Genomic DNA, 57,671 nt, shown 5'->3' on the forward strand with positions numbered 1-57,671 from the left:
AGCTAACGGTTCCCGTCATCAGGGTCCGTAGAGGACTTTCACCTCCAAGTCAACGATTGACCACCACGATCAATCATCTGGTGCTTACGCACCACGCGCCATGCCTGGCGCACCAAACAAAAAAGGGCGTGCCCATAAGGCACGCCCTTTTTCATGTCGTAACAAGAGAACTTACTTGGTCACCAGCGACATCACCTGCTCGGTGAATGGGTTAGCAAAGAGGATGATCATCGCCACGACGAAAACGTAGATGGCGAGGGACTCGATCATGGCGAGACCGATCATCATGGTCGTCAGGATTTTGCCGCTGACGCCGGGATTACGGGCAACGCCTTCAACGGCGCTCTTGATAGCCATTCCCTGGCCAATGCCGGTTCCGAACGAACCGATACCCATGCCTAAACCGGCAGCGATCATACACCAAGCGAAGAATTCCATTGTGTTGCTCCTTTCGAGGTTGAGTTGTTCCTAAATAATATAGGACCTTGAATCGCCGTAGCGAACGAATGACTTAGTGAGCCTCTTCCAGGGCGCCGGCGATATAGATCATGGCCAGCAGGGTGAAAACGAAGGTCTGGATGAAAGCGACGAGCACGCCCATAAGTATCATCGGTACCGGCAACAAGAAGGGAACCAGTGCCAGAAAAATCATCAGCACGATCTCGTGACCGTACATATTGCCGAAAAGACGCAGGGAGAGCGAAAGGGGACGAGCCAGGTGGCCGATGATTTCGATGATGAAGATCAGCGGCGCCAAGGCCAGGATCGGCCCCATGAAATGCTTGAAATAGTGGAAGCCGTGCTCCTTGACGCCGACGATATGGGTCATGACGAAGACAGTCAGGGCCAGGGCTACGTTGGTGTTGAGATTGGCGGTCGGCGGATAGAAGCCGGGGATCAGGGCGATCAGGTTGGAAACCAGAATGAAGAGGGCGAAAGTGGCCAGCAGCGGGAAGTAGGCCTTGCCCTTGGGGCCCATAGTCTCCTCAACGAGATTCTCGATCCCGGTGACCACGACTTCCATGAAATTCTGCAAGCCGCCGGGGATCATCTTCACCGCCCGCGAGGCCAAAAAAGCCACGATGATCAGCACCAGCATGACAAACCAAGTGTAGGTGACGTGCTCGCCCACATGGGTATGAAGTTGCTGCTCTAGCCACTGCAAAAAGAGAAAGGGATGCGTCATGGTTGGCTATTGCCTCCTCGGTTACATTCGGATCGTCCGCTTTAGGGTGGTCAGCAGCACATTCAGCACCACCACCGACAGCCCGACCACCAGTGCCGGCAAGTCGACCCTGGCCTTGGCGATCAAGAGAAAGAGCAGACTTCCCAAAACCGCCAGTCGAAGCACATAATTGATTTGAAAACCCTTGGCCGACTGCTGTGACGGCGCGCCGAGCAGACGGGTCAGGGCCAGATACCGCCAGTAGTGAGCGAGTATGGCGATCAATCCCCCGGCGAGAACCCCCAGGGTGACCGCTGAAGAACGCCAGAAAAGGCTGATGAGCACCAGAATCGCCAGAAGCAGCCAATTGCGTCGGGACAAGTCCCCCAGCAAGCTATCATCCTTTTCCGCCACTGTCCTCCCGGTTCTCTTCCTGCGAACGCCTGATTTCGCGATCGGTCAGAATATAGATATTGCGAAACCCCGAGACAATGCCGAACCCCAGGAAAATCAGGGTAAACCAGGGGGAAGTGTCGAACTTTTGGTCGAGCCACCAGCCCATGCCGAGACCGATCAAGGTCGCGGCCACCATCGAAATCCCGACACTTGAAAGAAAACCAAGGCTTCTGAATAATTGATGTTTATCTTCGGCCATGGGTCATCTTCCGGAAGGAAACAGCAGGTGAAAAACCCGCCTTAAGTACCATAGGGACAGGGCGATGTCAACGGTTTTTGGCAGCTTTTGTCCATTTAATCTTCCCCTCGCTTGCGCCCGCGCCAGTCCCGGCAGCTCCAGTCGATCTGGCTCCACATCCCGCGCAGCATACGCAGCTCGCGGACATCCAAAGCAGCCCGCTGATGAATCCGGCGCAGGCTGTTCATCACGACCTGCGGACGCTTCGGATTGAGAAAGGCGATGCGCGCCAGAATGTTTTCCATTTGCCCGAAGAGGCCTTCGAGCTCGCCCAGTTCCGAGCGCTCACGGACCTCCTTGCCAGGTGTTGCCGGTTGCCGCGCCAGTTCGTGGATAAAGAGCAGCACCGCCTGGGCGAGATTGAGGGAGCCGACCTCGGTAAAGGTAGCGATGGTCGCAGCATGGGAGCAGAGGGCGACTTCGTCGCTCGTCAACCCGGCATCCTCGCGGCCGAAGACCAGTCCCATCCGACCGCCGGCAGACAAGCTGCGGCGCAACTCCGGCACCCGCGCCAGATCAAGCAGTTCTCCGCGCAGGCGCCCGCCGCGCCGGGTGGTGGCCACGCTCAGCCGTAAATCGGCGATGGCCGAGGCCAGATCAGGGAAGACCCGGGCCGAGCCGAGCAGAGGATGGGCGGCGACGGCGAACTTGCGCGCCTCGGGATGAAGATGGTCGCAGGGGTTGACCAGTCGCAGGTCGACAAACCCGAAATTGGCCATGGCCCGACAGACCATGCCGATATTTCCGGGACTTTGCGGCTCGACCAGGATAATGGCGACATCTTCGGCGAAGGGGGACATGGGTGGGCGCTCCCGGCAAAAAGAAGAGGCAACACCATACCGGAAAAAGGGCATTTACACCAGTCCGACACGCCCCCTACCAGCCCCGCCCGTAGTTTTCCGCGCAGGGGATGCAAACCTTCTTCCCCGCGCGCAGGCGAACCCGCGGTTCCATCACCTGCTCCCCGCATTGCTCGCAGATCAGCGATGCAAAGAGGCGCGCATGTTCCGGTGCTTCCGGCTTGATCATTTCAATCCGAAAGTGGGTCTCCGCCGAATCGGCGAGAAAATCCCCGATCTTCCTCTGCTGCGCGGTCCAAAAGGTCTGCCGTTCCGTTTCATTGGCTTCGCCCCCGAAAACCCGCAACATCAGCGCTTCCTGCTCGGGTGTACGCTTGAAAAGATCGGCGGTGAGGGCGATACGTACCCCCCGATTTTTGCGCCGGTCGATGACGGTGAAAACATTTTTTCCATGGTCGCGATAGATGAGATTGCCCTTGCCCAAGGTGCAGCCGAGAACGGACTGAATAGCATCGATGCCACAGGCGTCACATTCGACGATGGCAACCAGTTCTTCATCCTCGGCCCGGGCGATGGCGAGACGTTTCAGGGCGACACGGGCCGCCGCGTAGCCAACGGCAAGACCGAGGCAAGCGTGGCCGTGGAAGCGGATGCTTTCCTTAAAAGCCGGTTCATAAGTGTAATTCATCGGAATCTCCCAAATCAAAAGAGGCGTTGAGCAGTTCTCGGGTATAGGGATGGCCGGGGTGCTGCCAGACCTGGGCGGCGTTGCCGACCTCCACCAGGTTTCCGGCGTGCATGACGCCGATGCGATCACTGACCTTGCGCGCCAAACCGAGATCGTGAGTTACCAGCAGCAGGGTCAGGCCTTTTTCGATCTGCAGGTCGAGCAGAAGCCTCATGACCTTAGCCTGGACGCTGGGATCGAGGGCGCTCGTCGGCTCATCGGCAACCAGCAGCAGCGGTTCGGTGATCAGAGCGCGGGCGATGCACAACCGTTGCAGCGTCCCCTGATTGAGTTGCTGGGGGAAGCGGCGGAGAAATTCGGGGGCGTTCGGCAGATGGACTTCGGCCAGCGCCCGCGCGACCCGCTCGCGCAGGCTTTCCGGCATGCCGGCCGTCTTCTGGATGCGCAGCGGCTCGGCGACGATCTCGAAAACGTCGAGACGGGGACTAACGGCCAAGGCCGGATGCTGCTGGACAATCCCGACCTGCCGCGCCAGTGCCGTTTGCTCCTGCCGCAGCCAGTCCTCCATTTCACGCCCGGCGAATAAGCACTTGCCACTATCGGGAGCAAGAGCGCCGGCGGCGATCATCGCCAAGGTGCTTTTGCCCGATCCCGTCTCCCCCACCAGGCCGAAGACCTCTCCCTGACGCAACTGTAGATCAACCGGGGCGAGGGCAGTGACATGAGCGTAGGACTTTCTCACCCCGTACAGCTCAAGAAGGTTGACGATTCCTCCCCGGCGGCAACGCAGCAGATGCTCGCCGACCGGGAGCAGTTCCGGCTCTTCCTCCCGGCACGCCGGCTGGGCTTGGGTGCAGCGCGGAGCAAAGAGACAGCCCTGTTCCGGGGCATGACCAGTTTCCCGCGGGTCGTCGCTTCCAATCGTATGGGCATGCTCCGCCGCCTGCCGGTCATGGACATGAACCATGCGGTAGAAGGCGTCGCCGCGCATACCGCCAAGATCGCGAACGGCGTCGATGCGGGGATAGGACCGAACCAGTGCCTGGGTGTAGGGATGGCGGGGAGCCGCGAAGAGATCCTGGGCGGGCAGCTCTTCGAAAATCCGGCCGAGATAGAGGACCGCCACCGTATCGGCCAGGCGCCGGCAGCTATCGAGATCATGGCTGATCAGGAGAATCGCCTTTCCCCGGCGACGCTGCTCGCGAATAACCTCACCGACAAATTTCCGTGCCGGGGGATCGAGGGCGGCGGTCGGTTCATCAAGAATCAATACTTGGGGATCAAGAATCAGCGCCATCGCCAGCAGCGCCCGCTGGATCTGGCCGCCGCTCAGTTCATGGGGATAGTGCCGCGCCAGACCCGGTTCAAGGCCCATCGCGGCCAGAGCCGTCCGCGCTTGCGCCAACGCCTCACCCGCGCCCAGCCCGCGATGCACGATCAGCGGCTCAGCGACCTGCGCGCCGACGGACAAGACCGGATTGAGGGCAGCGGCGCCGTTCTGGCCGACCATGGCAATGCGCCTCCAGCGCACACGGTTCCAGTCCCCTTCCGAAAGATGGGTCAGATCCTCTCCGTCCAGATGCAGCGCGCCGTCGATGCGGGCGTTTTTAGCCGCCAGACCCAGCAAACTTCGAGCCAGGGTGGTCTTGCCCGAGCCCGATTCCCCGACCAGGGCCAATACCCGCCCCGGCTCCAGGCGCAGATCGACACGGTCGATGGCGAGCAGAGCATGTTCCCCCTCTTGATAGCAGACCCGCAGTTGCGAACATTCCAACATCTTCAACCCTCCCTCAGACGCGAATCGAACAGCGCTTCACAGCCGACGGCAAGCAGGGTCAGGGACAGAATGAGGAGACTCAGGCAGAGCAGCGGCGGCAGCAGCCAGTGCCACCAGATATCGAGATAGTAGTACTGGATGCCGTCGCGAAGGGTCTGCCCCAGGGATTTGCGCCCCGGCTCGAAAAGGCCGAGAAAGGCCAGAGAAACCTCCATCGCCAGAGCCATGCGGATTTTCCCCGCCAACCCCGCGAGAAAGAGCGGGGCGAGTTCGGGCAAAAGATGCCGGCCGAGAATGTAAAATGTCGAGCCGCCCATCTGCCGGGCAGCCGCCACGTGCGGCCGGTTGCGCAGGGAAAGGGCCTGGGCGCGAATGGCCCGGGCGGTGCTCGGCCAGCTCAGCAGAGCGAGAAGCAGCGCCAGGAGCAGGGGCGAAGGCGGCGCCAGAACCGCCAGCAGCAGCAAGGGCATCACGAGGGGAATGGCGAGGAGCACGTCGGCCAGACGCATGCCGACGGCATCGACGGCGCCGCCGTACCAGGCCGTCATCAGACCGACGGCGACCCCCAAAGCCAGAGCCGCAAACCCGCCGACAAGGCCGAAAGCCAGGGAATTGCGCAAACCGTAAAGCAACTCGGCAAAGAGATCCATTCCGGCGTCGTTGACCCCCAGCCAATGACTACCGTCGGGAAGGCTCAAGGGGACGAAGGGCATGGCCTGGGGGTCGTAGGGACTCAGCCAGGGAGCCAAAAGAGCCGCCGCCAAGAGCAGCGCCAAGAGTCCGCCGCCGATCCGCAACCGGCCGTTGCCGAGTCGCCGTCGCGAGTCAATGACCATGACACACCCTCGGATCAAGACGCCGGTAGAGCAGCTCCACACCCAGATTGAGCACCAGCACGGCAAGGGAAGAGAAGAGGATGATCCCCCGCGCCAGGGGGAGATCCCGTCGGCCGACCGCCTCCACCAGCAGGCGCGCGAGCCCCGGGTAGGCAAAGAGGGTTTCGACCACCAGAGCGCCGGTCACCATCAGGGAAAAACGCAGACCGAAACGGGTCACCAGGGGCAGGAGGGCATTGCGCGCGCCATGGCGGTAACGTACCCGCCAGGGGGGCAGACCCTTGGCCTGGGCCGTTTCCAGATAGGGGGCGTCCAGAACCAGGAGCATGCTCCCCCGCGCCAGCAGAAAATTCCCCGGCAGATCGGCCAGAACCAGGGTCAGCAGCGGCAGCGCCAAATGCCGCAGCAGATCAGCGAACCAGGCCCCTCCGGCAAGCTCGGCGTAAGCGGTCTGTGCGCCCGAGGCCGGCAACCATTCCAGGCGCAGAGAGAAAAAGAGGAGCAGCAACAGGCCACTGACCAGTTCGGGTACGCCGTCAAGCAGGCTCATGACGGCAACGCTCCCCTTCTCCAGCGGCGACCCCCGCCGCCAGGCGACCTCCATCCCGGCGATGAAGCCCAAGGCCGTGGCGAGCAGATGGGCGCTCCCCATGAGCAGCAAGGTCCAGGGGAGCGCCTCAGTGATCAGGTCCAGAACCGGCTTTTCCAGGGCCAGGGAGCATCCCCAGTCCCCCCGCGCCAACGCCGAGAGATAGCCGCTGAAGCTCTCCTCCGTCCCGAAACGTTCGCGCAGGGCCGCCGCCTGATCGGCATCGAGCAAGGCGTCTCCCCTTTCCCAGTGGGCGCTGACGAAATCCCCCGGCAGCAGGCGCAGCAAGGCGTGACTCAGCATCAGCAGAAGCACGGCGGCCAGCGCATAGGCCGTCAGGGTCGACCAAAGCTTTCCCCTCATGGCAGCAGCGCCTGCTTGTTCTGGGGAATGGGCACCCCCTTGCCGAGCCCGCTCTTGCTGTAATACCAGTCAATCCCCTTCTCCGGCCGGTAGGCGCTCAGGTTCGCCGGATAGTAAAGAGGCAGCGTCGGCAATTCCTCGGCAAGCAGCTCCTGAATGCGAAAGACCAGCGCCCGGCGCTTGTCCTCATCCACGGCCTGCAGCTGTTCATCCAGCAACGCCACCAGTTCCGGATTCTTCCCGAAGCGGGCGCTGTTAAAGGCGCCCCCAGGACCCGGCAAAATCATTTCATTGAGGATTTTCGGGTCGCCGCCGATGCCGCCTTGACCGGAAAGGGCTAGATCGAACGCGCCCCGAGCCAGCCGTTGATCGGCGGCGGCCTGTTCCAGCACCCGTAACTCGACCTGGATGCCGATTGCCTCCAGCTGCTCCTTGAGAATCAGCCCGTCCCGGTCGCCGCCGCTGCCGCCGGCCACGGCAATGGACGAAGAAATCAGCTCCAGCCGCAGAGCCCGCCCCTCCCGCCGCAAGACACCCGCAGTATCGGAGCGGTAACCGAGCTCGGCCAAAAGCGCCCGCGCCCGCCCGGGATCGTGGGCATAGACCGGGGTAGAGGGATTGTAGAAGGGGTGGCCCGGCGCAAGCAGACCGGGAGAAGCCGGGACGGCAAAACCGCGCTGACTCTTGGCTATCAGACCCCCGAGATCGACCGCATACGCCAGCGCCTGCCGGAAGCGGCGGTCGGAACAAGGGAATTTATCGTGATTGATCATCAACTTGCGCACCCACCCCCCACGCTCCTCGATCACCGTCAAACCCTTGCGCCGTAGCGGCTCTGCCATCTCCGGGCGAATCGCCGCCAGGTCGGCCTGACCGTTGGCCAGGGAAATAAGCGGATTAGTGGAGCGCAGGTAGATCAGGCGTTTCACCCGGGGCGAACCCTGATAATAATCGGCGAACGCCTCAAAGAGATAGCTGCCCCGGACCTCGTCGAAATCGCGGAAGCGGTACGGTCCGCTGCCGACGAAGGCCTCGGGAACGGCGAAGGCCAGGGGATCATCCACTCCCTCCCAGATGTGCCGGGGGAGAATCGGCAGGGAACCGCCGATTTCGGCAAGAAAGGGGGCGTAGGGGTGGGCCAGGTGCAGGGTGACGCGGCGCGCATCGCGCACCTCGACCCGCCTCACCACCGAAACATCGGCCCAGACGTAAGGATGGCGCCGATAGTAGTCAATACTGAAGGCGACATCGTCGGCGGTCAGGGGGCACCCATCATGCCAGCGCGCCTCGGGGTGCAGCTCAAAGGTGCAGGCGGTCTTCGCTTTGTTCCAGTTCCAGAATTGGGCCAGGGCCGGCACCGGGCCGTCGCGGTCCTTCCAGATCAGGGTGTCGAAAATCCAGCTCATGCGCACGAACCCCGAACCTCGTGGATAGTGGCGAAAGGGGTTGGGCGGGCCGTGGTCGCCCCGTTCGTCGGCAATGCGCAACTCTTCCACCGGCGGTGCCGCAGAGCGGCCGACGGCGGCCGGCGGGTCGGCCTCCGCAGACCGCAGTCCGGGCAAGAGCCCAAGGAAGAGCAACAGGCAGGCGACACGCATCATGGGCAAGCACTCACAACCATCAGAACGTCAGATCCACAGTCAGCACCGTGGTCAAGGGCGCTCCTGGATAGTAGCCGGTCTGTCCTTCGCGGCTGTCGTCGAAGGCCTTGATGACCGAGACGTACTTGCGATTCAGGAGGTTGTTCAGTTCCAGGCCGACCTTCAGGCTTTTCGCCGGTCCGACATCCTTGAAGCGGTAGCTGCCGCGCAGATCCAGGAGCAGATACGAGCCGACCCGCTCGCGATGTTCCACATCGCCATAGCGAGCTCCCATCCAGCGCAGCACCGGGGCGATCTCGGCGGCGCCGGGGCGATAGATCAGACCGCTTTTCACCTGCCAACGCGGGGTATCCACCACTTGGTGCCCCTCACAGTCGCAGCGGGTGCCAGCAAACACCAGATCATCCTTGTAGGTCAGAATGGTGTAACTGGGATTGAGAAAAAGGGTCAGGGCTTCCGTCGGATAGGCGTTCATCTCCAGATCGATCCCGTACCCGTCGGCCGCGCCGACATTCTGCTCATAATTGAGGTCGACCCGGGGGTCGTAAATGCTAGTGAGCAGATTTTTGTGCCGGCTCAGAAAAAGGGTCGGCGTCAGATCGAACCAGTCTCCGGCATAGCGCAGGCCGAGGTCGACGGTGTCCGATTTTTCCATGGCGTAGCCGTCGAAGAGCTGCTGAAGAGCGATCCCCTGGGCCTGAAAGCGGGCACGCTGGTTGTTGTAGAGGGTCGCCAGGGGAAGGTAAGCGTAGGGACGAATGAAGTTGCGCCCGTAGCTCCCATAGAGTTGCAGGCGCTCGTTCAGATTATAGGCAACGCCCAGGGTGGGCAGCCAGATATCGTAGACTTCTCCGGCACGGTCGAGGTCGCTTGCCCGCACCGGCGCGTAGTCGGGAGCGGGGCCGGCGACATAGCCTCGGCTGTCCGCATCCTCGAAGCGGAAATACTTCATCCCCCCCTGCCAGTCCAGATCACTCAGACGGCCGGAGAACTTGAGATAGGGGCTATGGATGCAGGTGTCGCTGGCGATCGCCATGACGCCCATGCCTCGATCTTCCAAGCCGTCGGGGACAATAGCCAGGTTCCGGGTGAAAACATCCATGGCGCCGGTTTCGAAGTGGTAGCCGAGAACCGACTCTACTTCTCCCAGCTTTCCTTGGACCTCGGCGACGACGCCGCCGCGCTCGATATCCCGGTTGCGCTCCTGCACCCTTCCGCCCTGAACGGCCACACCCTCGCGAATGACTGAATCTTCCCAGGAATAGTACGGCTTCAGCATGAACCTGAGGTCATCACCGGGGGTTAGGGTAAGTATCGCAAGCAGGTCGTCGTTCTCATAGACGCCGCGATTGTAATCGTAATAATGGATATCTTCGCCCGCGATTCCGGTGCGAGCCTCGTTGAAATCCTTGCGGTAATTGCTCTTTAGATCGCGGATGTCGGCATAACTTAAGGGGCGATAAAGGTGCTGGTCGAGCTCGTTGCGGTTATACCAGAGCTTGAGATCGGCCTGCTCGCCGAGGGGCTGGGAAAATCCGAGATTGAGGTTGCGCCGGGGCCCCACTTCGCCGGGACCCCGCCATTTGTCGGAGTCGCCATAGGATACGGCGGCGGAAAAGCGCGTGTCGAAGCCATTGAGCGCTCCGCTGTCAAGCCGGAGGAAAGATCGGGAGTAGTCATGGGAACCGAATCCCTGCTTGAGGCGCAGAGAAAACTCCTCCCCCGGCCACTCGGGATGGAGTACGACGGCGCCCCCCCGGGAACCGACGCCGGTGCCGATATTGGCGGGCACCGCCCCCTTGTATAGGGAAAGTCCGGCCATGTTTTCCAGATCATAAAGATAATCGCGAGGCCCGACGGGATTGAGGCCGACATTCGGCACCCCTTCCACCGTCAATGCGCCCAGCATCCCCCGCACCCCGCGCACACGCAGATTCCCCTGCTCCGCCGCCAACCCCATCCCATCGGCGCTTTCGACACTGAGTCCGGGCAGGATGCCGAGGGCCTCGGAAACCCGGGTGGCCGCCGTGGTTCCCTGAAGAGCCACCCCTTCGGCGGTCACTTCGCTGCCGGTATAGACCGTTTCATCGGCCTGCCGGGTAGGAATGATAAGTTCCTGACCGGAAACGACGACCGGCGCAAGGACAACCCCCTCCTCGGCGGCAACGCGCGGGGGGAGTGAGCCCACCAGGCACAAAGCGATCACCAGCAGGCAATAAAAAATCGGCATGGGACGTCTCCCGAATCCGTCTAGAGAAGCGGTGCTACGGAAATAAATTTCGTTGCACCATAGCCCGTTCCCGGCGCCCCTGTCAATCTCCAGCGGCGCGAAAAAGCTCAAGAGAAGGGATCGCCCTTTCCGAACCCGCGAAGAACCCATTTTTCCTGCTATGCTTTTTAAAATGAAAGATGCCGGCTATTTCCACTCAAGGAGTAAACACAATGAAGACACTCCGGACCGGGAAAACCCTCTTGCCCGCCCTGCTGACGACTTTGATCCTGCTCTTTTCCGCCGGCCACGCCCTAGCGAAAACCGACCGCTGGCTGGTGATACTCACCAGCAGCGACGTCCAGACCCAAGGAATGGCGATGATCCTAGCCACCGAAGCCCAGCGCCAGGGCACCCCGGTGCGGGTGCTGTTGTGCGACGAAGCCGGAAAATTGGCGCTCAAGGATTTCACCCCGCCGACCCTCAAACCCCGGGAGGTGACGCCGAAACAGATGCTGCAAGGACTCATGGAGAAAGGCGCCCAGGTTCAGGTCTGCGCCCTCTTCCTGCCCAATTCCGGCAAGACCGCCGCCGACCTCATCGCCGGCGTCACCCCCGCCACCCCGCCGGAGATCGTGACACTGCTCAACGACGACGATACCCGGGTTTTGAGCTTCTGAACGGCGACGGACACCAAAAAAGAGCGGGGAGAGTCGATGTCGGCTCTCCCCGCTCCTTTTGGGTTTCCCATCTGTCAGGAAGTTTTTCAATCCGCTCCCCCCTCCAAGCCCATCGCCCGCAGCACCTTGAGCAGTTCCTCCGGCGCGTAAACGGGCAGTTCCGCCCCGCGAAAGTCCTTGCCGTTGCGGGTGACAATGGCCTGGGCACCGGACTGACGGGCCGCCTGATGAATGACCGAATCCTCGAAATCGTCGAAATCGTCGGTCAGGGCCGCTTCCAGCACCGGTCGGGTAATCGGCGCGATTTCAAAAAGGGACAGCAGGACGGCGACCGCTTCGCGGGCCTGCTCTCGGCCCAGGGTCTTGGCCGTCAGATAATGAATGGTGGTGAGAGTGGTCGCCCCCAGACAGCCGCCGATTATGCCCCGCTCCACGGCGGCAAAAAGCCTGGCGGCCGCCTCGGCATGGGGGGCGCGGTCGATGAGCAGATCGAGAACGACATTGGTGTCGAAAAGCACCTTCATCGGTTTTTCTCTTCCAGGTGGCGCCGATAATCGGCCTCATCCAGCCGCGCCCCGCGCAGCACCCCCCGCAACGAACGGGTCAGCGGGGCCGTTTCCAGCGGTGCGGCGGGTTCGTTTGCGGCGGGCAAGAGCCGGAAATAATCGGCCACCACCTGCGAAACCGATTTGCCGGAGCGGGCCGCGTAGTTTTTGGCCTGATCGATCAGCTCATCATCCAGCCGCAAGGTCAATTTGGTCTGCATTTTATCCTCCCCTATCGACACGACGTATATTTTTACAAAAACTATACGGCAAGCCTTTTCACAATGCAAGCCCACCCGCGGGCAATTCTCATCGGAAACGAAAAAGGGCGGGGCGACGCTTTCTGCCGTCGACCCCGCCCCGAGTTTTTGCCGTCGGTCCGATGCTAGCGAATGGCGGCGTGGTACTCTTGCAGGCTGTGAATCTCCTCCTGGCCCCGGCGCCGGGCGGCGATGCCCTGGGCGGCGGCGAGGGCGGCGGCGGTGGTGGTGATATAGGGCACCTTGTAGCGGATCGCCGCCTTGCGGATGTAGGAGTCGTCATGAGCGCTGAGTTTGCCCACGGGGGTGTTGATCAAGAGCTGGATTTCGCCGTTTTTGATAGCGTCGGCGATGTTCGGGCGCCCCTCGTGCAGCTTCTGGATGGTCGTGGCGGCAATCCCCTGGGAAGTCAGGTAGGCCTGGGTGCCGGCGGTGGCGCGGAGGGTGAAGCCGAGTTCGACGAAGAGGCGGGCCGCCTCCAGCACCCCGGCCTTGTCCTGCTCGGCGACGGTGATGAGCACCGTCCCTTGCAGCGGCAGTGGCGAATTGGCCCCTTCCTGAGCCTTGAAGTAGGCCAGGCCGTAGTTGCTCGCCATCCCCAGCACTTCGCCGGTGGAGCGCATCTCCGGCCCGAGTACTGGGTCGACCTCGGGGAACATGCCGAAGGGAAAGACCGCTTCCTTCACCCCGAAGTGGGCAAATTCACGGCGCTTGAGCCCCTGGTCGGCGAGTTTTTTGCCGAGCATGGCGGCCACGGCGATGCGCGGCATGGGAATGGCGCAAACCTTGGAAACCAGCGGCACCGTGCGGCTGGCGCGGGGATTGGCTTCGAGGATGTAAACCTTGTCGTCGGCGATGGCGTACTGAATGTTCATCAGCCCGACCACCCCCATCTCCACGGCGATGCGCCGGGTGTACTCCTCGATGGTGGCGATATGCTTGGCCGGGATGGAAACGGGGGGAATGACGCAGGCCGAATCCCCGGAATGGACCCCGGCCAGCTCGATGTGCTCCATCACCGCCGGAACGAAAGCCTCGCTGCCGTCGGCAATGGCGTCGGCCTCGGCCTCGATGGCGTTCTGCAGAAAACGGTCGATAAGAATCGGCCGCTCGGGGGAGATTTCCACCGCCTTTTGCAGATATTCGCGAAGCATGGCTTCGTCGTGCACCACCTCCATGGCGCGGCCGCCGAGAACAAAGGAGGGGCGCACGATCAGCGGATAGCCGATGCGCGCAGCGATCGCCAGGGCCTGGGCCTCGGTGGCGGCCATCCCTGACTCGGGCTGGGGAATGCCGAGCTTGACCATGGTCTGGTTGAAAAGGTCGCGATCCTCGGCTTGGTCGATCGTCGCCGGGCTGGTGCCGAGGATGCGCACCCCCGCCTCTTCGAGCTGGCGGGCAATGTTCAGCGGCGTCTGCCCGCCGAACTGCACCACCACCCCTTCGGGCTTCTCCTTCTCGTAGATGGCGAGGACGTCCTCAACGGTCAGCGGCTCGAAGTAGAGCTTGTCCGAGGTATCGTAGTCGGTGGAGACGGTCTCGGGGTTGCAGTTGATCATGATCGTCTCAAAACCGGCCTCGCGCAGGGCCAGGGCGGTATGGACGCAGCAGTAGTCGAATTCGATCCCCTGGCCGATGCGGTTGGGTCCGCCGCCGAGGACCATGATCTTCTTGCGGTCGGAAACAGGAACCGAGTCCGGAGCATTGTAGGTAGAGAAGTAGTAGGCGGCATTCTCCACCCCGCTCACCGGAACCGCTTCCCAGGCCTCGACCACACCGAGCGCGGTGCGTTTGACGCGGATCGCCTCTTCGCTCAGGCCGAGGATCTGCGCCAGGTAGCGGTCGGCGAAGCCGTCCTTTTTCGCCTGGATCAGCAGGGCATCGGGGGGTAGGCTCCCCTTATGCTTGAGGATTTCCTCTTCGAGCTCGACCAGTTCCTTCATCTGTTGCAGGAACCAGGGCTTGATGAAGGTCTTGGCGTAAAGCATCTCGATATCGGCACCCTTGCGCAGCGCCTCGTAAAGCACGAACTGGCGCTCGCTGGAGGGTTCGGCGAGCAACTCCAACAATTCCGGCAGAGAGCGCTGGTGGAAATCCCTGGCGAAGCCGAGGCCGTAACGGCCGTTCTCCAGGGAACGGATCGCCTTGTGCAGGGCCTCCTTGTAGTTCTTGCCGATGCTCATCACCTCGCCGACGGCGCGCATCTGGGTGCCGAGTTTATCGTGCACGCCCTTGAACTTCTCGAAGGCCCAGCGGGCGAATTTGACCACCACGTAATCCCCCGAGGGGGTGTACTTGTCGAGGGTGCCGTCGCGCCAGTAGGGGATTTCGTCGAGGGTCAACCCGGCGGCCAATTGCGCCGAGACCAGGGCGATGGGGAAGCCGGTGGCCTTGGAGGCCAGGGCCGAGGAACGGGAGGTGCGAGGATTGATTTCGATGACCACCACCCGGCCGCTCTGCGGATCGTAGGCGAACTGGACGTTGGTGCCGCCGATCACCTCGATGGCGTCGACGATGCGGTAGGCGTATTCCTGCAGGCGCTCCTGAAGTTCGGCGTCGATGGTGAGCATCGGCGCGGTGCAAAAGGAATCACCGGTATGGACGCCGACGGCGTCGACGTTCTCGATGAAGCAGACGGTGATCTTCTGGTTCTTGGCGTCGCGCACCACCTCCAGTTCGAGCTCTTCCCAGCCGAGGATCGACTCCTCGATGAGAACCTGACTCACCGGGCTGGCGGAGAGGCCGCGGCTGACGATGGTCTCGAACTCCTCCAGATTGTAGGCAAAGCCGCCGCCGGTACCGCCCATGGTGTAGGCGGGGCGGATGACCACCGGCAGGCCGATGCGGCCGACGATCTCCAGCGCCTGCTCCAGGCTGGTGGCGATCTCGCTGCGCGGGGTCTCGATCCCCAGCCGGGTCATCGTCTCCTTGAAGGTTTCCCGGTCCTCTCCCCGTTTGATGGCGTCAAGGTTGACGCCGATCACCCGTACCCCGTACTTGTCGAGAATGCCGAGGCGAGCCAGTTCGCTGGAGAGGTTGAGAGCGGTCTGACCGCCAAGGTTGGGGAGCAGGGCGTCGGGGCGCTCCTTCTCGATGATCTCGGTCAGACGGGCGACGTTCAAGGGTTCGATGTAGGTGGCGTCGGCCATCCCCGGATCGGTCATGATCGTCGCCGGGTTGGAATTGACCAGGACGATGGAGTATCCGAGCTTGCGCAGGGCTTTGCAGGCCTGGGTACCGGAATAGTCGAATTCACAGGCCTGGCCGATGATGATCGGACCGGAACCGATGATGAGCACCTTCTTTACGTCGTCGCGTCGCGGCATGGGGACCTCCTATGAAAAACACGCCAATGTGTCTCTGTTCAACGGGGTAATATCGCAGAGTTCACCGCCCGGCGCAACCGTATTAACGCGGCGAAAATGCCGGACGGGAAAAAAGAATAGGTACGCTTGGGGAGTCGGTTGTTCGAGAAACTTCAGCTAGGGCACGGGGCGCTCGCTTTTGGCGGCGAGTTCCGCCCGCGCCCCTTCGGTGAGATAAGGGGCGATGAGCAGACGCAACTGCTCGATGCCCCGGCCGAGACCGGCGTCGTCCACCGGCTCCCCGCCGACCTCCAAGTAGTTGAGCCAGAATAGCGCCACCATCCAGATCGCTTCGCTCAGCAGGTCCAGTTCCCGCTCGGCGAGGGGGCGGAAAACGCCCAAGGCCACGGCGCATTCGTTCGACTGGCGGACAATGGCGAGCATCTGCCGGTGGGTTAGCCGAAAGCGTTCCCGCAGCAAGGGATCGTCCAGCAGCAGGGCGGTCAGTTCCCGCTTGAAGAAGCGATAGCGCCAGTTGTACTCCTGGATCATGACGAAACAGCGCTCCATCGCCGCCAGGGTGCCGGGGGGCGTCTCGGCGGTGATTTCCCGGTAGCGCTCCAGGCCGTAGGCATCCATCTCTTCGAAGATGGCGCGGAGGATGTCCCCCTTGTTGCGGAAATGGTAATAGAGGTTGCCGGGGCTGATGCCGACCGCCGCGGCGATGTGGTTGGTGGTCACACCCTTGGTTCCCTGTTCGTTGAACAGGTCGATGGCGGCGGCGATGATGCGGTCACGGGTCTTCATGGCTGCCGGTTATAGCAGAAGTGGACAGGAAGCGCCACCGCCGGAAGACGGCACATCAATAATCCCGGTACGCCGCCCGCAACCGCGCCAGAATGATGCCGAAGAGACGGATGCGGTGCAGCATCCCCCTGAAACCGAAACGGGTCAGGGTGGGGAGAATGCGATAGAAGGGGACCGCCCTGACCCAGAGATTGGCCAGCTCGGCATAGAAGTCCGGCAGCGGCAGCTTCGTCGGCAGCAGGGCATGAACCAGATCGTAAAGTTCCGGTTTATGGCTCAAAAGTTCGTGCTCGTGTTCGGCATACAGTTGGGTGCCGGGGAGGGGTGTCATGACCGTAAAGGTCGCGTACTTGTGGCGCATGCGGCGCACATAGGCGAGCAGGTCGCGGAAATCCTCGCGGGTATAGGCCGGATCGACCATGTACGAGGCGTACATCATGATCCCCAGTTCGTCGAGAATGCGCACCGCCTCGGCCTGCTGGGCGACGGTGATGTGCTTGTTCATCGCCGCCAGCCGCGCATCGGAACAATCCTCCATTCCGACAAAAACCTGGACCAGACCGATTTTCGCCCACTTGGCGAACAGCTCCGGATGGTTGGCGATGGTATCCACCCGTCCGTACAGGAAATACTTCTTCTTGATTCCCGCCTCCCGGATCAGGTCGGCGAGCCGGTCCATGCGCTTGACGTCGCACATCGATTCGTCGTCGCAGAAAAAAATGTTCGGTTCGACGACCTGGCGCAATTCGGCGACCACCGCTTCCGGATCGCGGCGCAGATAACGCCCGCCGGTGATGGACCAGAGCGCGCAGAAGTTGCAGCGGGCGGGGCAGCCCAGGGACGTGCGTACCGAAGCCAGGGGCTTGAACCATTCGCTGAAATATTGATGGCGATGGCGCAAGGTGAGGGAACGGTCGGGGAAAGGCAGTTCGTCAAGATCTGTGTAGGGTCGCGGCGCGCCGAAATGAAGACCCTCGGCGCCGGGCAAGGCTAGGCCCCGAATGGCAAGGAGCGCGTCCGATTTCCGCGGCGCCCGGAGTATGTCCCGGAGGGTGAAAACCCCCTCGCCGATCACCACCACGTCGATGGCCGGATCGTTGAAATCCTCCGGCCGCACCGTGGCATGATGTCCGCCGACGATGACGAAAAGGTCGGGATCGAGATCCTTGAGCCGGGCCGCGAGCGTCTTGACGATGTTGACCTGGCTGGTGTAGCCGGTCACCCCCACCACTTCAGGCCGGAAGCGGTGGAAAGCCCCGTCGATGTCAGGTTCCAGGCGGGCGTCAAGGATTTCGACCTCGTGGTCGTCGAGGTTGAGCCCAGCGCCCAGATATTCCAGCGCCAGGGGCTCGAAGAGAAATAACTGGTCCGATTCGGGGTGGCAGCTGGGGGGCTGGATGAGAAGTACGCGCATGTCTCGATCTCCCGTCTAGAGTTATTGCTCCATTTTAGAGCAATAACTCTAGACGACAAGAAGATAATTCCCGTCTTCGCAAAAAAAGCCGGCCGCTCCAAAGTGGAGTCGGCCAGCTTTTTTCGGCGCGGAGATGTTTCAGCGACAGTCGTTGACCGCGCTGCGTTTTTCCTCGACCAGGGCGGGGGCGGGGTTGGCGTAGCGGTAGATTTCTCCCTGGTAATTCTTAAGCACCACCTCTTCCCCCAGGCTTTGCAGGTAATCGGGCAAAAGCGGGATCTTGCCGCCGCCGCCGGGGGCGTCGATGACGTAAGCCGGCACTCCCAGCCCCGAGGTGTGGCCGCGCAGGGCACGGATGATTTCCAGCCCTTCTTCGACGCTGGTGCGAAAATGGTCGGTTCCTTGCACCATGTCGGCCTGATAGAGATAGTAGGGCTTGACCCGGATCGCCAGCAGTTTCTGCATCAGCTGTTTCATCACCGCCGGATCGTCGTTGATCCCGCGCAGCAGCACGGTCTGGTTGCCGAGTGGGATGCCGGCGTCGGCGAGACGCGCGCAGGCCTTGGCCGAAACCTCGGTAATCTCGTCCGGGTGGTTGAAATGGGTGTTGAGATAGAGCGGGTGAAAGCGCCGCAGCAGGCGCGCCAGGGCCGCCGTGATGCGCTGCGGCAAAACCACCGGCACCCGACTGCCGATGCGGATGATCTCGACGTGGGCAATCGCCCGCAGTTCTTTGAGAATCCACTCCAGACGCTCATCGGAGAGAAGCAGCGGGTCGCCGCCGGAGAGGATTACGTCGCGGATTTCCCCGTGTTCGCGGATATAAGCCAGGCCCCGCTCGATGGAGGCGCGGTCAATGACCATGCTCTCGCCGCCGACCTTGCGCTTGCGGGTGCAGAAACGGCAGTACATGGCGCACTCGGAACAGACCAGGAAGAGTACCCGGTCGGGGTAGCGGTGAACCAGGTTCGGCACCGGGCTCTGGTTCTCCTCCTCCAGAGGATCGGCCGGGCAGACCACATCGCGCAACTCGTCCTCCGACGGCACCGCCTGTTTCCAGATGGGATCGCCGACTTCCTTGATGAGCCCGAGATAGTAGGGATTGACCCGCATGGGATAACGCGCCGCCACCCCTTCAAGGGGATGGGGATCGATGCCGAAACGGCGGGTCAGGTCACCGGGACGGGTCAGGCTTTCCTGCAACAGCTTCTGCCAGGTTTCCATCCTGCTTCAGATCTCCTCACGGCAAGAAAGACGTTTGACGTAAGTGATGCGGTCATCGCCGGGCTTGTAGAAATCCCGCAGCCGCGCCTCTTCCACATACCCGGCCTGATCGTAGAAGCGCCGGGTGCGTTCGTACCCCCCCTGGGACGAGGTTTCCAGACAGATCATGCGTCCCCCCGCCCGGCGCGCCTCGGCCTCGGCGTGCTCCATCAGGCACCGGCCGAGGCCCCGCCCCTGCACCGCCGGATCGGTGGCGATCCAGTAGATGTCGTAAACCCCCTCGGTGAGGGGAACCGGGCCATAGAGGATGTAACCGGCCGCCTGGCCGTCATGCTCAACAACCACCACCCGGTAATCCTGCTGCCAGGGTTGGGTGATGACGATTTCGAGCAGTTCCACGGCGCACTCGACCTCCACTTCGGTAAAGGCGCCGGTCGCTTTCAGAATCCGGGTCAGAGCCGGAAGATCGGTCGCTTCAAGGTTTCGCATGAAGGCTCTCCTGGCGTTTCAGGGCCAGTTGGAGAATCCGTTCCACCAGCCGGGGATAGCCGATGCCGGCGGCCTGGGCACTGCGGGCCAGCCCGGCATCGGGGGACAGATCGGGATTGGCGTTGAGTTCGAGAATGTAAGGCACCCCGTCACGCAGTCGGATGTCGACCCGGGCGTAATCCCGGCAGTCGAGGAGTTTGCAGGCACGCAGAGCGACATCGCGCACCAACAGCAGCTCCTTGGCCTTGAGGGGTGCCGGGCAAAGCGGCTCGGTCTGAGCGTACTCCTGAGAATCTTCCAGCCACTTGCCGTCGTAGCTGACGATGGCGCGCTTGAGCCCCGGCTTGAAGACGATCTCGGAAACCGGCAAAACCTCCATCGGCGCATTGCCGAGCACGGCAATGTTGAGCTCCCGCCCGTCGATGAACTCCTCAATCAGCGCCCCCTGGCGATAGGTGTCGTGAACGTAGGCGATACGTTTGGTCAGCGCCTTTTCATCTTCGACGATGCTCTCGGCGGTGATCCCCAAGGAAGCATCCTCAAAGCGCGGCTTGACCATCAGGGGATAACTCAGGTTTTTGGTCTTGGGGAAGTGTTCCCCCAGCTTGACCAGCACATATCGCGGCGTCGGCAGGTTATGCGCCAGTAGCAGATCCTTGGTGCGCGCCTTGTCCTGGGTGAGACCCAGGCACAGGGGAGCGGAGCCGGTGTAAGCCAGACCGAGCAGATCGAAGAGCGCCGCGACGTGCAGCTCCTTGCGGCTGTCCCCCCAGAAGCCCTCGCAGAGATTGAAGACGACCTCGGGCCGGGCGCCGCGCAGGGCCTCGGCGAAGGCCGGCGCGTCGGCACCCAGAGGCACCAGCTTGACCTCATGCCCCAGTTGCCGCAGGGCGGCCTTGACCGCCCGCGCCTCCTTCTCGGCGCCGGCCTCGGAAATGCGGTCGCGGGACTCGCCCTTGAGGAGTTTGCGGGGAACCTGGTTAAAACATACGGAGACGTTCATCTGGAACCCCTTGCGGATGGAGCCGTGCGCCGGCCGCTTCGACCACCGCGAGAATCATCTCTTCGTAGGACAGCCCGGCCGCCCGCGCCGCCTTGGGAAAGCAGCTGTTCTGCTCGGGCCGGGGGAGAATGCCGGGAAGCGGGTTCAGTTCGATGATAGCGGGCAGGCCGCGGGAATCAAGGCGCACATCGATGCGGCACCAGTCGCGGCAACCCATGACAATGAAGGCCCGCCGGCAGATTTCCTCGATCCGTTTCTGCAAGAGCGGTTCGAGCCGGGCCGGACAGGTGAAGATCTGCAAGGGATCGTCCTCCTGATCCCAGAGCCACTTGGCTTCATAGGAATAGATCGGATTGACCCCGGCGGGGAGGGTGTCGAAATTGATCTCGACGATGGGCAGAACGCGCAGGGCGGCGCCGTTACCAAGCAGGGCCACGGTGAATTCCCGGCCGGGGAGAAACTCCTCGACCAGCGCGCTCTGCCGGTAGGTATCCACCACCCATTCGACCTGACGCACCAGAGCCTTGCGGTCCGCCACCAGGGCCTTGTCGGTCACGCCCTTGCTCGACCCTTCAAGGACCGGCTTGACCATCAGTGGATAGCGCAGGCGCGCCGGCAGCTGGGCCGGGGAGTCGACGGTCACGAAGCGCGGGGTGGGGATGCGGTGGTAGCTGAGGATCTCCTTGGTCCGCCGCTTATCAAGACAGTTGCCGAGGGTCACTGGGCCGCTGCCGGTGTAGGGGATGCCGAGCATGTCGAGCATGGCCGGGATCTGCGCCTCGCGGCTGGCGCCATGCAGGCCTTCGGCGATGTTGAAAACCAGATCGGGCTTCAGCTCACAGAAGGCGGCGAAGGCGGCGAGATCGGCGTTGACTAGGGAAACCCGGTGACGGGAGGCCAGGGCGGATTCTACGGCACGGATGGTGTGAATGTCATCCCATTCGGCGTAGAGATCGTCAGCGGGTGCGGAAGCGGGAGGTTCGGGATCGGGTTCCGCGCAAGCGGAATCGTCCCGCAGATTGTGGGAGAGGACGATGTGCATGTGATAACCCCTTTTTCAAGCCGTGAAAGCGATGCCCGACGGGCGGGAGAGGCGTGAAAAGGATCCGGGTGCCTGGGGCGTGCGGCTATAAAAAGGGGTTGCTTTTTACGCTTCGTCTTGCGCATGCCCGGGTCGCAAACGACTCTCTTCGTTCGCTATTTACTCCCCCTGCGCCGGGCTTGTCAACAGGGAAAAAATATCGAAAAAATATATTTAAAAAACAGTGACTTAAAAAGTTTATTCGGGCAGTTTCGGGAGTTTTTTCCGGAACAATTTTAGGCCCGGCAAGCTCTCCGATTCCCGCCAAGAAAAATCGATTGTCGCCGCCTCAGACCAGGAGTAATATCGCCGCGCCCGAAAGCGCACTTTTCGGCCCAGGCCCTCCATCTCACGCGAGGTAGCGACCATGCCCGTCGTTCTGCAAACCACCCTGCTGCTCATCCTCTCCAACCTCTTTATGACCCTCGCCTGGTACGGGCATCTGCGCAACCTGAGCCACAAGGCCTGGTACGTCGCCGTGGTGATCAGCTGGGGAATCGCCTTTTTCGAATATGTGCTCCAGGTGCCCGCCAACCGTATCGGCTACGGGGTCATGAGCCTGGCGCAGCTGAAGATCCTGCAGGAAGTCGTCACCCTCTCGGTCTTTGTCCCCTTCGCTTTTCTTTATATGGGCCAGCCCCTCAAACTCGATTATCTATGGGCCGGACTCTGCCTCCTCGGCGCGGTCTATTTCATCTTCCGCGCCTGAACTCAGCCGCCGCCGGACAGACGACTTCCGAACCGGCGCCGGTGCCGTGGGTCAGGCTGTCGCCGAAGGCCAGGATCATCGCGCCTCCGTCGAGGGAGGAAATACGAAGCGTCTTTTCGCAGACGGCCAACAGCCAAGTGCGAACGGGCAGAGGGCCGGCGCAGCACACGAGCTAACCCAAACCAGCTGGATCGACTGGAAATTTTCAATACGAACAGCTTGACCTCCGGCCGGATAGACATTAATTATATATAGAAATTGCCAAAATGCCGGGCGGCGGGAACCCGCGGCTGCTACCGGCAACGCCTCAAACCCGCGAAATCGTCACTTTCAGATAACGGCACAGCATTTGCTGTTGAATCGGCCAAGCCTGTTTTACAGGGGAGGACGAAACCATGAAAAGATCCTTGCGCATTACATTAAGTATCTGTCTTTCCGCCATGTTGAGTCTGCCAGCACTGGCTTTTCAGCCCCAGGCCGACCGTGTGCTGGTGGTCAAGGGGGAGCGACGCATCTATCTCTACCAAGGGGAGGAACTGCTGCGCAGCTACAAGATCGCCCTGGGCAAGAATCCCCTCGGCCACAAACAGCGCCGGGGGGACAACCGCACCCCCGAGGGGCGCTACACCCTCGACCGGCGCATCGTCGACAGCAAATTCTACCGCGCCATCCACATCTCCTATCCCAATGAGCAAGATGCGCAACGGGCCGCCGCCAAAGGGGTCCATCCTGGCGGAAACATCATGATCCACGGAGTCCCCAACCGCTACAGCGACGGCAAGGACTTCTTCGTCCGCCACGACTGGACCGAAGGCTGCATCGCCGTCACCAACGAGGATATGTTCGAAATCTGGCAGTTGGTGGCCGAAAACACTCCCATCGAAATTCGCCCCTAAAATTTTTCCCCGGCCCCTTTACAAAAGGGACGACAGTGGTAACCTTTAACCAAACACCAGCAAGGGAGGGTGACAGCATGAACGTCTCCGAGCCGCCGGGTCAAGACCGCGTCGTCCAGGAAGCCATGGCACGACGCTGATTCCCCCTCGAACCAACGGAACTTCTCAACCCAACCCACAAAACATACCGATAGACAGAAAGCCCCGGCGCCAGCCGGGGCTTTCTGTTTCTGAAACATCAATCTCGCAGAGGGCCTACCCCTTGAGCGCCGTCAACATCGCCTCGCCCATGCGGGTCGGGCTGACAGCAACGGTCACGCCGCATTCCTGCAGAGTGCGGATCTTGTCCTCGGCCTTGCCCTTGCCGCCGGTGATGATCGCCCCGGCGTGCCCCATGCGCTTGCCGGGAGGGGCGGTAACGCCGGCAATGAAAGCGGCCACCGGCTTGGTCATGTGGTCGCGAATCCACTCCGCCGCTTCCTCCTCGGCGCCGCCACCGATTTCGCCGATCATGAAGACCGCCTCGGTCTCCGGGTCGTCGTTGAACATTTTGATCACATCAACGAACTTCATGCCGATGATCGGATCACCGCCGATGCCGATACAGGTCGACTGACCGAGACCGACGTCGGAAATCTGCTTGACCGCTTCGTAGGTGAGGGTGCCGCTGCGGGAAACGACGCCGATCTTCCCCGGCTTGTGAATGTAGCCGGGCATGATGCCGACCTTGCACTCGCCGGGGGTGATGAGGCCGGGGCAGTTGGGACCGACAAGAAGGGTTCCGCTCTGTTCGACGATGCGTTTGGTCAGCACCATATCGCGAACCGGCACCCCTTCGGTGATGCACACCGCCAGTTCGATGCCGGCTTCCACCGCTTCGAGAATGGCGTCGGCGGCCCCCGGCGGCGGCACGAAGATCATCGAGACGTTGGCCTTGGTGATACGCAGCGCCTCGTCCATGGAATCGAAGACGGGAATGCCGTCGACGTGAATCCCCCCCTTGCCCGGGGTGACCCCGGCGACGATTTTGGTGCCGTATTCGCGACACTGGCGGGTGTGAAAGAGGCCGGTATTGCCGGTGATCCCCTGCACGACCACACGGCTGTCTTTATTGATCAGAATGGACATCGGGCGTTCTCCATGAGTTGAAGGGTCGCGAGTTTCAGGCCTCGGCCTGGGCGAGCATTTTCACGATACCGGCGGCGCCGTCGCCGAGCGTGTCGACGCAGCGCACATTGAGCCCCGATTCGAGGAGCAGCTTCTTGCCCTCCTCGACTTGGGAGCCGTCCATCCGCACCATGATCGGTAAGGTGCATTGGAATTCGGCCGCCGCCTCGATGATCCCCTGGGCGATGACGTCGCAGCGCATGATGCCACCGAAAATATTGACGAAAACCCCGCGCACATCGCGATCCTGGAGGATGATCTTGAAGGCCTCGGCAACCTTCTCCCGCGTCGCGCCGCCGCCGACGTCAAGAAAGTTGGCCGGTTCGCCGCCGTTCTCCTTGAGCACGTCGAGGGTCGCCATGGCCAGCCCGGCGCCGTTGACCATGCAGCCGATATTGCCGGTCAGCTTGATGTAGGAGAGATCGAACTTGCCGGCGTTGATCTCCAACGGATCCATCTGCGAGTAGTCCTGCAGGTCGTGATACTCCCAGTGACGGAAAAGGGCGTTGTCGTCAAAGTTGATCTTGCCGTCCATGGCCAGCAGCCAGCCGGCCTTGGTCACCACCAGGGGGTTGATCTCCACCAGCGAGCAGTCCTTCTCCAGCAGCAGACGATAGAGATTGAGGATGAGCTGCACGCAGTCCTCGCAGAGGCTGCCCTTCAGGCCGAGTCCAAGGGCGATGCGCCGGGCCTGATAGGAACGCAACCTGGTGAAGGGGTCGATGGTCAGCTTGAGAATCTTTTCCGGATGCTTGACCGCCGTCTCCTCGATGTCGACCCCGCCGTCGGCGGAGGCGATCAGGCAGTAACGGGAACTTTCGCGGTCAAGGGTGATGGAGAGATAGAACTCGCGGGCAATGCCCACCGCCTCCTCCACCAGAATCCGCCGCACCTTGAGCCCCTCGGGGCCGGTCTGGGGGGTGACGAGGCGTTTGTTGAACATCTCCTTGGCGGCCTCGTGGGCCTGCTCGGGATGATGAACCACCTGCACGCCGCCGGCCTTGCCGCGGCCGCCGGCGTAAATCTGCGCCTTGATCACACAATGGCCGCCCATCATCTTGGCGGCCCGTTCCACCTGATCAGCGGTGAGGGTCAGGCGGCCGCGCGGCACCGGGATGTCGAACGCGCCGAAAATTTCCTTGGCTTGATACTCGTGAATGTTCATAGGCACCTCGAAAAAAAAGGAAAGAAAAGGCCCACCGGACCATCCCGCAAAGTTTAACAGGAGAGTGCCCGGCGGGCCAGTCGCACCCGGAAGCGGGAAGGAAAAATTCTTTCCGCTTTCCTATTTTTTGGCCTTTTCCCAGTCGGCCATGAACTTGGCGATGCCGACGTCGGTCAGGGGATGCTTAGCCAGTTGGCTGATGACCGCCGGCGGGATGGTGCAGATATCAGCACCGAGGAGCCCGGCATTGAGGACATGCAGCGGACTGCGCACCGAGGCGACGATGATTTCCGTAGCATAGCCGTAGTTGTCGAAGATGGTGCGGATCTGCTCGACCCCTTCCATGCCGTCGTGGCCGACGTCGTCGAGCCGACCGACGAAGGGGGAAACGTAGCTCGCTCCAGCTTTGGCGGCGAGCAGCGCCTGCACTGGGGAAAAGACCAGGGTGACGTTGGTGCGGATACCTTCGGCGCTGAAGATGCGGGTCGCCTTGAGGCCTTCCTCGGTCATCGGCACCTTGATGACGATGTTTTCGTGGATTGCCGCCAGATCCCTCCCTTCACGCACCATCCCCTCGGCGTCGAGGGCAATGACTTCGGCGGAGATGGGGCCATCAACGAAGGAAGCGATCTCACGGATGACATCCTTGAACTCGCGACCGCTCTTGGCAATAAGCGAGGGGTTGGTGGTCACGCCATCGACCAGGCCTAAGGCGTGAGCGGCGCGAATTTCGCCGATCTCGGCGGTATCAATGAAAAATTTCATGGTCTGCTCCTCGATTCAGGGGTTGTAGGTTCGTTTTGGATCAGATGGGACAAAACTTTTTTATGGGCGCCGTGCAGGGGCAGATCGGCCAGTTCCGCCGCAGTCAGCCAGCGGCTCGCGACCGCTTCGGCAATCGCGAAGCCGGCGGCGACGGCCGCCCGGTAGAGACGCAGATCGAGCTTGAAATGGCTGTAGACGTGGCGAATACGCCCCGCTTCGACCGGCTCTCCGGCCAGGCCAAGATCGACCAGCAGCCGCCGGGCCGCGACCGTCGGATCGCCGGTTTCGTCCACCTCAACGGCAGGAAACTCCCAGAGGCCACCCAGCATGCCCGAAAAGGGTCGCTGCCGCACCAGCACACGCCCATCCCGCTCCAGCAGCAGCGCCGCCTGCATCCGCGTCGGCACACTTTTTTTTACTGCGCTTCTGGGCAACGCCTCTTCCCGGCCGAGGGCTTTGGCCCGGCAGAGCCCGGCCAGCGGGCAACATCCACAGGCGGGGCGACGGGGCGTACAGAGGGTAGCGCCGAGATCCATGATTGCCTGGGCATAATCGTGGGGACGATCCTCGGGAGTGAAGACTTCGGCCCAGCGCCAGAGTTCCCTTTCCGTCGCCAAGGCGCGGGGATCGCTTTCCACCGCCAGCAACCGGCAAAGCACCCGGCGGACATTGCCGTCGAGGATCACCCCCTTGCGGTCGAAAGCAATCGCACGAACGGCTCCGGCGGTGGAACGTCCCACCCCGGGTAATGCCTGTAAATCCGCCACTTCCTCGGGAAAGCACCCGCCGTGCTCGGCCACCACCTTGCGGGCGGCGGCGTGCAGGTTGCGGGCGCGGGAATAGTAGCCGAGTCCGGCCCAGCGTTCGATGACCGCATCCACCTCGGCGGCGGCCAGATCGCGCACCGTGGGAAAGCGTTCGAGAAAACGCTGATAGTAAGGGATGACCGTGGCCACGCCGGTCTGTTGCAGCATGATCTCCGAGAGCCACACCCGGTAGGGATCCCGCGTCCCCCGCCAAGGCAGCTCCCGCCCTTCCCGCCCATACCAGTCGAGGAGCAAGGAGGCGACCTGTTCAGGATCAACAGGGTTCGCTAGGGGCGAATCTTGTATTCGCCCTAAATCCGGGCGATCAAAAGGATCGCCCCTACGGTTCCTTCGTTCCGTCACCCGATTTCCCGCAGCGCCTCAATGGTCCGCTCCATCTCCGCGCGGGTGCCGATGGAGATGCGCAACCCCTCAGCCAGGAGCGGGTCGGAGAAGTGCCGTACCAGGATTTTACGCTGGTAGAGGCCGTCATAGACGCGCTTGCCGTTGCGGTCGGGCGGGGTGGCGAAGACAAAGTTGGCCCGCGACGGAATCACCCCGTAGCCGAGCACCCGCAGTTCTCCGGTAAACCAGGCACGGGTCTCGCGGATCTTGCGCACGCATTCGGTGAAATAGGCCTGATCCTCCAGCGCCGCCATCGCCGCCGCCTGGGCCAGGCGGTCGAGGTTGTAATGGTCGCGGATCTTGTCCAGGGCCGCGATCACCTCGGGGCGGGCGATGGCCAGACCCAGGCGCATTCCGGCCAAACAGTAGCTCTTGGAAAAGGTCCGGGTCACTACCACGTTCTCGTACTTTTTCACCAGCGCCAGGGCGTTCTCGTCGGCAAAGTCGGCGTAGGCCTCGTCCAGCACCAGCATCCCGGCGCAGCGCCGGGCGAGATTCTCGATGAACTCCAGGGGGTAGGTGAAGCCTAGGGGAGCATTGGGATTGACCAGAAAAAAGAGCTTGCCCTCGTAGCGCTCCGGGAAGTCGGCAAGTTCCCACGTTTCGGTGAGACCGAAAGTGCGCACCCGCGCCCCCTGGATTTCCGCCAGGGTGGCGTAGTAGGTGTAAGAGGGATGAACGAAGGCGATCTCCTCCCCCTCCCCGACAAAGGCACGGATCAGGTTATTGAGCAGCTCGTCCGAGCCGTTAGCCAGGATCACCCAGGACGGATCGAAACCGTAGAGCTTCCCCGCCGCCGCGCGCCCGGCCCGACTGCCCGCATCAGGGTACTTGCGCAGATTGCCACCGTCGGCACCAAGCTCGGCGAGAATCGCCGCGACCACCTTTGGCGAGGGTGGATAGGGGTTCTCATTGGTATTAAGCTTGATCCACGCCGCCACGTCCGGCGGCTGGAAACCCGGCACGTAACCGGCCATCTGTTTGATATTTCTACGCAAGGGGATCATAAGACAGCCTCTCGGAACGCGGTTCAGTACTCTTCCAGAATCTCATACAACGTGTTGCGCTTGGCCGGGATGAAACCTCCCTCCCGGACCAGCTCGATGATCTCTTCGACGCTCATGCGGAAAGAGCAGCCGGCGGCGGCAACAACGTTCTCTTCAAGCATCGTCCCGCCGAGGTCGTTGGCGCCGAAAAAGAGTGCCACTTGGGCCATGCGCGCCCCTTGCGTCACCCAGCTGCCCTGGATGTTCTCGATGTTGTCGAGAACGATGCGGGAGAGGGCCAGCACCTTGAGATATTCGACGCCCGTCGCCGTCGTCCCCCCCAGTTCGGTGTTACTCGGCTGGAAGGTCCAGGGGATGAAGGCGGTGAAGCCCCCGGTCTTCTGCTGAATTTCCCGCACCCGAAAGAGGTGTTCGACGATGTCGGCCGGTTTTTCTCTCGTGCCGAACATCATCGTCGCGGTGGTGCGCATCCCCTGGGCGTGGGCTTCTTCCATCACCGCCGCCCACTCGCGCCAGCCGATCTTGTTGGGGGAAATCTCCTGCCGCACCTCGTCGACCAGCACCTCGGCGCCGCCGCCGGGGACCGAATCGAGACCGGCGGCCCGCATCCGTTTCAGGCACTCGGGCATGGTCAGACCGGAGAGTTTGGCGATATGAATGACCTCGGCCGGCGACAGGGAATGGATCTGCACCTGGGGAAAGCGGTCCTTGATCCCCCGAAAGAGATCCTCGAACCAATCGATAGTCAGCGTCGGGTGCAAACCTCCCTGCATCAGCAGTTGGGTACCGCCGTGGTCGACCAGTTCCTGGATTTTGCCGTAAATCGTCTCGGTATCGAGCAGATAGGCGTCGGCATCGCCTTCGTTGCGATAGAACGCGCAGAACTTGCACTTCGAAACGCAGACGTTACTGTAGTTGACGTTGCGGTCAATGACAAAGGTCACCCGGTTATGGGGATGGCGCTTGCGGCGAATACCGTCGGCCAGCTTGCCGACGGCAAGCAGATCCGTTTCAGTGAGCAGGCGCAGGGCTTCGGCGCGGTTGATCCCCACGCCCCGATTGATTTTTCCGGCAATACGTTCGAGCATGCGATTCCTTCATTAATCGAGGGAACATTTTGTCCCGGGAGCAATCCGAAAAAGCAGATGTACTTTCGAAACACCTGAAGGGTTCGTTGGCCTTAGTCTCTATCGGCCATGCGCGCCATATGCGCCCCTAAAGTCGCCGAGGCAACTGCCGCCATGAGCGGAATCTCCCGAAGCGGCACTTTTTCATCAGCCAGCGCTTCGGCCACATGAAACATGCAAGGCCAGGGAACCGGCGGCTTAGTGGCCGACTTGAGCCAAAGGGTGGTCAGAACCAGTCGCGCCAACCATTGGCCGCGGCGCTTTTTGAAGACCACATTCAGCAGGGCATCGATCAGCAATTCCGGATTCTGTCGGTTTTTCTTTTTTCCCAACTGCTTGGTTACTTCCCGGTCTACATCGTCGTCATCCTCGAACCAGGATTTGGCAAAAGTCTCTGTCGAGGGCCAATCCAATGAGGACTCCAGCGCCTTCTGACGAACTTGGCCGGAGATATCCTTTTCTTTCAGTTCGGTACGCAGCACGGCCAACTCCCGGTAAGGGTCGAAGGCAACCGCTTTCCACGGATCGCGACCGAGCCGTTCAGCAATGGCGACCAGCCAGTGCGACGGAACATTCCCCCGGCGAGATCCATCCGCCAGGGCTTGGCAAAGACGGGCATCGAGGTAGGCGGCGGATGATTCGACCCCCCCGGCCTCCCGACCCAGCACGGCCAAAAACTCCCTGAGTTCGCGTTTACTTTCCAAGGGGATAAGAAACGCATCAGCCACCCCCACGCCAAATTTGAGCAACATCGAACAGCTGACAAAACCCTTGCCGGAGGGCACAATGACCTGGAAAGACTGGGCGCCGGCGCCATCGACTCCCGAGGCATGAACGGTCAGGGTCACATGCCTGGGGATGGGAGCGCACTCCACCCGCGCTTTGCGGGCGCCGGCGATCGCCTGATCGATATGCCCGCGCAGCGTTTCGGGAAACCAGTTGCGGGCGATAATCAAGCGGCGCAGGGCTTCGGGAGTGAACCAATGGCCATCGATACTCGCCAGCAGTCGCGCCACGCCTTCGCGCACCTCGGCCCGGGGATGGAAAAGCATCAGCGCCGCGGCCTCCCGAATCATTGGATTCTCCGCGCCGAGCATGGCTCCGCAAAGTGCTACCTGAATCTCGGCGTCACCAAACGCCATGACCTGCAGAAAGGCATCGAACAACTCGAAGGGGGAATCGAGGTTCAACTCGGTAAAACTTTGGAAGAGTGTCTTCATCGCCTCTTCGGGAGACGCAGCGAAACGTTCGGCCGTCTCTTTCCCTTCGGCAAACATCCGTTCGGTGCTGGCGGTGTGCAGCACGGGCAGAATCTCGACCCGCGCTTGGAGCAGTATGTGAGTCACAGCCGAACAAAGTTGATCGTCGGCACCGACCACAAACACCTGACGCGCCAGCGCTTCCTGCCAATGAGCCATGCGCCGTTCCGCATCGGGGCGACGACGCTCCAGCTCGACCCGCAGGATCTCCAAGGCGTCGAAAAGCAGTTGCAACGCGGCGTCTAAACGCTCCTCATCCTTTGGTCCTTGGGAAACGAGTCGGGGAAGCAGGGTCGCCAGCTCGTCACCGGCCTGGTCGTGGTCGAGCAGATAGCGACGCAGCTCGTTCTGCACATCGTGATCCACGGTGAAATTTTCGTCTTTCTGAACTTTTTGGTAGCGATCGAGAAACTCGGACATGCTGGCCGGCCCCGCCGGCCGGGATTCGAACAATCCCATTTGCCGACCCGTTCCGGATTTTTTGCTCGGCCCAGAAGGCCGGCCGCGGACCATGCTCTTAAGCAGGTCATAAAATTCGGCCATCGCTTCGTCTTCGATTTCCGGCGGAGACGTCGCCGTGCGAACGACCGTCTCCGGCTTGGGAAAGGGCTTGCCCTTGTAGGTTCGGCCATCGATACGCTTGCGCACCTTACGGTAACGTTCGTACATTGCCTTGACCCAGGCCGGATTCCCGTTGACGAGGTCGACAAACATCTCCAGCAGTTCATCGGCCTCTGCCGACTGCTCGTGCAAATCGTTAAGGTAGGGGCCGGCCATGGGCTCGTCGGGATCGAAACCGAAATCGATGACCGCGAGCATCTTGCCTTTGTCGTTCAGTACAAAAATCGTGTTCCGGCGGCAGTCGCAATTTTTTTCGACGCAATAAGCCTCGATAAACCCATAAGTTCCGGATTTGATCTTGCCAACCTTGCGGGGCAGGCTAAACGTGAAAACTTCATAATCCCCATTGGGGAAAATGACGGGATAAGGAACCATGCCGGGGGTGTCGTCAAAACGCGTCATGTTAATAAACCCGCAACTCGCGGTACAACGTGTCCCGCTCCACCGGGATCCGTCCCGCCTTGCGGATCAGGTCGACGATCTGTTCCTTGCTCATGGCCTGGGGCGAATCGGCACCGGCGTCATGACCGATCTTTTCTTCGACCACGGTGCCGTCGAGGTCGTTGACCCCGAAGGCCAGAGCGACCTGGGCGATCTTCAGCCCGAGCATGATCCAGTAGGCCTTGACGTGCCGAAAGTTGTCGAGATAGATACGGCTGATGGCCAAAGTCTTCAGGGCATCGACGCCACCCACCCCTTTGGCCCCTGGTATGCGGGTGTTGTCCGGCTGGAAAGCCAGGGGAATGAAGCTCAGGAAGCCGCCGGTACGATCCTGTAGACGGCGCAGGCGACCGAGGTGGTCGATGCGATCCTCGTAGGACTCGAGATGGCCGAAGAGCATGGTGGCGTTGCTCTTGAGTCCGGCGCGATGGACCTTTTCCGTCACTTCCAGCCAGCGCTCGCCGGAAATCTTCTCCGGGCAGATCTGCTCGCGCACCTCTTCGGCAAAGATTTCCGCGCCGCCGCCGGGGAGGGATTCGAGTCCGGCCTTCTTTAGCTCGTCGATCACCGCTTCTACCGTCTGGCCGGAAATCCGGGCAAAATAGTCGATCTCCACGGCGGTGAAGGCCTTGATGTGCAGCGCCGGGTTGTCGGCCTTGATGCTGGCCAACATCTCCAGGTAGAAGTCGAAGGGCAGATCGGGGTGCAAGCCGCCGACCATGTGGATCTCCGTCGCCCCGGCAGCGCTCGCTTCGGCGGCCTTAGCCAGCACCTCATTGAGAGCCAGGGTGTAGCTCCCGGGCTCCCCCTTCTCTTTGCAGAAGGCGCAGAAGATGCAGCGGTTGACACAGATGTTGCTGTAGTTGATGTGGCGATTGACGTTGAAATAGACCCGATCGCCGTTCTGGCGGCGGTTGGCCAGGGCCGCCAGTTCGCCGATGGCGAGCAGATCGTTGCTCTGGAAGAGTTCCAGCGCTTCGTTATCGGAAATGCGTGCGCCGTTACGAACCTTGGCGCGGAGATTTTCAAAAAACTTAACCATGGTGGATTCCGTCGATGAATCGGGACCACTTGCCCGAATCATTCCTTGGTAGTCGTGGCGTCGTCACCCCAGCGGGAAAAGAGCCGGTGAGGAAGTCGCAGGTTGTCGAGAATTTTGCCGACCAAGAAATCGACCAATTCGTCGATGCTTTGCGGTCGGTGGTAAAAAGCCGGCATCGCCGGCAGGATCCGGGCCCCCGCCTGGTCGAGGCGCAACAGATTTTCCAGATGAATGCGGTTAAACGGGGTTTCGCGGGGGACGAGCAGCAGTTCCCGCCGCTCCTTCAAAACGACGTCGGCGACGCGCTCCACCAGGTTATTCGCCAGTCCGGCCGCAATACGCCCGGCCGTCCCCATGGAGCAGGGGCAGATGACCATCCCGTCCGACACCGCAGAGCCGCTGGCGATCGGAGCAAAGAGATCGTTCTCGTCATAATGGTCAAGCAAAGCCGCGTCACCAAAACGGGCGCGCATCTTCCCCCGTCGCTCCGCCACCGTGCCGCTTAAGTCCAACCCCGTCTCATAACTCAGGACATCAAAACCGCTGCGGGTGACCAGCAGCGTCACCCGGCAATCGGACTTGAGCAGTTCCTCAACCAGGCGCACACCGTAGATGGAGCCCGAAGCTCCGGTAATGGCGACGACGATATGCTGCATAAATCCGGTGATCCGTAAGTGGGTATTAGTGATTGGCTCAATCCTGAAATCAGACCAGCGCGTCGGCTAAGGTGAAGAGGAAGATCGTCACGCTGATGTAGCCGTTCATGTTGAAAAAGGCCGCGTCGAGCCGCGACAGGTCATCGGGCTTGACCAGTTGATGCTCGTAGGCAATCAGACCGCTGACCACGGCGAGTCCCAGGTAATAGACCCAGCCCAAGGGCAGGCCGAGGGGGATAAACAGCAGGAACGCCACCATCAACCCGTGGGAGATCTTGCCGAGGAGAACCGCTTTTTTTGCCCCGAACCGCACCGGAATCGAGTGCAAGCCCTTGCTTCGATCGTAATCCACATCCTGCAGAGAGTAAAAGATATCGAAACCGGCCACCCAGAAGAGAACCGCCAGCCCCAACACCAGCACCGGCCAGCCGACATCGCCGCGCAGGGCGATCCAGGCGCCGATAGGGGCGGCAGCCAGGCAGATGCCGAGCACCACGTGGGCGAAGGAGGTGAAGCGTTTGCAGTAGGCGTAAAGGACAAAGAAGCCAAGAGCTACCGGCGCCAGGTAGAAGCAGAGGGGGTTAAGCATCCAGGCGGACAGAAGGAGCAGAGCGACCGCGGCGGCGACGAAAAGCCAGGCCTCCAGTCGGCTGATCCGGCCCGCTGGGATATGCCGCCCAGCGGTGCGGGGGTTGTCCTTGTCGATGCCGGCATCAATGATGCGATTGAGACTCATGGCAGCGGTGCGCGCCCCGACCATGGCCATGCACACCCAGAAGACCTGGCCCACCGACGGCGCCCGGCCACTGGCCAGGGAAGCGAAGACCACCCCCATCAGAGCGAAGGGGAAAGCGAAGACGGTGTGGGAGAATTTGATCATCTCCAGCAGATCATGAACCTTATTGAACCAAACGGTGGTCGACATCGGCACCTCTTATTCCGTAAAAATGAACCGGAAGCCTCAGGCTTTCGGCCCGCCGAGTGTACACTTCCGCCCCGGACGGTTCAAGGCCTTTTCCGCCTTTGCCGCCCGTCCTCGCGCCCCCAAACAGGGGAAGCCCCCGGCAAATTCTTTGCCGGGGGCTTCCTTCTTGCTGTCGCGAAGGGCTCGCGATTACTTCTTCACACCGCAATCGGCCTGCATCTCCGCCAGTTTCTTGTAGAGATCATAGCGCGAAGCGGTTTCGCGGTTGGCCTGCTCCATGAGCTTGGCCGCCACTTCCGGATTGGCCTTCTGCAGCACCCGGTAGCGGTTCTCGCCCTTGGCATATTCCTCAAAGCTGATGGTCGGCTCCTTGGAATCGAGTTGCAGGGGGTTCTTCCCTTCCGCCGCCAGACGGGGGTCGTAACGGAAGAGCGGCCAGTGACCGCAGGCCACCGCCTTTTTGCACTCGTCCACGGCGCTCGCCATGTCGATGCCGTGGGCAATGCAGTGGCTGTAGGCGATGATCAGCGACGGCCCGTCGTAAGAATCCGCTTCGAGCATGGCCTTGACCACCTGACCGGGATTGGCCATGGAGACCTTGGCGACGTAGATGTTGCCGTAAGTCATGGCGATCATGCCGAGATCCTTCTTGGGCATGCGTTTGCCGCCGGCAGCGAACTGGGCAACGGCGCCGAGGGGGGTTGACTTGGAGGCCTGGCCGCCGGTGTTGGAGTAAACCTCGGTGTCGAGCACCAGAACGTTGACGTTCTGGCCGGAGGCGAGGACATGGTCGAGGCCGCCGTAACCGATGTCATAGGCCCAGCCGTCGCCGCCGTGGATCCACACCGACTTCTTGACGAGGTAGTCGGCCAGGGAGAGCAGCTGCTTGGAGTCGGCGTCGGGGCACTGGGCCAGGGCCGCCTTGAGTTTAGCGACGCGGCCACGCTGGAGTTCGATGGCTTCCTGGGTCGACTGATCGGCCTTCTTGATCTCCTCAAGCAATACGGCGTACTCCTTGCCGGCCTGGCAGAGATGTCCGGATACCTTGTCGATCAGCTCCAAGGCCTGCTGGTTGAACTTGTCGATGGCCAGCCGGAAGCCGAAACCGAATTCGGCGTTATCCTCGAAAAGGGAGTTACTCCAGGCCGGTCCAAGGCCATCCTTGCGTTTGGTCCAAGGGGTGGTCGGCAGATTGCCGCCATAGATCGACGAGCAACCGGTGGCGTTGGCGACCAGCATACGGTCACCGAAGAGCTGGGAGCAGAGCTTGACGAAGGGGGTCTCGCCGCAACCGGCGCACGCGCCGGAGAACTCGAACATCGGCGGCAGCAGCTGGCTCCCCTTGAGGGTCGCGCGGTTGACCAGGGCCGGGTCGGTGTCGGGCAGAGCCAAGAAGAAATCCCAGTTCTTAGCCTCTTCCTCGCGCAGAGGCGCCTGGAAGACCATGTTGATCGCCTTGTGGTTCGCATCGGCCTTGCTCTTCGCTGGGCAGTTGTAAACACAGGCGCAGCAGCCGGTGCAATCCTCGGGAGCCACTTGCAGGGTGAACTTCTTGCCCGCCGCTTCCTTGCCCTTGGCTTCGCAGGACTTGAAGGTAGAGGGTGCGCCCTTGAGCAGGTCGGGCTCGTAGATCTTCATGCGGATCGCGGCATGGGGACAGACGAAAGAACAAATACCGCACTGGATGCAGAGTTCGCTGTCCCAAACCGGGATGTCGACGGCAATGTTGCGTTTCTCGAACATGGCGGTGCCGGTGGGGAAAGTGCCGTCGGCGGGCATGGCCGACACGGGAAGATGGTCCCCCTTGCCCTCAATGATCGGCGCGGTGGTTTTCTTGACGAATTCCGGCGCATTGGCGCCGACCGCCGGCTTCATGCGGAGGGCGCTGTCGGCCTTGGCCGGAATCGCCACTTCCTCAATGTTGTTGGTACCGGCATCGACCGCCTTGTAGTTCATGTTCAGAACCTTCTCGCCAGCCTTGCCGTAGCTCTTGACGATGGCGTCCTTGATCTCCGTCACCGCCAGATTGAAGTCGATGATGTTGGAGATTTTGAAGAAGGCGGTCTGCATGATGACGTTAATGCGGGGACCGAGGCCGATCTCGTTGCCCAGACGCACGCCGTCGATGACGAAAAACTTGAGCTTTTTCGAGATGATCTGCTCTTGGACTTCGATCGGCAGATGGGCCCAGACCTCATCCTTGTGGAAGGGGCTGTTGAGCAGAAAGGTGCCGCCCTCCTTGATCTTCGAAAGCATGTCGTACTTCTCCAGGAAAGAAAAGTTGTGGCAGGCAACGAAGTCGGCGCTGTCGATCAGGTAGGGGGAGCGGATCTCCCCTTTACCGAAGCGCAGATGGCTGGTGGTCATGCTGCCGGCCTTCTTGGAATCGTAGACGAAATAGGCCTGAACCTTGTTGTCGGTGGTCTCACCGATGATCTTGATGGAGTTCTTGTTGGCGCCGACGGTACCGTCCGAACCGAGACCGTAGAACATGGCGGCGTAGACGTCCTGGGGTACCTTGAAGTTGGGATCGAAATCGAGGCTGCAACCGGTGACGTCTTCCTTGATACCGACGACGAAGTGGTTCTTCGGCTTGGCGGCGTCGAGGTTGTCGAAGACGGCCTTGGCCATGCCCGGGGAGAACTCGAAGGAACCAAGTCCGTAGCGGCCGCCGACGATGACCGGATAGCCCTGGAAGCTGAACAGGCCGTCAGCCATGGCCTCGCCGATAGCGGTACGGACGTTGTGGTAAAGGGGCTCGCCCATGGAGCCGGGCTCCTTGGTGCGGTCGAGGACGGCGATCTTCTTGACCGTCTTGGGCAACGCCTTGACAAAAGCCTCGGTAAGATAGGGGAGGAAAAGACGAACCTTGAGCAGACCGACCTTCTCGCCTTTGCCGTTGAGGTAATCGACCAGATCATGGACAGTATCGGCCCCGGAGCCCATCATGACGATGACCTTTTCGGCGTCTGGGGCACCGACGTAATCGAAAAGATTGTACTTGCGGCCGGTCAGCTTGGCGAACTTGTCCATCTGCGCCTGGACGATGCCGGGAACCTTCTCATAGTAGGCGTTGACCGTCTCGCGTCCCTGGAAATAGACGTCGGGATTCTGGGCGGTGCCGCGCAACACCGGATGATCGGGGGAGAGGCCGCGAGCACGATGGGCGCGGACCAGCTCGTCGCTGATCATGTGACGCATGTCGTCGTGGGAGAGCGCCTCGACCTTCTGGATTTCGTGGGAAGTACGGAAACCGTCGAAATAGTGCAGGAAGGGAATCCGCGCCTCCAGGGTCGAAGCCTGGGCGATCAGGGCGAAGTCCATGACTTCCTGTACGTTGTTCGAACAGAGGAAAGCCCAGCCGGTGGAGCGGCAGGCCATGACATCCGAATGGTCACCAAAGATCGACAGCGCCTGGGCGGCAATGGCGCGAGCCGAAACATGAAAGACCGTGGGGGTCAATTCCCCGGCGATCTTGAACATGTTGGGGATCATCAGTAGCAGACCCTGGGAAGCGGTGAAGGTGGTGGTCAGCGCACCGGCCTGCAGAGCACCATGCACGGCACCGGAAGCGCCCCCTTCGGACTGCATCTCCACGACCTTGGGCACGGTCCCCCAGATATTTTTCTCACCGACGGCGCTCTTGGCGTCGGAGATTTCCCCCATAACCGAAGACGGGGTAATGGGGTAGATGGCAATCACCTCGTTGGTGGCATGGGCGACGTGTGCCGCCGCGGTATTGCCATCGATGTTGACCATTTCACGGGACATGAACTTTTCCTCCTTTTTCTGTCTTGGCTCTCTTCAAGCGAGAAGTTTTCGGCACGGAACCCGTCTTGATCCCGTGACCTGCGTTCTAGAATCCATCAATGGTACAGCCTGCATAAACCTTTAATGCCCTACCGGCAGCCGGCAGCCGGCAAGAGGACAAACAACGGTATAGAAAAAACCGGCTTACCCGGCAGATCAAAGCTCCCGACGGCCTTCTATCGCCCGCTGAACGGTGGCCTCGTCCACATACTCCAGGTCGCTCCCCAGAGGAATTCCGTAAGCCAGACGCGTCACTCGCACCCCCAGGGGGCGGATGAGATGGGCCAGATAGAGAGCGGTGGCCTCGCCTTCAACGGAAAAGTTGGTCGCAACGAGCACTTCCCGCACCCGCCCGTCCCTGAGTCGGGCAAGCAGTTCGGCGATACGCAGATTCTCCGGGCCGACGCCGTCCAGCGGCGAGAGGGCGCCATGCAGCACATGGTACCTGCCCCGAAAGGAGTGGCTGCGTTCAACCGCCATGAGGTCCTGCGGTTCTTCCACGACACAGAGAAGAGAATCGTCGCGCCCGGGATCGGTGCAAAGGGCGCAGGGATCATGCTCGGTGATGTGAAAACACGTGGAGCAGAATCGCACTCTGGCCTTGAGATCAAGAATGGCGCCGGCTAGCGCCTCGGCCTCGCCCGGGGTCCGCCGAAGCAGATAAAAGGCCAGCCGGGTCGCGGTCTTGCGGCCGATCCCGGGAAACTTGGCCAGTTCGGCGATCAGCCGGGTGAGGGACGGGATGGAGTCTATCATGACTTCCTTCGAAAATCCAAGTATTTAAAATAGTGTTTTATTTATTTTAAAATCATCAAACTTTTTCACAACAAGCTTTAGAAAAAATAAAAATGCCGAACCGCTGCCAAAGGATGAAACAAGAAGCCGCCGGCGGAATCTCCAACGGCGGCATACTCGGGTCACGAAAGCGGGGTGGACATCGGCACCGCTAGAAGAGTCCGGGGATATTCATGCCGCCGGTGATCTTGCCCATCTCCGCCTGCATCATCTCCTGACTTTTCTTGATCGCCTCGTTCACGGCGGCCAGAACCAGGTCCTGCAGCATTTCCACATCCTCGGGATCGACCACGCTCTTTTCGATCTTCAGGGAGAGCAACTGCTGCTTGCCGTTGACCACGGCATGGACCATTCCGCCGCCGGCCGTCGCCTCGACCTGCCGCTCTCCCAGTTCTTCCTGCAGGCGCGTCATCTTCTGCTGCATCAGCTGCGCCTGTTTCATGATATTTCCCAGACCTTTGGACATCATCTGCTCCTTTTCTGCCTTCGCTTACTTAAACGATCGGTTGAATGCCGCGGCGCCAAGGCGCCGGTGAAAGTGTTATCCGCCTAGATGTAACCTTTGTCGATCGGCAACACGTCGCGGATTTCCCCGGAAAAAACCTTGACTGCCGCCTGCACCATGGGGTGGGCCAGGGCGTCTTCGCGCAGCCGCTTGCGGCGATCCGTCTCCTGGGCCTGGCGCTCCGCGAGCAGGGAGGGCGGCGCCTCGCCCTTGCCCGCCTCAAGCGGGAGCACCCGAAGAGTCACCGGCTGCCCGTAATACTCGCCGGCGACGGCAGTGAGCACCGCCAGGGTTTCGCTATCCCGCAGCTGCTCCAGATGGAAGGATCCCGCCGGAAAACCGATCTCCAGCATAGGAAGCGCCAGGCGGAGAAGGCTGCCGTGTTCCAGCAGCGAGCCGATCATCGGCCGACGGGAACGAACCAGGGCAACCAGCCCCGGCCAACCACCACCGTCGGCAACGGAAGCGGCCGGGGCCTCAGGCTTTTTTGCCGGGGGCTCGGCCTCCCGCGGTCGGGTCGCGGACATCCGGGGCGGGGATGCCGGAGGGGCGGCGGGCAAAGAACCACCGGATGCCAGCCGTCGTTCCAGTTCGTCGAGCTTGCGCACCAGTCCCGCGAGATCCCGGCTCGGAGGCAGAGTGGCCAGGCGTACCAAAGCCATCTCCATGGTCAGCCGGGGGAACGAAGAGCCGACCAGTTCCCCCTCGGTCTTCATCAACAGGGTCATCGCCCGCTGCGCGTCCTCGCCGGCGATCTCCTTCCCCAAACGCTGCAACAGACCGATTTCCTCTCCGGAGAGAGAGAGCAGGTCGGCCGGCTCTTCCAGCACCTGGCATAAGATCAGCCCCCGGCAGAGCTCCACCAGTTCCTGGCAGAACTGACGGAAGGAATGGCCGAGATCGTCCACCCGCCGCACGACGTCGAGCACCCGCCGGCTGTCCCGTTCGATCAGCGCCTCCAGCACATCAAGCAGCAGCCGCCGGTCGACCATGCCGAGCAGACCCTGGACATCGTCGTCGGCGACCTCGTCGCCGCAGAAGGCGATCACCTGATCAAGGGTCGAGAGGGAGTCACGCATGCTCCCCTCCCCGCGCCGGCCGACCAGCCCCAGAGCGCGATCGGAGATGTGGATCCCTTCGGCGTCGACGATCTCCCGCAGACGCGCCGTCACCTTGGGCAGAGCAATCTTGCGGAAATCGAAACGCTGGCAGCGGGAGAGGATGGTGACCGGAATTTTGTGCGGTTCGGTGGTGGCGAAGATGAACTTGGCGTGCTCAGGGGGCTCTTCCAGGGTCTTCAACAGGGCGTTGAAGGCATTGATGGAGAGCATGTGCACTTCGTCGATGATGATGATCTTGAAACGGGAACGGGAGGGAAGATAACGGATATTCTCGCGCAGTTCGCGGACATCGTCGACCCCGGTATTGGAAGCGCCGTCGATCTCGAAGACGTCGACACTCTGACCGGCGGTGATTTCCTTGCAGGAAGGGCATTGGTTGCAGGGGGTAGCCGTCGGGCCGTTTTCGCAATTGAGGGCCTTGGCGAGGATCCGTGCCGCCGAAGTCTTGCCGACCCCGCGGGCGCCGGTGAAGAGGAAAGCATGGTGAACCCGCCCCGCCTGGATGGCGTTGGCCAGGGTGCGGCTGACATGCTCCTGGCCGACCAGATCGGCGAAAGTCTGGGGTCGCCACTTGCGAGCCAGTACCAGATAGGACATGCGCTTCAGGCAACTCCGGGCTAGAATTAAAGGATGTCGGCCATTCCAAAAAGGATTGCCGGCACAAGTGACAGCCAGGCACCCCCGCGGCACACGGATAGTGCCGTTACCGCTGCTCCCTTCCGGGCCTGACGGGGTTCACGGCCACCCGTTGCGCGGGACCCGGCTGTCACTTCTGTCGGCAATCACTCGCCCCTTGAACGGCTGATGAAAATGGCGCATTCTCAGGATATAAAAAACTAACGAATCCCCCAAAAATACGGAGGTTGAAACAAAACTGGCGGAGAGGGGGGGATTCGAACCCCCGGTACCTTGCGGTACACACGATTTCCAGTCGTGCACCTTCGGCCTCTCGGTCACCTCTCCGCAGATTGCGAAGAATACACAAAGCCCCCCTGCGTGTAAAGTAATTTTTCTTGCCGTCGTGGTCGGCTAGCCCATCAGGCCGTGATCAACAAAGCTGACGTACTGGCCGCTGCCGATGATGATGTGATCGAGAACCCGCACCCCCATGAGTTCCCCCGCTTCCCGCAGACGCCGGGTGAGTTCCAAGTCCTCACGGCTCGGCGTCGGGTCGCCGGAGGGATGGTTGTGGACAAAGAGGACAGCGGCCGCTGATTCACGCACGACCGGCGCAAAGACCTCCCGGGGGTGGACGATGCTGGCGTTCAGACTCCCCTCGGAAATCCGCACTTCACGCAGCACCCGATTCTTGCTGTCGAGCAGCAGGGCGATGAAGACCTCCTTGCGATGATCGCGCAGCCGCTCGTGAAAGTGCCGGTAGACCTCCGCTGAACAGGTGTAGCGTGCCCCCGGATTCAGCTCCTCGCCGCCGAAACGCCGCGCCAGTTCAAAAACGGCCTGTACTTCCGCCGCCTTGGCCGGCCCCACACCCTTGGTTTCGCACAATTCGACAATCGTCGCCCGCCCCAGCCCACGCAGATTATGAAAACGGCTAAGAAGCAGCCGCGCCTGATCAACGGCGCTGGTCTGACTGGCGGCATCCCCGGTGCGCAGCACCAAGGCGAGAAGTTCGGCGTCGGAAAGAACCGACGGCCCCTGGGTGAGGATCTTCTCCCGGGGTCGTTCGGCTTCGGGCCAATCCTTGATCTTGCGCATCAAAAGGGTCCCTCCTTAATCTGATCGTCAAAACATCGGCCCGAACTCTAGCACGAGCCTGCCATCGCGCCAATAAAAATTAGGGCAGACACATTTTTGATGTGCCTAAAAGCAAAAAACCCCGACCGCGATGGCCGGGGTTTTTTGCTTTCACGCTGTCCCGTTAGGGGAATAAGCAGCTATTCACGGACATAGGTATCGATATCGGTCTCATGAACCATGCCCATGGTCCGGGCGTATTCCGATTCAATGATGTCGTAATGATTGCGGGTTTCTTTGGCCACCTGTTCGAGGACGACGCGGGCCATGGGATCGACCACCTTCTGGGCAAGCATGATGAAGTTCTTCTCCATGTCCTCCTCTTCTTTGAGGGCCAGTTCGCGCACCTTACGTTCAGACATGTTGGCGTTGAGAGCTTTCTGCAATGAAACGAGCATGGCCGAATCGGGATGTGGCGGGGCGTTGATGAAATCATTGAAGGGGCCGAGATCGGAGCCTTTGTAATAATCGAAAAAGCGCGCGACATTTTCACGCACTTCTTTCGCCAGTTGTTCCAGAACCCTTTTTCCTTCCGGGTTCTTGTTGACTTCAGCAGCTTTGAGATAGAAATCCATGAGGTTTTTCTTGGCATGAATCGCCTGTTTCAGAGCTTCCTGCATCTTGAGTTCTTGGGGCATGCTCACCTCCTGTCGGCTAGGGGGATAGGGAAGACCGGCACGCCGGTCATCAACGGAAAGACGAGAAGACTGCAAGAACCATTTCGGCAACCGCCTTGTCGCCTTATAATTATGCCGAAGGATGAGAACCTGTCAAAGGCCTGATGAAAGAATTATCTAAAGGGAATTTCAAGGATTTGGACACGGCCGGCGGATGTGGCAAAATAAGCCGGTGGACTTTGCGGAAGAGGGAAGACATCCCTGCAAAGACGCGATCAGCCCCCGACCGACGTTCCTGCCGCACCGATTCTTCCGGCAAATGGCGAAACGGGTCAAATGTCTCTACCGGCTGAGCCGTAACCCGACCTGCCCTAACTGGCTGTTGAAGGTGAGTCCGCCTCTAGCGAGGGACAGATGACCACCCTGCGCACCACCGGCGGCGGGTTCGCTCCGACAAGAAGGGCCGGAGACGAAAAAAGGCCGGAAAGATGACCTTCCCGACCCGAGGATCGCTACGAATGCACGCCGGAAGCTACCAAGGGAGAACCTGGCCGGTGTGGGCCCAGAGCTTGCCGCTATCCTTCAGGGTCAGGGACGTCAGCACCTGGAAGAGCTCAGCCGCGCTCTGCCGGGGCATTACCGGCGCTTCGGGGCCGCCCATGCGCGTCCTGACCCAGCCGGGATGCAGGGCCACGGCAATGATTCCCCGGTCGTGCAGATCGATGGCGAGATTTTTCGTCACCATGTGCGCGGCGGCCTTGGAAGAGCGATAGGCATACATTCCCCCCTCGGTGTTTTCGGTCAGGCTGCCGAGTTGGCTGCCGACGGTGGCGATGATCTTCCTGCGACTGCGCGCCACCTGCTCGACGAAGGCCGCCGCCATGTCCAGGGGCGCGATGCTGTTGATCCGGAAGGTACGCAGCCAGGCATCCGTATCAATGGCGCCGAAATCCTGCCGTTCGGGTCCGGAAACCCCGGCGTTGTTAAGCAGGATGTCGATGGCCTCATCGGCCAGGACGGCACTAAGCTCTTGAATCCGCGCGCTATCCGTCACTTCCAGCGGGAAGATGCGGAGAGCTTCCGGCAAACGCTCCGCCAGGTTTTTCAGCTCACCGGCGACCTGGGGATCCCGGCAGCAGGCCAGCACCCGCCAGCCGTGGGCGGAAAATTCCCGGGTCAGTTCCAGGCCGATGCCGCGGTTGGCACCGGTAATCAGAATGGTCTTGCCCATGCACCCTCCTCGGCCCGCGCGGACCCGATCAGTTGGCGGGAGTCGGTTTCAGCTTTTCGGTGATGTTGTTGGCGATCCAGGAACCGTCCCACCATTCGATCGGCTGTACCGACAAACCCGCGATAATCGTTTCGTAATGCAGATGATCGCCGCCGGCCATGCCGGTAGCGCCGCTGTTCCCGATCACTTCCCCCTTGGCCACCTCCTGGCCAACGGCGACGCCGATACGACTGAGATGGCCGTAGAGGGTCTGCAGCCCAAGGCCGTGATCGATAACCACGCACAGCCCGTAGATGCCCAGATCGTCGGCGTAGACCACACGTCCGTGATTGGCGGCCAAAATTTCGACCTGGGCGGTGGAGGCGAGATCGATGCCGAGATGGGTCTGGCGATCAATCTCCCGCCCTTCATAAAAATAGGTGCGGTGATCAGCGAAAAGAGCCAGGGTCGCCGCTTTCGGCTGGCTTGCAAAGGCCCCCTGCCAAAGAGGCGTGGGCGAGGTTTCCCGGGCGAAATCGGCGCGACGCGCCACATTCTTTATGCGCAGTTCGTTGTTAACCTTGAGGAAGATCTCCAGCGGATCGGTCACCGTGGGGAAATAATCTTCGAAGGAAGGCATCTTCGCCTCCAGGAACGGTTGACTGATCTCGATCCGCCGCTCCCGAAAGGGCTTGACGCTGGTGTGATAATAGATGCCGGTCAGACGCTCGTTGCCGGCCACGTCCACGGCGATGACCTTGGGCACAAACTGTTCCTCCGGCATGTCCCAAGGATAGGCGAAGAGCGCGGCGTAGACCCCATCCCCCTGGGGATGGCCGGGAAAGAAATGATCACCAACCACAACCCCGGTCTTGGTCACCGGCTCGGAGAGGGTATAGGTCACCAGCCCCGCGCCCCCCTTGGTCAGGTTATGGTGGCGGCTCAAGGGGGAGATGATCGGCGCCCTGTTGTCGAAGTCGAAGCTGAAGGTCTGATCACTGGTGCTCCCCGAAAAGAGCGGAAAGATGCTGCGATCGACGGCCACCACCCGCAACTGCGCGGGACCGTCCGCGATCCCCAATTTTTGCAGGGGGAGGGGCTCGCTCTGCTCCAGGGTACCCTCGGGGAATTCCCGGGAAAGCACATCGAAGGTTTTCTCGCCCTGGGTCAGGGTCACCGTCAGCTTGCTCAGACCCGAACCCGGGTCACTGAGCTTGAGCACCGGCGGATGCTTGCTGGAGGTCGGTCCGGAAGCTGGGGTCAGCTCTATCAGCGGGCTTTGGGTGTCACGGAAATAGAAATACCCGCCCCCCACCAGGGCGGCAAAAAGAACGGCGATCAATACGAGGGAAGAAGTCTTCAACGGTCTGTCCTTTTTTCTTGTGAATTGGCCAAGGGTCGAATCTCTCGGGCGCTTTGCCGACCTACTATAACGATGAACGTTCCAATGAGCAATAGTCGGCGCGTTCAATCCTCATCGGAACACCTGCTCTCGCCGCAGCTCCGCCAGCCACTCCCCCACTCCACCCGCGGCGCTTCGGCCCGCCCACGCCAGCAACTCCGGCAACGCCGCCTCGGGGGAAAGGCGTTGGGGAGAGAGAGCATGAATCAGACGCAGAGTCGCCAAACCGTCGAACCAGCAGTGAAAAGCCTTGAGCAAGGCTTCGGGACGGGGATGATTGCGACGCAGACGTTCCCAGACCACAGAAAAGTTCCGTTCTTCCAGATAGGCGGCGAGTTCCGGCGCCCGGTTCCGGGCTTGGGCAAGAAGGCCCAAACCGGGATCTTCCTTCCGGGCGGCGATCAACGCAAGCCATTGGCCGAGAATCTGGAAGGCCCGGGGAGCGTAAAAACCGACCGCCGATTCCTCGCCGTCCAAAAGCCGGGCGACGCTGCGGCCGGTACCGAAAGGAGTCCGACCGGAAGGACGCGGCGAGGGCCGCACCAAGGTGCCGGCGACCGGCGCGACACCCGAGGTTTTAGCCAACTGCTGCAGGAAGTAGAAATCCTCTCCGGCCCTACGCCGGTTCATCCCTCCCGCCTTGAGGTAGGCATCAGCCCGGCAGGCCAGGGCGCTGCCGACACTGTGAAAGGCATAGGGCGAACCGGCCAGCTCCAGGCCCAGGACATAGTGGTGCAGATAGAGCTCGTAACGCTCGATGGCCCGCTGCTCGGCGGCGTTTCGCCCCGGCTGGTGGATAAAGGGCAGGACCGCGCCGCCGGCTTCGGCATTGGCGAAGTGGTGGAAAAGCGCCGGCAGATAGGCGGGGCACACCAGGGTGTCGGCATCGAGGCTGACCAGAAAGGATGATCCCGAGTCCCTCCGCAGACGGGGCAGGACAAGATCGAAACCAAGCTTGCGAGCCAGGCCGACACCGGCGCTTCCGGCAGGCAGCTCCCGCCCGGGTCCGGTGGCGTCGACCCAGGCCAGGCGCAAGGGCCCACTCGGCCCTTCCCGCAGCCGCCGCAGATCAGCGTGATTGACGGCGCGAACGGCATCCGCGGCGCCTTCCCCGTGGTTGATCACCACCAGAACCAGGGTGCGCGCCAGAAACTCAGGAGGATTCTCCGCCAGGGAAGTCAAAGTAGCAAAGAGGCTCTCCCCTTCCGCCAGGGAGGGAATGATCACCGCCGCCGCGAAATCCCCCTCGGAACAGCCTTCGGCCGCCCAAGGACCGGAAAGAGCGCGACGGTGCAGATACTGGGCAAGCAGAGCGGCGTTCAACAAGACTCCTCAAGAAGAAAGGGGTAGGCAGGGGCCCCTTGTATCCCCTTTTCCCAATCCTGCCAAGACTTTTTCGCGCCGCCAATAAAAAGGGGGAGCCACAACTCCCGTTGCGCCTCCCCGCTTGATCATATCCCTGCAATCAGGATTCAGGGCCCGTGGGACCGTTTCTTGTCCTCATCCCGATGGTGCCGACGGCCTGAAATCTCCCGTGCCGCACGACCGACTTGGCGCAAGGCTGGCCACACCTGGCGCAGCGCGATCAACGCGCAGACCGCGAAAAATCCCCAGACGATCCACCCCGCCTCGGCCGGTTCCCGCCCCGCCGCCCAGGCGGCAGCCGGAATCGTTGCCGCGGCCAGTCCCAGAACCAGGTTGGTCATTCGCATCCGTCCGCCGTCCCTTCAGGCCAGAGCTTCAAGGCGCTGGAGGCGCTGCGACTGGGGCGAAGGCACCTGGGGATACTTCTCGAAGGCGCAGCGCACCGCCAGGAGGAGTTCTTCCCTGTCCTCGTCGGTCTCCGGCCGCAGAGCATGGTAGAAGATACCTTCGCCGCGCACTTTGCGCAGCAGGGGGAGAGAGTCCTCGTCCGAGACCAAGATGATCATCATGTCCTTGCTGCATTTTTTCACCAGCGGAATCAGTTCCACCGCCAGCATATTCTCGAACTCCATGCCGAGAAGGAGAACCTGCGCCTGATTCTTCAGGGCGTCCCGAAGGATTTCCACCACCGAATTGGCAATGCGGATCTGGTATCCCTCCGCGGCCATGAGCTTGCGTATTTCCTCGCGCGAAGCGCTGTCTTGGTCGGCAATCAAAAGTGTTCGCATAATATCCGCCTTTCCATGTCATTCATCGTGGATGATCGTAAAGGATGCATTTCCCGGCGCCGTCACGAAAGAAAGGTTCTCCGGACAGCGGCAACGGGAAGACTGGCCTTTAGGCTTTGCTCTTACCTGTAGCAGCGCTCATGCCAATTTATAAAACCTTTTAAAAAGAATTATTAACATATTAAATTTATTCGGTATTTTTTAAATGAAAAACATCTCTTCCGAAACTTGAGATTAGAAGCGTATAGCAATTTCATACGTATCCCCGGGGGACATCCCCCGAAAACATCCGAAAAAGTGACTTAACCGGCTGGAACAAATGAGGATTTAGGCATTTTTTGAAAATGTATAGGGAGTATATACAGAGGATGGGATTTATGGGGGGGATCAGCGGCGGCCGGGAAAAAGAGGAGAAAAGGAGCGAAAAACCTTCATTCGTCGAGTTTGCCGAGCAGTTCTTTTTCGGTGCGGATCGCCTCGCTGCAATAGTTCCAGATGGCGTAATACTCCAGGGAGAGGATGGTTATACCAGCGGCGAAGACCGCCCAGAAGTTATCGGGAAGGGCCTCGGCATAGTAGTAGAAGAAATAGAAGCCGCTCAGGTAACCAAGATGGGACCAGCCGCGATAGGTCTCGGTCCCCTCCATCATCCGCGAAAGGATGAGAACCAGCGCGGAAAAGCTGTAGACGACCAAGGCGATGCTGATCAGCTTGACGGGAGGGGCCGCGCCGAGTACCGCCCGCGCCCCTTCGGAAAAACTCGGCAGAAAATTGAAATTGCGCTGGGCACCGAGGCTGAGAAGAATGAATATCGCCAGCCCCCAGAGGCCGCGATTGGAGAGCTGATGGAGTCGGCGGATTTCACGGCGCACCTCCTCCCGTAACGGGCCCCGATCAAAACGGGAAGAGTTTAACTGCTCGCCGGAAGGGTCGGGACGCTCGCTCATGAGGACACCTATCCGGCAAAGGTATCGGGGGGAGAGGGGCGGGTCGACGCCGGCTCACCGCCGCGTCCGCGCAGACTTTCCAGTTCGCGGTCCTTCTGCTCCAAACGCAGCGCCATACTTTGCAGGGACTTGCCGAGCATTTCGATCTCGTCGATACCGCCCGGAGGGGGCTCGTCGGTATTGCCGCGGGTGGCAGCGTTGGCGTAGGCGACCAGGTTGATGATCGGCAGCAGGATATTGCGGCGCAACAAGGCGCAGACGCCGCCGACGGTCAGGATCAGCACCATGATACAGAAGACGGCCATGCGCCAACCGAGGGTGGCCAGGGTGGCGCGCAGGGGCTCGGCCGAGAGGCCGATATCGAGGGTTCCGAGAACTTTCAGGTTGGCGGAGTGAAAGTGGCATTCGGCGGTAGAGCAGCCGGGTTCATTGTAGATGGGGGCGGTGATCGCCACCACATGATGCCCTTTCTCGTTCGTGAAGCGGCGGGCTTGTTCCATGGGGCCGAGGTTGGTGGCGGGCTCCTCTTTTTCATGGCAGCTGATGCACCCGGCGTTCTTTTTGTCCACCAGCTGATTGACTTCGCCAAGATCCGCCGAGTAGACGACCATCCCCGAATGGTTGAAGATGCGGGCGTGCTCCACCCCGCTCTGCTCGCCGATATTGGAAATGATGTTACGCAGACTCTCGCGGTCGTCGTGAAGCATGGCGTAACGGGTCGATTTGACGATGATCCCCGCCAGGTTGACTTCCCGCTGGATGGCGCTGTTGAGCATATCCCCCTTGATGAAAGAATAGAGCAGGATACTAGCAACTACGACAAAACCGGTGACCGCCACGGCGACCGGAACGACGGCTTTGGCAGCGATGCTTCTCATAAGACATCCATCCTTTGTGCTGAATCCCGCCTGGAGAACTTGAACACCTGAGAGTTAGTGAGGATTAATAGCACAAGAACAGCGCCCAAGTCAAACGATCCTTGCCTGTAAACACAAACTTTTACTGATGATTTTTACGGGCTTCGGTGGCGTTCAGGCGGCAGCGGCGGGCAGGATGAGAGTGAAGACGCTGCCCTTGCCGGGAGTGCTGTGCACCACCACCTGGCCGCCGTGCGCCTGGGCGATATGCTTGACGATCGCCAGTCCGAGCCCGGTGCCGCCAAGCTTGCGGCTACGCGCCGGATCAACCCGGTAAAAGCGCTCGAAAACGCGGGGCAGATGTTCGGCGGCGATGCCGACTCCCCAGTCCTGCACCTTGATCATCAGCTGATCCCCGAGCTGGGCCGCATCGACCACCACCTTGCCACCATTGGGGCTGTACTTGACGGCATTGGTCAGCAAATTGACCAGCGCCTGCTCCAGCAGCGGGGCGTTGATCCGGCCGCGCAGTTCGGAGGAGCAGAAGAGGCGGATCTCCAGCTGTTTTTCGTCGGCGGCCGACTGGCAGACCTGCTGGGCTGCGTGCAGCACCGGCCAGACCGGCGCCGTCACCAGGGGGATGCTGGCGGCCCCGGCGTCCTGTTCGATGCGCGAGAGAGCCAGCAGATCGTCGACGATGGCCTCCAGCCGGCTCGCCTGGCGGGCGACGATGGCGAGAAAGCGCTCGGCGGCGGCGGGATCGCCGAGGGCGCCGCCGCCGAGAAGCGTTTCCACCGAGCCCTTGATGGCGGTGATGGGGGTTTTAAGCTCATGGGAAACATTGGCGACGAAATCCCGCCGCACCGACTCCAGCCGGCGTAGACGGGTGACGTCGCTGAAGACCATGAGCGCACCGATTTCTCGCCCCCCCAGGTCGCGCAAGGGCGCCCCCCGCAGTTGCAGGCAACGTTCTCCGTCGGGCCCGTGCAGACAGACATCCTCCTCTTCCATCTCGTGGCTGGCCAAAACCCGCTCCACGAAACGCTGCAACTCGGCCTTGCGCGCCACTTCGAGCACCCGCCGACCGGTCACCTGGGCAGGAGTGACGGCAAGCAGGCGGGCCGCCGCTTGGTTGATCCGCAGAATGCGCTCCTCGGGATCGATGGCGATCACCCCCTCGGTCATGCTCGACAGCACCGCCTCCATCTCGTTGTTCTGCCGGGCCCGGGACTGAATGCGCTCGTCCAGTTCGCCGGCCATGCGGTTGAGGGCGCTGCCGAGCGCGGCGATTTCCAGCGAGCCCATCACTGGCAGCGGTTGGCCAAGATCCCCCCGGGCAAAGCGCTGCGCTCCCCGAGTCATCTCCTCCAGCGGTCGGGCGATGCGCCGGGAAACGAAGAGGCTGAGCAGGGCGGAAATCACCGCGATGCCCAGACCGACCCCAGCCACCCGCCAGTAAAGCCCATGCAGGGCGTTAGACATGGCAGTCACGGGGATCGCCACCCGAAGTGCGCCGACCAGCGTATCTCCGTTGATTTGCGGCAGCGCCGCATACATCATCTCCTGTCCGAGAGTGGCGCTGTAGCGGATGACATGCCCTTCCCGGCCGTCCAAGGCCGCCGCCACTTCCACGCGGCTTCGATGGTTGTCCATGCGCGCCGGGTCTTCCCGGGAGTCTCCCAGCACCCGCCCGTCAGGCAGGATTACGGTGATGCGGGTGGCGGAGAGCCGCCCCAGTTCCTTGCACAGAGCATCCAGCCGCGCCCCCTCTTCCGCGCTCCAGGATCCGGCGAGCCGTTCGGAAATCAGCCGCCCTCGGGCCTTGAGTTCGACAAGAGTCTGATCGACATGAAAGTCACGCAGCGCGCGGGAAGTGTACCAGGCGACCGCCACCAGGACGATGAGAATGAGGACCAGATAGGAGGGATAGAGGTGCCAGAGAAGGCGACGAGAGCGCATGCTCACTCCTTGAAGCGGTAGCCGACGCCCCGCACCGTTTCGATGTAGCTTCCGGCATCGCCGAGTTTCTTGCGCAGGCCGACGACCTGCACATCGACCGCCCGATCGGTAACGGCGTAGCCCTCGCCACGAACGGCGTCGACGATCTGGGTGCGGGTGAAGACCCAGCCCGGGCGTCCCGCCAGCAGATAGAGCAGCCGGAACTCGGTCAGGGTCAGTTCCACTTCACGTCCGGCGACCAGCACCTTGCCTCGCCCCGGATCGACGACCAGGTCATGCACCGCCACCGGCTGCCCGGAAAATTCCGGCCCGGACTGACCGCGCCGGCGCAGCACCGCCTGAATACGGGCCTTGAGTATCTGCGGGCTGAACGGCTTGGTCAGATAGTCGTCGGCGCCGATCTCCAGACCTGAAACGATATCCGCATCCTCCCCCTTGGCCGTGAGCATGATGATCGACAGTTCGGCGGTGCCGGGCTCGGCGCGCAGTCGGCGGCAGACCTCGAAACCGTTCATGCCAGGGAGCATCAGGTCGAGAATAACCAGATCGGGATGGAGCGCCGTCGCCTTGGCCACCCCCTCCTCACCGCTGGTCACGCAATCGACCCGATAGCCAGCCTTGATCAGATTGTACTGGATCAGCGCCAGGATATCTTCTTCATCCTCGATGACGAGGATTCGTGCCTTACTCATCGTTCACCTCTTCCGTTAGCCGTTGATGTCGGAAGTCTGTCACGGGATTGTTAGAAGTTGATTAGCGCCGCCGCAATTTCTTCCGTTTTTCATTATAGCGGATCCAAACGTCCCTACGAGCCCGCGGACGGAAAAGTCCGCCATTTGCCAAAATCCGCGACGATGATAGAATACCGACTTAATCCTCTTTGTTGCGAAGGGAAGGAGCGACCATGAGCGTCAAGATCCAGATCGTCTTCTACAGTATGTACGGCCATGTCCACCAGCTGGCCGAAGCGGTGGCCGAAGGCGTCCGCCAGGTTTCCGGTGTCGAAGTCGGCCTTTTCCAGGTTCCGGAACTAATCCCCGAGGAAGTCCTGGCGGCCAGTGGCGCAAAAGCAGCTCGCGCAGGCTTTGCCCACATTCCCGTCGCCCGCCCCGAGCAGCTGGCCGAGGCCGACGCCATCCTCTTCGGCACCCCGACCCGCTTCGGCAACATGTGTGCCCAGATGCGCAACTTTCTCGACCAAACCGGCGGCCTCTGGGCGAAAGGCGCCCTGATCGGCAAGGTTGGCAGCGTCTTTGCCGCCACCGCCACCCAGCACGGCGGCCAAGAGACGACCATCACCAGCTTCCACACCACGTTGCTCCATCACGGCATGGTCATTGTCGGCGTTCCCTACAGCGAGACCCGGCTGACGACGATGGCGGAAGTCACCGGCGGCACCCCTTACGGCGCCACAACATTGGCCGGGCCCGACGGCAGTCGCCGGCCGAGCGCAAACGAACTGGAAATCGCCCGCTTCCAGGGTCGCCATGTGGCCGGAATCGCCACCCGCCTCCACGGCGGTTGAGGCCGTGACGAGTGAGGAGTGAGGCGCTGCGGCCGGATCGCGCCTCACTCCTTCTCGCGTCATCGCAAGAATTCATGGATTCCCCGTCCCGCCTGATTTAAAATCCCGTCATCACCCTGTATCGTTTCAGCGTTTCTCCCCAGGAACCCCATGAAGACTCTTGCCTCCGAACTCGCCTATTTCCTGCGCGGTCGCGCTCGCCAGAACCTCAAGGTGCTGATTCTTTATGGCATCTTTCTGCTCACCATGATTCTGGTCTATGCCACCCTCTTCCGCTTTCTCATGTGGCATCTTGAAGGACGTGAGTTTTCCCTGATCGCCGGTATCTATTGGGTCATCACCGTCATGACCACCCTCGGCTTCGGCGACATCACCTTTCAGAGCGATCCCGGCTACGTCTTCGCGGCAATGGTGACCATTTCGGGAGTGGTTTTCCTGCTCATCATCCTTCCCTTCGGCCTGGTCAGCCTCTTTCTCGCCCCCTGGATCGAACAGCGTCTGCGCTACCACCCGACCTATGAGCTCCCCCCCCAGACCCGGGGGCACATCCTGATCTTCGGCATCGACCCCATTACCCGCGCCTTCATCCAGAAGTTGCAGGCCCGCGACCTGCTCTTCGTGGTCGTCACCGCCGATTACGAACAGGCGCTGCACCTGGAGGAGCAGGAGGGCTTCAAGGTGGTCTATGGCGCGGCCACCGATGCCCGGGTGCTCACCGGCCTGCGCGTGGCCGCCGCCCGCTATGTGGTCGCCAACCTCAGCGACCCGGAAAACACCAACATCTGCCTCACCATCCGTTCCCTCTGCCAGACTCCCATCGCCGCCTTGGTCGATGACCCGGAACATGCCGAACTGCTGCGCCTGGCGGGAGCCACCCAGGTCATCCCCCTGACCCGTATCCTCGGTCGTTATCTGGCCACCCGCGGCACCACCCGAGGCGCCCTGGCTCATATTCTTGACTCGTTCGGCACCCTGCAGATCGCCGAAATCCCCGTGCACGGCACCCCCTTTGTCGGGCAGACCTTGAAAGAGGCGCAAATCCGGCAAAAAACCGGTCTTTCGGTCATCGGCCTGTGGGAGCGGGGCACCTTTACCATCCCCAGCGGTGATTCGATCCTGGGCGAACACGCCCTGGTCATGTTCGCCGGCACCCGCGCTCAGCTTGGCGTCCTGGAAAAACTCGCCGGCGAAGCCGCCGAGGACGAACTAATCTTCATCCTCGGCCACGGCCGCATCGGCTGCGCCGCCGCGACTTTTCTCGACCGTCGCCCGGTTCCCTACATCCTCGTCGACCACCACGAAAGCCCGACCTGCCAAGAACATGTGGTGGTCATCGGCGACGCTACCGGCCGCTACACCTTAAAAAACGCCGGCATCGACCGGGCCAGCGGGGTGATCGTCACCACCAACGACGACAGCACCAACATTTTCCTGACCCTGAACAGCCGCCATCTGCATCCGCACATCCGCATCGTCGCCCGCGCCAACCGCGAGGAAAATGTCGAACAGCTCTATGCCGCCGGCGCCGATTTCGTCGTTTCCAACGCCTCAGTGGGGGCCAGCATCCTGATCAACCTGCTGGAGCAAAAGGCCTCGGCTTTTCTCACCGAGGGGGTGGCGGTCTTCCGCCGTCCTCTGCCGACCGCCCTGGCGGGCAAAACCATCGAGCAGTCGCGGCTACGCCCTCTCACCGGCTGCTCCATCGTCGCCCTGGAGCCCCCCGGCGGAGGCGAAACCCTGGTTTCCCCGCCCCCCGAAACCCGCCTGCAAGCGGGGATGACCCTGCTTCTGATCGGCGGCCCAGAACAGGAGGCGCGGTTCGATGAAATCTATGGCTGAGTTACGTTCTCTGTTCATCCGCCCCTTGCAGTCGAAGCGCTTCGACTACAACCTCATCGTCCTCGGCGCCGGCTCGGCGGGCCTGGTCACCGCCTACCTCGCCGCCACCGTAAAGGCCAAGGTGGCGCTCATCGAAAAAGACCGGATGGGCGGAGATTGTCTGAACAGCGGCTGCGTGCCGAGCAAGGCCCTGCTGCGCGCGGCGCGGCTTTTGGCCGACGCCCGTCGGGCCGGAGAGCTCGGCCTGCGGGATGCAGAAATCCCCTTCGATTTCGCCGAGGTCATGGCCCGGGTACGACGGGTGGTGGAGCAGGTCGCCCCCCACGACTCGGCGGAACGCTACCGAGGTCTCGGCGTCGAGGTGATCAAAGGGGCAGCACGCATCACCGCCCCCCATACCGTCGAAGTAGACGGCCGGTCTCTCACCGGGCGCGCCCTTGTCGTCGCCACCGGCGCCCGCCCTTTCGTACCGCCCCTCCCCGGTCTCAACCACATCGACTATCTCACTTCGGACAATCTCTGGAATCTGCGGGAACTGCCGCGTCGTCTAGTTGTTCTCGGCGGCGGTCCCATCGGCTGCGAACTGGCCCAGGCCTTCGCCCGCTTCGGCAGCGCCGTGACCCTGGTGGAGTTGGCGCCGCGCCTGCTCATCCGCGAGGATGAAGAGGTCTCCGAACTGCTCGCCGCCCGCTTCACCACCGAAGGGATCCGCGTGCTGACCGGCCACCGGGCGCAACAAGTGCGCACCGACGGCGAGCACCACATGCTGATTTGCGAACACGGCGGGGAAACGGTGGCGATCCCCTTTGACCGACTGCTCGTGGCCGTCGGCCGCGCCCCCCGGGTCGAAGGCTTCGGCCTCGAAGAACTGGGGGTCGAGCTGAGCGAGCGGGGAACGCTCGCGGCCGATGCCCTGCTGCGCACCAACATCCCGAGTATCTTCTGCGCCGGCGATGTCGCCGGCCCCTACCAGTTCACCCATGTCGCCGCCCATCAGGCCTGGCACGCGGCGGTCAACGCCCTCTTCGCCCCCTTCAAGACCTTCAAGGTCGATTACCGGGTCATCCCCTGGGCGACTTTCGTCGACCCCGAAGTGGCGCGGGTCGGCCTCAGCGAACAGGAAGCGAAAGAGCGGGGGATCCCCTGCGAAGTGACCCGCTATGCGCTAAGCGAGCTCGACCGGGCCCTCGCCGACGGCGCTCCGGAAGGTTTCATCAAGGTGCTGACCCGACCCGGGTCGGACAAGATTCTCGGCGCAACGGTCGTCGGCCGTCACGCCGGAGAGACCATTACCGAGTTCGTAAGCGCCATGAAACACAACCTGGGACTGAACCGGATTCTCGGAACGATCCACATCTATCCGACTTTCGCCGAGGGGAACAAGGCTACGGCAGGGGTGTGGAAGCGCAATCACGCGCCCCAGGGATTGCTGCGGTGGGTTGAGCGGTTTCATGCCTGGCGGCGGGGGGAGTGAAGAAAGCAAGGATATGACGACGTATTCCGTCACAATCCTATCGCAAACTGGAACAAAATTTCAGCCCGTAAGGATACCCCTGTGTCCGACCTGACCCTGCAACAAAAAATCACCCTCCTCGCCGAAAGCGCCCGTTATGACGCATCCTGCTCGTCGAGCGGCAGCGACCGGAGACACTCCGGCGCTCTCGGCCATGCCCTGCCGGCGGGGTGCTGTCACAGCTGGTCGGCGGACGGCCGCTGTATTTCGCTGCTGAAAATCCTCCTCTCCAACGCCTGCGTCTACGACTGCGCCTACTGCGTCAACCGCCGCAGCAACGACCTGCCCCGCGCTACCCTCAGCGCCGGCGAAGTCGCGGAACTGGCCATCAACTTCTACAAGCGCAATTACATCGAGGGGCTCTTTCTCAGCAGCGGCGTCTGGCGCAGCCCCGACGAAACCATGGCGCGGATGCTGGAGGCAGTGCGGCTCTTGCGGGATACGCACCGCTTCGGCGGTTACATCCACCTCAAGGTCGTCCCCGGCGCCGATCCCCGGCTGGTGGAGGCGGCGGGGCGCTACGCCGACCGCCTCAGCGTCAATATCGAACTGCCCAGCGAAGCGAGCCTGAAGCAGCTGGCGCCGGAGAAGGAGCGCAAGGCCATTCTTGCTCCCATGGGACAGATGCGTGAACTGATCGGCGAAGCCCGCGCCGAGCGGAAAAAGAGCCGCAAGGCGCCGCTCTTCGCCCCGGCCGGGCAGAGCACCCAGCTGATCGTCGGCGCCAGCCCCGAGAGCGATTTTCAGGTGCTGCGCCTAGCCGAATCCCTCTACCGGCGCATGGAGCTCAAGCGCGTCTACTACTCAGCCTTCGTCCCGGTGTGCCGCGACAACCGCCTGCCGGCCCTGGTGGAACCGCCGCTCCTGCGCGAGCACCGCCTTTATCAGGCCGACTGGCTGCTGCGTTTCTACGGTTTCGCCGCCGCCGAACTGCTCGATACCGAGCACGCCCATTTCGACCTGCAACTCGACCCCAAGGCTTGCTGGGCCCTGCGCCACCGGGAGTTCTTTCCGGTGGAGGTGAACCGGGCCGATTATTCGACGTTGCTGCGGGTGCCGGGAATCGGGGTGCGTTCGGCGCAGCGCATCGTCCAAGCGCGACGGGTCGGCCCCCTGGATTTCGACGGGCTGAAGAAACTCGG

The 57,671-nt window shown here is 61.6% G+C and carries 51 protein-coding genes, 1 tRNA gene, 1 other RNA gene and 1 pseudogene (1 of these 54 running past the window's edge); 7 read left to right on the forward strand and 47 right to left on the reverse strand.

Translation table 11 applies throughout. The features are described from left to right. Nucleotides 1–171: 171 nt before the first annotated feature. From atpE to RBR25_RS08665, 11 genes are all read right to left on the reverse strand, one after another. Nucleotides 172–438 (reverse strand): ATP synthase F0 subunit C, encoded by a 267-nt coding sequence (gene atpE, locus RBR25_RS08615; protein WP_432819146.1) that lies wholly within the window; start codon nt 436–438, stop codon nt 172–174. A 73-nt stretch (nt 439–511) separates the two neighbouring features. Beyond that, complete coding sequence (gene atpB, locus RBR25_RS08620; protein ID WP_432819147.1) at nt 512–1,186, reverse strand: F0F1 ATP synthase subunit A; 675 nt, start codon at nt 1,184–1,186, stop codon at nt 512–514. Nucleotides 1,187–1,207: 21 nt separating this feature from the next. Continuing rightward, nucleotides 1,208–1,558 (reverse strand): ATP synthase subunit I, encoded by a 351-nt coding sequence (locus RBR25_RS08625; protein WP_432819148.1) that lies wholly within the window; start codon nt 1,556–1,558, stop codon nt 1,208–1,210. A 4-nt stretch (nt 1,559–1,562) separates the two neighbouring features. Beyond that, nucleotides 1,563–1,820 (reverse strand): AtpZ/AtpI family protein, encoded by a 258-nt coding sequence (locus RBR25_RS08630; RefSeq protein ID WP_432819149.1) that lies wholly within the window; start codon nt 1,818–1,820, stop codon nt 1,563–1,565. A 95-nt stretch (nt 1,821–1,915) separates the two neighbouring features. After that, the gene (locus RBR25_RS08635) at nt 1,916–2,659 is read right to left on the reverse strand and encodes an RNA methyltransferase (protein ID WP_432819150.1); all 744 of its coding nucleotides are present in this window, start codon (nt 2,657–2,659) and stop codon (nt 1,916–1,918) included. 76 nt (nt 2,660–2,735) lie between these two features. Continuing rightward, entirely contained in the window at nt 2,736–3,347 is a 612-nt protein-coding gene (locus tag RBR25_RS08640; protein ID WP_432819151.1) for an FmdE family protein, read from the reverse strand. Next, the gene (locus RBR25_RS08645; RefSeq protein WP_432819152.1) at nt 3,331–5,124 is read right to left on the reverse strand and encodes an ABC transporter ATP-binding protein; all 1,794 of its coding nucleotides are present in this window, start codon (nt 5,122–5,124) and stop codon (nt 3,331–3,333) included. Before RBR25_RS08645 ends, RBR25_RS08640 begins: the two co-directional genes overlap by 17 nt. Nucleotides 5,125–5,126: 2 nt before the next feature. Then, entirely contained in the window at nt 5,127–5,960 is an 834-nt protein-coding gene (locus RBR25_RS08650) for an ABC transporter permease (protein WP_432819153.1), read from the reverse strand. After that, nucleotides 5,950–6,912, reverse strand: a complete 963-nt coding sequence (locus RBR25_RS08655; RefSeq protein WP_432819154.1) for an ABC transporter permease — start codon at nt 6,910–6,912, stop codon at nt 5,950–5,952. The genes RBR25_RS08650 and RBR25_RS08655 overlap by 11 nt, the downstream gene beginning before the upstream one ends. Continuing rightward, nucleotides 6,909–8,513, reverse strand: coding sequence for an ABC transporter substrate-binding protein (locus RBR25_RS08660; protein ID WP_432819155.1), 1,605 nt, complete (start codon nt 8,511–8,513; stop codon nt 6,909–6,911). Before RBR25_RS08660 ends, RBR25_RS08655 begins: the two co-directional genes overlap by 4 nt. A gap of 19 nt (nt 8,514–8,532) precedes the next feature. Further along, entirely contained in the window at nt 8,533–10,743 is a 2,211-nt protein-coding gene (locus RBR25_RS08665) for a TonB-dependent receptor (RefSeq protein WP_432819156.1), read from the reverse strand. Nucleotides 10,744–10,955: 212 nt separating this feature from the next. Here RBR25_RS08665 and RBR25_RS08670 point away from each other — a divergent pair, with 212 nt between their 5' ends. Then, nucleotides 10,956–11,402: a hypothetical protein gene (locus RBR25_RS08670; protein WP_432819157.1), complete on the forward strand. Its 447-nt coding sequence runs from the start codon at nt 10,956–10,958 to the stop codon at nt 11,400–11,402. Nucleotides 11,403–11,488: 86 nt separating this feature from the next. Here RBR25_RS08670 and RBR25_RS08675 read toward each other — a convergent pair whose 3' ends face one another. The 9 genes from RBR25_RS08675 to RBR25_RS08715 form a co-directional block, all read right to left on the reverse strand. After that, complete coding sequence (locus tag RBR25_RS08675; protein WP_432819158.1) at nt 11,489–11,926, reverse strand: PIN domain-containing protein; 438 nt, start codon at nt 11,924–11,926, stop codon at nt 11,489–11,491. Next, nucleotides 11,923–12,168 (reverse strand): DUF6364 family protein, encoded by a 246-nt coding sequence (locus RBR25_RS08680; protein WP_432819159.1) that lies wholly within the window; start codon nt 12,166–12,168, stop codon nt 11,923–11,925. The genes RBR25_RS08675 and RBR25_RS08680 overlap by 4 nt, the downstream gene beginning before the upstream one ends. Nucleotides 12,169–12,332: 164 nt before the next feature. After that, nucleotides 12,333–15,533, reverse strand: a complete 3,201-nt coding sequence (carB, locus tag RBR25_RS08685; protein ID WP_432819160.1) for a carbamoyl-phosphate synthase large subunit — start codon at nt 15,531–15,533, stop codon at nt 12,333–12,335. Between the two features lie 156 nt (nt 15,534–15,689). Beyond that, complete coding sequence (locus tag RBR25_RS08690) at nt 15,690–16,319, reverse strand: TetR/AcrR family transcriptional regulator (RefSeq protein ID WP_432819161.1); 630 nt, start codon at nt 16,317–16,319, stop codon at nt 15,690–15,692. Between the two features lie 55 nt (nt 16,320–16,374). Further along, the gene (locus RBR25_RS08695; protein WP_432819162.1) at nt 16,375–17,733 is read right to left on the reverse strand and encodes a B12-binding domain-containing radical SAM protein; all 1,359 of its coding nucleotides are present in this window, start codon (nt 17,731–17,733) and stop codon (nt 16,375–16,377) included. Nucleotides 17,734–17,871: 138 nt separating this feature from the next. Next, nucleotides 17,872–18,957 carry a KamA family radical SAM protein gene (locus tag RBR25_RS08700; RefSeq protein ID WP_432819163.1) on the reverse strand — a complete coding sequence of 362 codons (1,086 nt, stop codon included), beginning with the start codon at nt 18,955–18,957 and terminating at the stop codon, nt 17,872–17,874. 6 nt (nt 18,958–18,963) lie between these two features. Next, nucleotides 18,964–19,446, reverse strand: coding sequence for a GNAT family N-acetyltransferase (locus RBR25_RS08705; protein ID WP_432819164.1), 483 nt, complete (start codon nt 19,444–19,446; stop codon nt 18,964–18,966). Continuing rightward, entirely contained in the window at nt 19,433–20,449 is a 1,017-nt protein-coding gene (locus RBR25_RS08710) for a D-alanine--D-alanine ligase family protein (RefSeq protein WP_432819165.1), read from the reverse strand. The genes RBR25_RS08705 and RBR25_RS08710 overlap by 14 nt, the downstream gene beginning before the upstream one ends. Next, entirely contained in the window at nt 20,427–21,491 is a 1,065-nt protein-coding gene (locus RBR25_RS08715; protein ID WP_432819166.1) for a D-alanine--D-alanine ligase family protein, read from the reverse strand. Before RBR25_RS08715 ends, RBR25_RS08710 begins: the two co-directional genes overlap by 23 nt. A 406-nt stretch (nt 21,492–21,897) precedes the next feature. On the opposite strand from RBR25_RS08715, the gene RBR25_RS08720 reads away from it, so the two are divergent. Then, the gene (locus RBR25_RS08720; RefSeq protein ID WP_432819167.1) at nt 21,898–22,239 is read left to right on the forward strand and encodes a DMT family protein; all 342 of its coding nucleotides are present in this window, start codon (nt 21,898–21,900) and stop codon (nt 22,237–22,239) included. Between the two features lie 395 nt (nt 22,240–22,634). Next, nucleotides 22,635–23,135 (forward strand): L,D-transpeptidase family protein, encoded by a 501-nt coding sequence (locus RBR25_RS08725; RefSeq protein WP_432819168.1) that lies wholly within the window; start codon nt 22,635–22,637, stop codon nt 23,133–23,135. Nucleotides 23,136–23,390: 255 nt separating this feature from the next. Here RBR25_RS08725 and sucD read toward each other — a convergent pair whose 3' ends face one another. From sucD to RBR25_RS08860, 27 genes are all read right to left on the reverse strand, one after another. After that, the gene (gene sucD / locus RBR25_RS08730) at nt 23,391–24,263 is read right to left on the reverse strand and encodes a succinate--CoA ligase subunit alpha (RefSeq protein ID WP_432819169.1); all 873 of its coding nucleotides are present in this window, start codon (nt 24,261–24,263) and stop codon (nt 23,391–23,393) included. 34 nt (nt 24,264–24,297) lie between these two features. Then, nucleotides 24,298–25,467 carry an ADP-forming succinate--CoA ligase subunit beta gene (sucC, locus tag RBR25_RS08735; protein WP_432819170.1) on the reverse strand — a complete coding sequence of 390 codons (1,170 nt, stop codon included), beginning with the start codon at nt 25,465–25,467 and terminating at the stop codon, nt 24,298–24,300. 120 nt (nt 25,468–25,587) lie between these two features. Next, the gene (fsa, locus tag RBR25_RS08740; RefSeq protein WP_432819171.1) at nt 25,588–26,232 is read right to left on the reverse strand and encodes a fructose-6-phosphate aldolase; all 645 of its coding nucleotides are present in this window, start codon (nt 26,230–26,232) and stop codon (nt 25,588–25,590) included. Beyond that, entirely contained in the window at nt 26,229–27,293 is a 1,065-nt protein-coding gene (gene mutY / locus RBR25_RS08745; protein ID WP_432819172.1) for an A/G-specific adenine glycosylase, read from the reverse strand. The genes fsa and mutY overlap by 4 nt, the downstream gene beginning before the upstream one ends. 104 nt (nt 27,294–27,397) lie before the next feature. Further along, nucleotides 27,398–28,450: a histidinol-phosphate transaminase gene (gene hisC / locus RBR25_RS08750; RefSeq protein WP_432819173.1), complete on the reverse strand. Its 1,053-nt coding sequence runs from the start codon at nt 28,448–28,450 to the stop codon at nt 27,398–27,400. A gap of 23 nt (nt 28,451–28,473) precedes the next feature. Next, on the reverse strand, nt 28,474–29,538 hold the full coding sequence (gene mqnC / locus RBR25_RS08755; RefSeq protein ID WP_432819174.1) for a cyclic dehypoxanthinyl futalosine synthase: 1,065 nt from the start codon (nt 29,536–29,538) through the stop codon (nt 28,474–28,476). A gap of 92 nt (nt 29,539–29,630) precedes the next feature. Beyond that, a complete protein-coding gene (locus RBR25_RS08760) occupies nt 29,631–31,859 on the reverse strand; it encodes a hypothetical protein (RefSeq protein ID WP_432819175.1) in 2,229 nt (742 codons plus the stop codon). Nucleotide 31,860: 1 nt separating this feature from the next. Next, nucleotides 31,861–32,940 (reverse strand): aminofutalosine synthase MqnE, encoded by a 1,080-nt coding sequence (gene mqnE, locus RBR25_RS08765; protein ID WP_432819176.1) that lies wholly within the window; start codon nt 32,938–32,940, stop codon nt 31,861–31,863. A 38-nt stretch (nt 32,941–32,978) separates the two neighbouring features. After that, nucleotides 32,979–33,596, reverse strand: coding sequence for a UbiX family flavin prenyltransferase (locus tag RBR25_RS08770; protein WP_432819177.1), 618 nt, complete (start codon nt 33,594–33,596; stop codon nt 32,979–32,981). 49 nt (nt 33,597–33,645) lie between these two features. After that, nucleotides 33,646–34,521, reverse strand: coding sequence for a UbiA-like polyprenyltransferase (locus RBR25_RS08775; RefSeq protein ID WP_432819178.1), 876 nt, complete (start codon nt 34,519–34,521; stop codon nt 33,646–33,648). A gap of 189 nt (nt 34,522–34,710) precedes the next feature. Next, nucleotides 34,711–38,292, reverse strand: a complete 3,582-nt coding sequence (nifJ, locus tag RBR25_RS08780) for a pyruvate:ferredoxin (flavodoxin) oxidoreductase (RefSeq protein WP_432819179.1) — start codon at nt 38,290–38,292, stop codon at nt 34,711–34,713. Nucleotides 38,293–38,487: 195 nt separating this feature from the next. Next, the gene (gene recR / locus RBR25_RS08785) at nt 38,488–39,087 is read right to left on the reverse strand and encodes a recombination mediator RecR (protein WP_432819180.1); all 600 of its coding nucleotides are present in this window, start codon (nt 39,085–39,087) and stop codon (nt 38,488–38,490) included. A gap of 190 nt (nt 39,088–39,277) precedes the next feature. After that, nucleotides 39,278–39,592 (reverse strand): YbaB/EbfC family nucleoid-associated protein, encoded by a 315-nt coding sequence (locus RBR25_RS08790; RefSeq protein ID WP_432819198.1) that lies wholly within the window; start codon nt 39,590–39,592, stop codon nt 39,278–39,280. A gap of 83 nt (nt 39,593–39,675) precedes the next feature. Next, the gene (dnaX, locus tag RBR25_RS08795) at nt 39,676–41,349 is read right to left on the reverse strand and encodes a DNA polymerase III subunit gamma/tau (protein ID WP_432819181.1); all 1,674 of its coding nucleotides are present in this window, start codon (nt 41,347–41,349) and stop codon (nt 39,676–39,678) included. A gap of 69 nt (nt 41,350–41,418) precedes the next feature. Further along, an RNA gene (ffs, locus tag RBR25_RS08800) (signal recognition particle sRNA small type) lies at nt 41,419–41,517 on the reverse strand. 110 nt (nt 41,518–41,627) lie between these two features. Next, nucleotides 41,628–41,715 (reverse strand) — tRNA-Ser (locus RBR25_RS08805). 66 nt (nt 41,716–41,781) lie between these two features. Then, nucleotides 41,782–42,468: a RadC family protein gene (radC, locus tag RBR25_RS08810; RefSeq protein ID WP_432819182.1), complete on the reverse strand. Its 687-nt coding sequence runs from the start codon at nt 42,466–42,468 to the stop codon at nt 41,782–41,784. Nucleotides 42,469–42,647: 179 nt separating this feature from the next. Then, on the reverse strand, nt 42,648–43,145 hold the full coding sequence (locus tag RBR25_RS08815) for a ferritin-like domain-containing protein (protein WP_432819183.1): 498 nt from the start codon (nt 43,143–43,145) through the stop codon (nt 42,648–42,650). Between the two features lie 511 nt (nt 43,146–43,656). Then, the gene (locus RBR25_RS08820; RefSeq protein ID WP_432819184.1) at nt 43,657–44,355 is read right to left on the reverse strand and encodes an SDR family oxidoreductase; all 699 of its coding nucleotides are present in this window, start codon (nt 44,353–44,355) and stop codon (nt 43,657–43,659) included. A 28-nt stretch (nt 44,356–44,383) separates the two neighbouring features. Further along, nucleotides 44,384–45,697 carry a M23 family metallopeptidase gene (locus tag RBR25_RS08825; protein WP_432819185.1) on the reverse strand — a complete coding sequence of 438 codons (1,314 nt, stop codon included), beginning with the start codon at nt 45,695–45,697 and terminating at the stop codon, nt 44,384–44,386. 111 nt (nt 45,698–45,808) lie between these two features. Then, a complete protein-coding gene (locus tag RBR25_RS08830; protein WP_432819186.1) occupies nt 45,809–47,059 on the reverse strand; it encodes a glycosyltransferase in 1,251 nt (416 codons plus the stop codon). Nucleotides 47,060–47,208: 149 nt separating this feature from the next. Then, on the reverse strand, nt 47,209–47,448 hold the full coding sequence (locus tag RBR25_RS08835; RefSeq protein WP_432819187.1) for a hypothetical protein: 240 nt from the start codon (nt 47,446–47,448) through the stop codon (nt 47,209–47,211). Nucleotides 47,449–47,463: 15 nt separating this feature from the next. Beyond that, nucleotides 47,464–47,889 carry a response regulator gene (locus tag RBR25_RS08840; protein WP_432819188.1) on the reverse strand — a complete coding sequence of 142 codons (426 nt, stop codon included), beginning with the start codon at nt 47,887–47,889 and terminating at the stop codon, nt 47,464–47,466. Nucleotides 47,890–48,320: 431 nt separating this feature from the next. Beyond that, entirely contained in the window at nt 48,321–48,836 is a 516-nt protein-coding gene (locus RBR25_RS08845; protein WP_432819189.1) for a menaquinol oxidoreductase, read from the reverse strand. Nucleotides 48,837–48,844: 8 nt separating this feature from the next. Then, nucleotides 48,845–49,714: a HAMP domain-containing protein gene (locus RBR25_RS08850; protein WP_432819190.1), complete on the reverse strand. Its 870-nt coding sequence runs from the start codon at nt 49,712–49,714 to the stop codon at nt 48,845–48,847. Nucleotides 49,715–49,867: 153 nt separating this feature from the next. Continuing rightward, complete coding sequence (locus RBR25_RS08855; RefSeq protein ID WP_432819191.1) at nt 49,868–51,652, reverse strand: ATP-binding protein; 1,785 nt, start codon at nt 51,650–51,652, stop codon at nt 49,868–49,870. Between the two features lie 2 nt (nt 51,653–51,654). Next, entirely contained in the window at nt 51,655–52,344 is a 690-nt protein-coding gene (locus RBR25_RS08860) for a response regulator transcription factor (RefSeq protein WP_432819192.1), read from the reverse strand. A 212-nt stretch (nt 52,345–52,556) separates the two neighbouring features. Between RBR25_RS08860 and wrbA the strand changes: the two genes are divergently transcribed. From wrbA to RBR25_RS08880, 4 genes and pseudogenes are all read left to right on the forward strand, one after another. Then, nucleotides 52,557–53,177, forward strand: coding sequence for an NAD(P)H:quinone oxidoreductase (gene wrbA, locus RBR25_RS08865; RefSeq protein WP_432819193.1), 621 nt, complete (start codon nt 52,557–52,559; stop codon nt 53,175–53,177). Nucleotides 53,178–53,327: 150 nt separating this feature from the next. After that, the gene (locus RBR25_RS08870) at nt 53,328–55,016 is read left to right on the forward strand and encodes a potassium channel family protein (RefSeq protein WP_432819194.1); all 1,689 of its coding nucleotides are present in this window, start codon (nt 53,328–53,330) and stop codon (nt 55,014–55,016) included. A gap of 13 nt (nt 55,017–55,029) precedes the next feature. Further along, nucleotides 55,030–56,490, forward strand: a pseudogene (locus RBR25_RS08875) (dihydrolipoyl dehydrogenase family protein); the annotation flags it as partial. Between the two features lie 90 nt (nt 56,491–56,580). Continuing rightward, on the forward strand, nt 56,581–57,671 hold the 5' portion of the coding sequence (locus RBR25_RS08880) for a putative DNA modification/repair radical SAM protein (protein ID WP_432819199.1). 169 nt of this gene lie beyond the right edge of the window; only the first 1,091 of its 1,260 coding nucleotides appear in the window; its start codon is at nt 56,581–56,583; its stop codon lies beyond the right edge, outside the window.

Origin of the sequence: Trichloromonas sp., from assembly GCF_034006665.1 — a bacterium.
Classification (GTDB): Bacteria; Desulfobacterota; Desulfuromonadia; order Desulfuromonadales; family Trichloromonadaceae; genus Trichloromonas.

Coding starts and splice junctions, on each gene's coding strand:
- atpE (WP_432819146.1), bottom strand. CDS start 438: ATGGAATTCTTCGCTTGGTGTATGATCGCTGCCGGTTTAGGCATGGGT.
- atpB (WP_432819147.1), bottom strand. CDS start 1,186: ATGACGCATCCCTTTCTCTTTTTGCAGTGGCTAGAGCAGCAACTTCAT.
- RBR25_RS08630 (WP_432819149.1), bottom strand. CDS start 1,820: ATGGCCGAAGATAAACATCAATTATTCAGAAGCCTTGGTTTTCTTTCA.
- RBR25_RS08635 (WP_432819150.1), bottom strand. CDS start 2,659: ATGTCCCCCTTCGCCGAAGATGTCGCCATTATCCTGGTCGAGCCGCAA.
- RBR25_RS08640 (WP_432819151.1), bottom strand. CDS start 3,347: ATGAATTACACTTATGAACCGGCTTTTAAGGAAAGCATCCGCTTCCAC.
- RBR25_RS08645 (WP_432819152.1), bottom strand. CDS start 5,124: ATGTTGGAATGTTCGCAACTGCGGGTCTGCTATCAAGAGGGGGAACAT.
- RBR25_RS08650 (WP_432819153.1), bottom strand. CDS start 5,960: ATGGTCATTGACTCGCGACGGCGACTCGGCAACGGCCGGTTGCGGATC.
- RBR25_RS08655 (WP_432819154.1), bottom strand. CDS start 6,912: ATGAGGGGAAAGCTTTGGTCGACCCTGACGGCCTATGCGCTGGCCGCC.
- RBR25_RS08660 (WP_432819155.1), bottom strand. CDS start 8,513: ATGATGCGTGTCGCCTGCCTGTTGCTCTTCCTTGGGCTCTTGCCCGGA.
- RBR25_RS08665 (WP_432819156.1), bottom strand. CDS start 10,743: ATGCCGATTTTTTATTGCCTGCTGGTGATCGCTTTGTGCCTGGTGGGC.
- RBR25_RS08670 (WP_432819157.1), top strand. CDS start 10,956: ATGAAGACACTCCGGACCGGGAAAACCCTCTTGCCCGCCCTGCTGACG.
- RBR25_RS08675 (WP_432819158.1), bottom strand. CDS start 11,926: ATGAAGGTGCTTTTCGACACCAATGTCGTTCTCGATCTGCTCATCGAC.
- RBR25_RS08680 (WP_432819159.1), bottom strand. CDS start 12,168: ATGCAGACCAAATTGACCTTGCGGCTGGATGATGAGCTGATCGATCAG.
- carB (WP_432819160.1), bottom strand. CDS start 15,533: ATGCCGCGACGCGACGACGTAAAGAAGGTGCTCATCATCGGTTCCGGT.
- RBR25_RS08690 (WP_432819161.1), bottom strand. CDS start 16,319: ATGAAGACCCGTGACCGCATCATCGCCGCCGCCATCGACCTGTTCAAC.
- RBR25_RS08695 (WP_432819162.1), bottom strand. CDS start 17,733: ATGCGCGTACTTCTCATCCAGCCCCCCAGCTGCCACCCCGAATCGGAC.
- RBR25_RS08700 (WP_432819163.1), bottom strand. CDS start 18,957: ATGGAAACCTGGCAGAAGCTGTTGCAGGAAAGCCTGACCCGTCCCGGT.
- RBR25_RS08705 (WP_432819164.1), bottom strand. CDS start 19,446: ATGCGAAACCTTGAAGCGACCGATCTTCCGGCTCTGACCCGGATTCTG.
- RBR25_RS08710 (WP_432819165.1), bottom strand. CDS start 20,449: ATGAACGTCTCCGTATGTTTTAACCAGGTTCCCCGCAAACTCCTCAAG.
- RBR25_RS08715 (WP_432819166.1), bottom strand. CDS start 21,491: ATGCACATCGTCCTCTCCCACAATCTGCGGGACGATTCCGCTTGCGCG.
- RBR25_RS08720 (WP_432819167.1), top strand. CDS start 21,898: ATGCCCGTCGTTCTGCAAACCACCCTGCTGCTCATCCTCTCCAACCTC.
- RBR25_RS08725 (WP_432819168.1), top strand. CDS start 22,635: ATGAAAAGATCCTTGCGCATTACATTAAGTATCTGTCTTTCCGCCATG.
- sucD (WP_432819169.1), bottom strand. CDS start 24,263: ATGTCCATTCTGATCAATAAAGACAGCCGTGTGGTCGTGCAGGGGATC.
- sucC (WP_432819170.1), bottom strand. CDS start 25,467: ATGAACATTCACGAGTATCAAGCCAAGGAAATTTTCGGCGCGTTCGAC.
- fsa (WP_432819171.1), bottom strand. CDS start 26,232: ATGAAATTTTTCATTGATACCGCCGAGATCGGCGAAATTCGCGCCGCT.
- hisC (WP_432819173.1), bottom strand. CDS start 28,450: ATGATCCCCTTGCGTAGAAATATCAAACAGATGGCCGGTTACGTGCCG.
- mqnC (WP_432819174.1), bottom strand. CDS start 29,538: ATGCTCGAACGTATTGCCGGAAAAATCAATCGGGGCGTGGGGATCAAC.
- RBR25_RS08760 (WP_432819175.1), bottom strand. CDS start 31,859: ATGACGCGTTTTGACGACACCCCCGGCATGGTTCCTTATCCCGTCATT.
- mqnE (WP_432819176.1), bottom strand. CDS start 32,940: ATGGTTAAGTTTTTTGAAAATCTCCGCGCCAAGGTTCGTAACGGCGCA.
- RBR25_RS08770 (WP_432819177.1), bottom strand. CDS start 33,596: ATGCAGCATATCGTCGTCGCCATTACCGGAGCTTCGGGCTCCATCTAC.
- RBR25_RS08775 (WP_432819178.1), bottom strand. CDS start 34,521: ATGTCGACCACCGTTTGGTTCAATAAGGTTCATGATCTGCTGGAGATG.
- nifJ (WP_432819179.1), bottom strand. CDS start 38,292: ATGTCCCGTGAAATGGTCAACATCGATGGCAATACCGCGGCGGCACAC.
- recR (WP_432819180.1), bottom strand. CDS start 39,087: ATGATAGACTCCATCCCGTCCCTCACCCGGCTGATCGCCGAACTGGCC.
- RBR25_RS08790 (WP_432819198.1), bottom strand. CDS start 39,592: ATGTCCAAAGGTCTGGGAAATATCATGAAACAGGCGCAGCTGATGCAG.
- dnaX (WP_432819181.1), bottom strand. CDS start 41,349: ATGTCCTATCTGGTACTGGCTCGCAAGTGGCGACCCCAGACTTTCGCC.
- radC (WP_432819182.1), bottom strand. CDS start 42,468: ATGCGCAAGATCAAGGATTGGCCCGAAGCCGAACGACCCCGGGAGAAG.
- RBR25_RS08815 (WP_432819183.1), bottom strand. CDS start 43,145: ATGCCCCAAGAACTCAAGATGCAGGAAGCTCTGAAACAGGCGATTCAT.
- RBR25_RS08820 (WP_432819184.1), bottom strand. CDS start 44,355: ATGGGCAAGACCATTCTGATTACCGGTGCCAACCGCGGCATCGGCCTG.
- RBR25_RS08835 (WP_432819187.1), bottom strand. CDS start 47,448: ATGCGAATGACCAACCTGGTTCTGGGACTGGCCGCGGCAACGATTCCG.
- RBR25_RS08840 (WP_432819188.1), bottom strand. CDS start 47,889: ATGCGAACACTTTTGATTGCCGACCAAGACAGCGCTTCGCGCGAGGAA.
- RBR25_RS08845 (WP_432819189.1), bottom strand. CDS start 48,836: ATGAGCGAGCGTCCCGACCCTTCCGGCGAGCAGTTAAACTCTTCCCGT.
- RBR25_RS08850 (WP_432819190.1), bottom strand. CDS start 49,714: ATGAGAAGCATCGCTGCCAAAGCCGTCGTTCCGGTCGCCGTGGCGGTC.
- RBR25_RS08855 (WP_432819191.1), bottom strand. CDS start 51,652: ATGCGCTCTCGTCGCCTTCTCTGGCACCTCTATCCCTCCTATCTGGTC.
- RBR25_RS08860 (WP_432819192.1), bottom strand. CDS start 52,344: ATGAGTAAGGCACGAATCCTCGTCATCGAGGATGAAGAAGATATCCTG.
- wrbA (WP_432819193.1), top strand. CDS start 52,557: ATGAGCGTCAAGATCCAGATCGTCTTCTACAGTATGTACGGCCATGTC.
- RBR25_RS08870 (WP_432819194.1), top strand. CDS start 53,328: ATGAAGACTCTTGCCTCCGAACTCGCCTATTTCCTGCGCGGTCGCGCT.